The following is a 53,776-nucleotide window of genomic DNA, read 5'->3' as shown; positions in this document are numbered from 1 at the left end:
CGACTCCAGCCGCTTCTGGCCGGTGGAGAGCTACGTCGAAGGCAGCAACCCGCCCAGCTTCGACAAGCAGTTCGTCCGTGACTGGCTCGAGTCCACCGGCTGGAACAAGGAGCCGCCGGCCCCCGCTGTGCCCGCCGACGTCGCGCAGAAGACCGCGGACAAGTACCGCGAAGCCCTGACCAAGCTCACCGCCTGATCCCGGCGGCAGGGCCGCCAGCCCGGGCAATACGCAAGCATCTGAATGCACGCGAAAAAATTGCCTCGGCGGGCTTCGCCAAACGCCTTTCAGCTGGTATCATGCGCGCCGTTCGGGAAGATGCCGGAGTGGCCGAACGGGACGGATTCGAAATCCGTTGTGTCAGCAATGGCACCTAGGGTTCAAATCCCTATCTTCCCGCCATATACAACAAAGCCCCTGGTTCGCGAGAGCCAGGGGCTTTGTGCTTTCAGGCATGCCCGTGCGCGCCTTGCGCTAGCAGGGTGCGCTGTACCAGCACCTTCATCCGGCGGATGTCTGACCAGAACAGCTCATCCGGGAACGGCCCCGGCGCCAGCGCGTTCTTCACCAGGAAGTAGCCCTCCTCGCAAATACCCTCCACCGGCACCACCACGCCCACGATGTGGTAGCAGCAGAACAGCGGGTGCGGCACCTCTTCCCAGTGCAGCTCCATTACTACCGTCTGTCCCAGGTTTACCAGGGCCGTTCTGGTGTCCACAGGTTGCTCGCTCATGCTTTCCACTCCAGTGCCAGTCGCTGACGGCAAAGCAGCCAGTGCCGCCGGCAAGAGGTCTTCCCGTTCCATGCCCATTCCGTCACTATCCGTGGCTATTTCGAAGGCCTGCACGCCTTCTTCCCTTGGGTAACTATTTCCCACGGGTGAACTATATCCCACGAAATCATGTTCTGGGAAGTTATTGCCCAGAATTAAGGTCGAAGATGTTTTATGCAGACAGCGGGCGATAGAGCACGAGCGTTGATCAAGCGGCTGGGACCGAAAAAGGCCAGTGAACTGGGTGGAGGCAACCACGACCGTTGGCGAAGCGTCAGCAAAGGTGCGGTGAGAGTCAGCACGGAAGAGATCGACGTGCTTGTGAAGGCCTATCCCCAGTACGCGTTCTGGCTGGCTTGCGGCCAGATTGCACCCGAGATCGGGCAGACAAGCCCGGCCTATGACGACACCCATCCAGATTTATCGCCATCCAGCGCTGAGTGACCACGGGCTGTGACCCGCAGCTTACCGCCCAGCGCTGTATCGCTTTTGCCTAAGCGCCTGGCTTCTCCAGTCGTGCTCCCGGCAGCTGAGACCGGACGAACGCCAGTGCATTCCTGAATAGTGGATGCCATGCTTCGCCAAGTTCATGGGCAAGGGAATGCCAGACAAGGAGAGCTGCTCATCGCCTAACCTCGTATTCCATCGGATAGTCGCAAGGCTCCCGCTCAGCCTGTTCCGGCCACAACCACTGCGCATCCACACAACCCTGACGCTGGTAGAACCGCACCGTCTCCCTCGCCGAGTGGGACGAGACATACAGGCGCTGGATGCCCTTGTGGCGGGCCTCTTCGAGACAGCGGGCAAACAGCAGGCGCCCGACGCCCCTGCCACGCTCGGTGGCCTCGACATGGAACTCCTTCAATGGCCGGTAGCGCCCGGTGGGTTCTATAGGCGCGCCGTCCACACAGGCGAAGCCGACGACCCGCCCCAGGCGGGTCGCCAGGCAGACCAAGCCGCCGTTGGCCAGAGCGGCCCGCAGCGTGTCCTTCACTTCCTGGCGGTCGGCCGGGGACCAGTCGTCGATGAAGGGATCGGCGCTCTCCACCGCGTGGCCCGCCTGCAAGCGAATGACCCGGTCCACTACCTGCCGCCGCTCGAAGGTGAACACGAAGTCGAGGTCCGAATCGGCTACCGGTGCGGTGTGAAGGGTGATGTCCGGGGTGCTGCTCATGGGCTTCCTGCAGTTGATCCAGGGTGTGGGGCCGGGATGGTAGCGCGCCCGGCTGAAAACCGAGCAGGAAGCCAGCGAGATCGAGGAACTGCCGCTGTACAATGCCTCTGATCTGGCTTGCGCCTACGCGGATGACACCGTCGCTGCCGAGCAGGAGCTCAAGGGCCACAGATTGGTACCTGGTCAAGCAAGGCCCTGAATCCTTCTTCAGTGCCCCGTGATCCTCCGGAACCGTTGCCGCGTCGCTCATCCCTCACCGTTTCGGAAGTGATGGCCACAAGACATTTTATTGATATCAAAATGGGTTGGCTTCTCGACACGTTCGTCGCAGCTTGCGCCTTTTTGTATCGAAAAAGCGACAAAGCGCACGTTTTCCCCGTCACGCGCGAAGAACCCCGGCTACACCCTCCAGTCTAGGTTTTAGGCCGTCCGAAGGATGAAGTACCGGACAGTGGCGCAATGCCATTTCAGGCCTGCCTACAACCACTTCAAAAGGATTGGAGTCAGCATGAAAAATAATTTCAGACGTGTTGTCGGTTCCCTCGCTTTCGCCGTTTCCACCGCTTCCTTCGCCAGCCCCGCCGCAGACGCCGAATTCAAGGAGTTCTGGAGTCCCGGCAAACCCAACCCTTCCATCTGCAACTCGCCCTTGCTGGTCGGCACGCCGCTCGGCCTGCCGCGTTGCCTGCAGGCGAGCAACATCTTCACCCGGCTCCAGGCGCTACAGGACATTGCCAGCCTCAATGGCGGCAACCGCGCCGCTGGGCAGCCTGGCTACCAGGCGTCCATCGACTATGTGAAGAAGACCCTGCAGAAGGCCGGCTACAAGGTGACGGTGCAGCCGTTCCCCTTCACCGCCTACTACCCGAAAGGGCCGGGCACCCTGAACGCAGTCACACCAACCCCTGGCAACTACGTCTGGGATACGGACTTCACTTACCTCTCGCAAACCGAAGCCGGTGACGTGAGCGCCAAGGTGGTGCCCGTGGACGTAGCCCTGGGAGCGGGCAACAACTCCTCCAGCGGCTGCGAGGCGGAAGACTTCGCCAACTTCCCCAGCGGTTCCATTGCGCTGATCCAGCGGGGCACCTGCAACTTCGAGATCAAGGCCGAGAACGCGGCCGCCGCTGGTGCCGCCGGGGTGATCATCTTCAACCAGGGCAACACCGACGATCGCAAGGGCCTGGAGAACGTCACCCTGGGTGATGGCTACGAAGGCGGCATCCCGGTGATCTTCGCCACTTACGACAACGGTGCCGCCTGGGCTGGTACTGAAGGCCTGCAACTGCGCATGGTGGTCGATGTGGTGCGCTCCAAGACCCAGACCTACAACCTGGTGGCCGAGACTCGCTACGGCAACCCGAACAACGTGGTGATGGTCGGTTCGCACCTGGACTCCGTGTTCGAGGGCGCAGGCATCAACGACAACGGTTCCGGTAGCGCCGCGCTGCTGGAGATGGCCGTGCTGCTGCGCAAGGCCTACCCGCTGAACAAGGTGCGTTTCGCCTGGTGGGGCGCCGAGGAATCCGGGCTGGTGGGCTCGACCTATTACGTCAACAACCTCACCCCCGAGGAGAAGAAGAAGATCAAGGCCTACCTGAACTTCGACATGATCGGCTCGCCGAACTACGCGAACTTCATCTATGACGGCGACGGTTCCTCCTTCGGCCTGAAGGGGCCGGCCGGTTCGGCGGCGATCGAGCATCTGTTCGAGGCCTACTTCAAGCTGCGCCGTGCGCAGTTCGAAGGCACCGAGATCGACTTCCGCTCCGACTATGCGCAGTTCTTCGAGGATGGCATCGCCTTCGGTGGCCTGTTCACCGGCGCCGAGGACATCAAGACCGAAGAGCAGGCGCAGAAATATGGCGGAGCCGCCGGCCAGCCGTTCGACCCCTGCTACCACAGTGCCTGTGACAGCACGGCGAACATCGATCTCGATGCACTGGAGATCAATGGTGACGCCATGGCGTTCGCCACCAGCTGGCTGTCGATTTCCACCAAGATCATCGACGACGAAATCGCAGCGGCGAAGAAGGCCCAGGGCGCAACCCTGCGCAAGGCCGCGGTACGCGATATCGAGCGTTGGGGTGATGCCTACATCAAGTAACGCCTGATCTAACTTGCGCCGGGTATCCCGGCGCAAGCTCCCCATTGACGAAGCCCGGGCGCGCAAATACTGTATGCATGAACAGTATATGGAGGCTCCGCCATGGGTAACGTCCGCATCATCGGCCGCTTGGGGCCGTCATTCGCCAAACTCCCGCTTTACACCCTGGCCATCGATGAAAACGCCAAAGGGCCGGTGCGCTTGCGCTTGGAAGGCTGCGTCAGCCTGGACGAGCTCCTGGGCATCGACATTCCGCAAACCTTCACCGTGCGCCTGGAAGACGACAGCATGGATGGCATGGGCCTGGTCGCCGGTGACCTGCTGCTGGCGGATCGCTCCCGCGTAGCCGTCGACGGCAGCCTGGTGGTGGCGGTCATCGAGGGGGATTTCTACATACGCCGATTGCGCCACGAGGACGGGCGCCGCGTGCTGATGGCTGAGAACGCCCGTTACCCCGCGCTGAACCTCTCGCCCGAGCAGGATTGGATGATCCGCGGCGTGGTCACCCACAGCTTCCGTCGACCGGAGCGCTGGCAGCCATTGGCGTGAGGGGGGGAGGCCGTACCTCAGTGATGGGGTACGGTCGCTTGCCGGGGTTTGCGCCCGCTGGTCGGGTGTTCGACCTGCTCACGTGGCGCTCGTGTGGTGGGGTGATGGTGGTGATGGGTGATTCTGAGCATGGCCCAGAGCATCGCAACGGCTACCAGCAGCCAACCCAGGATCAACAACACGATAAAGGCTTCAGGACTCATCGCTAACCGCCTCGGTGCCCGCAGATGGGCACACATCTGGAGTTTAGTCCGGCATCCGTGACGCTTCCCTGACAGGCCCCGCCTTCGGTCGGCTGGCCGGCTCCTTTGGGCGAAATGCGCCGGTGCTTGAAAACTTCGGCAGCAGGGGCGCAATAAAGTGCGGGTCGAACGACGTGCGGCGGGGTTGCCTCAGTTGCAGAAGCGCTCCATGTTCTGCCGGGCTTTCTCATTGGGCGCGTTGCGCTGCTGGGCGGTCCAGAACTGGCACTTGGGGCTGGCCAGGCGTTCCGCCTCTTCGATACGGGCGTTGTCCCGCTGTTGGGCAGCACTCTGGTTCTGCTGGTAGCGCTCGAACATCTGCGCGTTGCTTTGTGGGGCGGGTGCAGGTGTGGGGGCAGGCCCCACCGGCGAACCCAAGGGTGCGGTGGTGCTCTGGCCCACTTGCTCCCAGGCGGCGCTCACCAGGTGGCGATAACCGAACCAGGCGGTGCCGGCAACGGCGACGAAACCGAGCCAGATGCCCAGGGCGATGCACAGCACCAGCTTCACCGGGTTGAGGCTGACGTGAAGCGTGCGGCTGCGAGTGGGCATGGGGACCTCCTGTGTGGCCAATGGACCGATCCAGGCGTGCCAGGTTCGATCTCAATGGGCTGCTATCACCTCATAGCATTGCCGAGTGCCGCCGATCACCAGGGTGATCTCCGCGCCGGCGCCCTTGCCCAGCAAGGCCTGCCCCAGCGGGGAGCGCGGGGTGATCACGGTGACTTCTCCGTCTTCGCCCTGCACTTTCAGCCCGGCAGCCTCCGGGCCGAGGAAGAGTAGCTGGCCGCTGCCGTTCTCGGCCTCCAGGTGCACCAGTGCGCTGAGCTGGATGCCGATGGCCGGGTCGTGTTCACGCAGCACCAGGTTCTGGAACAGCCCGATCGCCTGCTTGATCTCGGCCGCGCGGCGGGCCTGCCCGGTAGCCAGGTAGGAGGCTTCCAGGCCCAGGGTGTCGTACTTGTTCTCGGCGACATTCTCTTCATGGGTCGCCGCCTCATAGGCCGTCTGCGCGGCACGTTGCAGCAGCTCCAGGTCGTGCGTGAGCGTGTCGATGATCAAGTGCTGGATACGGGCTTTGTCCATGGCGAAGGTTCCTGCGGCGAAGGGGGCATTCTACGGCTGCCACTCAGTGAAGAGGAGGGGATTGTATTTTGTGTGTTTGCAGCATATTTGCTTTATATTGATGCAAACGCACGGAGGAATCCCATGAGCGCCCTCAGCCGCCCCACCCTCGATCCCGATGCCGTATTGGCCAAAGCACTGCTCAATACCCGTGAGCAACTGGGGCTGACCCAGCAGCAACTGGCCGACATCGTCGGGGTGCACCGTACCGCCATCACCCGCTGGGCGGACAGCGGCGGCATCCGCCCACAGAGCAAGACCGGCGAGCTGGCGCTGCTGCTGATCCGCGCCTACCGCGCCCTGTTCGCCCTGTTCGGCGGCAACCTCGACGACATGCGCCATTTCCTGCGCACCGAGAACCGCCACCTGGGTGCCGTGCCCCTCGAACTGATGGCCCAGGTGCAGGGGCTGGTAAGGGTGGTGGAGTATCTGGACGCCATCCGCGGCAAGATCTGAACGTCCCCCGATAACAACAACGAAGGAAGGCTGGACATGGATATCTGGACGACCTGCCAAGGCCCGGAACGGATCAGGCCCTTGCGTGGCCGCCTGGTGCGCCTGGTGGAGAGCCAGGAGCAGGTGGCCACCCTGCAACTGGTGGACAACCTCGCCGAGCAGGCGTTGCTGGAGGAACTCATCGAGACCAGCAAGCCGCCACTGCCCCGCAGCGCCGAACCGCTGCACTACCTGCTGAAGACCCCGTTCCGCTACCCGCCGCTGCGCTGGGGATCGCGCTTCGGCACCGTTCACGAGCCCAGCCTGTTCTATGCCGCATCACGCCTGGAAACCGCCATGGCCGAGGGGGCCTTCTACCGCTTCGTGCTGTGGAGCGGCATGGCGGTGCCGCCGCCCAGCGGGCGCATCCTGTCCGAGCATTCGTCCTTCGAGGCGCGCTTCCAGGTCGAGCGCGGTGTACAGCTGCAATTGCCGCCTTTCGATGCCCACGACGAAGCACTCGCCGACCCGGTGGACTACCGCACCAGCCAGGCGCTGGGTGCCGCCATGCGCGCTGCGGGGGTCGAGGCCTTCGAGTACCGCTCCGCGCGTTGTCCGTTGCAGGGCACCAATATCGCCCTGTTCACCCCTGAAGCCTTCACCGAGCGGCGGCCGCGCAATCTCACGCCTTGGTTCTGCGAAACCACGGCCGAATACGTCGCCTTCAAGCATGCCCAGGCACCGGACACACCGCGCCTGTTCCGCATGACCCAGTTCCTCGTCGACGGTCGTTTGCCGCAGCCGGCATGAGCCCTCGCCCGATGAGCGAATCCTGGCCGCAACGGCTGCTGTCCCTGGTCGGTTCCCCCGCCGGCATCGCCGCCAGCTACGTGGAGTCGCTGTTGCCAGCGGCGGCAGAGCGCGGCCTGGATGTCAGCGAGTTGCTGCGGGTTGTGGATATCCCGGCGGAGCAGCTGGCGTTGCCGGGCTATCGCCTGCCGCTGTTCAAGGCGTTCGCTTTGCTGTTGCAGGCCGAGCGCCTGGGGGGCGATCCGCTGATCGGCCTGCGCCTGGGCCTGGCCGTGCGCCCGCGTTCGTTCCAGGTGCTCGGTTATTCGGCCATGAGCTGCGCCACGTTGGGTGAGGCCATCCAGCGCTTGCAGCGTTTCGAGCAACTGGTCTGGGACATCGGCGAAACCCGGTTGGAGGAGGAGGGCGAGCAGGTTGCCCTGACCTGGCGGCCACGCTTGTTGCCCTGGGTGCCCCGCCAGGCGGTGGAAATGGCCCTGGCCGGCTGGCTGGCCTTCGGTCGCTGGCTGAGTGACGGGCGCGCGCAGCCCTTGCGGGTGGAGTTCCGCCATCGCCTCGACACGGCTGCCGACGTCTATGCCGAGGTGCTTGGCTGCCCGGTCCAGGGTGGTTGCACGCGCAATGCGGTAATTTTCCACAGGGCGCTGCTGCAGACGCCGTTGCGAGAGGCCGACCCCCACCTGCGCAGCCTGATGGACGCCCAGGGCGAAGCCTGCCTGGCGGCCTATCGCCTCGACGCCAACCTGGCCAACGAGGTGCGTGCGGCGCTTTGCACCGGCCTGGCGCAGGGGCAGATCGGTCTCGATGACGTGGCCGGGCATCTGGGGCTCACTGCACGCATCCTGCGTCGCCGCCTGGGGGAAGCCGGCCTGGCCTTGCCCGGTCTGCTCGATGAAGTGCGCAAGGATCTGGCGCAGCTTTACCTGCAGCACACCGATTTCGCCTTGCTGGAAATCGCCTACCTGCTGGGCTTCGCCGAACAAAGCTCATTCTCCCGAGCCTTTCGTCGCTGGACGGGCTTGCCGCCGACGGCTTTTCGCCGGGGAAAAGCGGCCGAAGCGCCCTGAAACGGGGCGCTGCAGGGGTTGACAGGAATGAGTTGTGCACAATGGCGAGGCAGCTTGTCATTTCGCAGTCACATTCGCGCGTAACCGCTTGATTCTTCGTGGCGCTCTATTAAAGCAATGAAAAATAAAGGGTTTTCAGGTTGGTGAAAAAATCGTCAATTTGACGGGAGCGCCCGTTTCATCGGGTTTGAAGGGGATTTCTCGCTGTTTTCCCACAGAGTTATCCACAGCTTCTGTGGATTGTCCCGAGCGCTTGCTCTAGAACGCCGCTCCCAGGCTTGGCAAGACTTTACCTGCGGCGAAAAAGGAGTAGAGTGCGCGACCTTCCCGGCCGCCACACCCCTTTACATGAAGTTCAGAGCACTCGTCGAAACCGCCCAGCAGAATCAACGCTTGCCCCTGCGCATGGCCCTCTGGTTGCTCGACAACCCTCGCCTCGGCCAGGCCGCCAGCGTCAAGCGGCTTGCCGGCAAACTGCTCAAGCAACCGGCCCGTCAGGGCGTGGTGGCTGCTCAGAGCCGCCTCGGCCAGATGCTCTGCCGCGACTGTGGCAACACCCGTGATCGCCGTATCGGCTTCGACATGCTGCGCCAGGCCGCGCGTGCCGGTGATCGCCGTGCCCAGCTCGAACTGGGCCGCCTTTATGCACAGCCCCGCACCCAGGAATTGCCGCAGGCCCGCCACTGGCTGGAGCAGGCAGCCGCCCAGGGTTCCCACGAGGCCAAGCGCCTGCTGAGCCGTCTGCCCAGCGCCTGACCGCCGCCTGGGCGCTGGGTATACTGCCCGGCATCCTTCCGCGGAGCCCCCCATGCCCTTCGACCTGCCCAATCTGCTGATCGGCCTCGCGCTCGCCGCTGTTCCCCTGTTGGGCCTGGCCTGGCATCAGCAACGCCGCATTGCCGCCGGCGAACTCGAACGGCTGTTGCTCGACGAGCGCCTCGCCACCGCGCAGATGGCCCAGGACGGGCTCGGTGCCCAGCTCGACGACAGCCGCGTGGAAATCCGCGAACTCACCCAGAACAACGCCGCCCAACAGGCCGAACTGGCTGCGTTGCGCCGCGAGGCCGAGCTGCTCGGCGTCGAGCGCAAGGCCGCTCGCGAAGCCCAGGCGGCCTGGAGCGAGGAGCGCGAGCGCAAGGAGGGCGAGCTGCGTCGCCTGGATAGCGAGCGTGCCGCCCTGGTCGCGGAGCTGCGCGAACAGCAGGATTCCCACGCCCAGCGCCTGGCCGATCTGCAGGCCGCTCGCGATGATTTGCGCGCCCAGTTCGCCGAGCTGGCCGGAAAGATCTTCGATGAGCGCGAGCAGCGTTTCGCCGAGACCAGCCAGCAGCGCCTGGGGCAGCTGCTCGACCCGTTGAAGGAGCGCATCCAGGCCTTCGAGAAGCGTGTCGAGGAGAGTTATCAACAGGAGGCGCGCGAACGCTTCTCCCTGGGCAAGGAGCTGGAGCGCCTGCAGCAGCTCAACCAGCGCCTGGGGGATGAGGCCACCAACCTCACCCGCGCGCTCAAGGGCCAGAAGACTCAGGGCAATTGGGGCGAGCTGGTGCTGGAACGGGTGCTGGAGCATGCCGGCCTGGAGAAGGGCCGCGAGTACCAGACCCAGGTCAGCCTGAACAGCGCCGATGGCCAGCGCTTCCAGCCCGACGTGCTGATCCAGTTGCCGGGCGACAAGCAGGTGGTTGTGGACGCCAAGGTCAGCCTTACCGCCTACCAGGCGCTGATTGCCGCTGAAGACGAGGCCGTCCGTGCCCAGGCGTTGAAGCAGCACGTGCTGTCCTTGCGTAATCACCTCAAGGGTCTGTCGGTGAAGGATTACCAGCGCCTGGAGGGCCTGCACAGCCTGGACTTCGTGCTGCTCTTCGTGCCCATCGAGGCCGCGTTCGCTGCCGCCTTGCAGGCCGATCCGGGGTTGTTCCAGGAGGCTTACGACCAGCACATCGTCATCGTCAGCCCGACCACCCTGCTGGCCACCCTGCGGGTCATCGACAGCCTGTGGCGCCAGGAGCGGCAGAGCCAGAACGCCCGGGAGATCGCCGAGCGCGCCGGGGCCCTTTACGACAAGTTCGTCGCCTTCGTGCGGGACCTGGACGAGATGGGCAGCCGCCTGCAGCAGCTGGACAAGGCCTACGCCGCCGCCCGCAACAAGCTGGTGGACGGGCGCGGCAACCTCGTCAGCCGGGTCGAGAACATCAAGCTGCTAGGGGCCCGCGCCAGCAAGAGCCTACCCACCGACCTGCTCGAGCGCGCGGCAGGGCTGCCGCTGCTGGATGAGCTGGAGGAGTGATGCCTTCGTTCTGGGCCCAGCTGGTGGGCCTCATTCCTCGGTGCCGGCCGGCGGGTCAGGCGCCCGCTTCCGCCGCGGCACGCTGCGCTGCCGGCGAGCGCTCCAGGTAACTCAGCGCCACTGACAGATCGCCTTCGGTACGCGGGTGGAAACCCGGCTCGTAATAGCGCAGCACCGCGCGGCCTATGCTGGCGGGCGTGGGCAGCGTGTCGCGGGCGCCCAGGCGACGCCAGTGGCGGAGGAAGCCGGCACGCTTGCGCGTGGCCGGGTCCTGGCGCATCAGGCTGGCGGAGCCGACGCTGAACAGGGTGATCAGCGCGATGCACGCCACCACCATGTAGAACCCCCGCGCCAGCAGGCTGCCGCCCAGGTGCACATGCAGGTCATGGGCGACGCAGCGGTGCTCCACTTCCTCGGCACCGTGCCAGCGCAGCAGGTCGAGCATCACCGGGTCGGCCTGGTCGAGGCTGCGGGTGGTGATGATCCAGTTGCCCAGCACGCAGGTGAAATGTTCAACGGCGGCGATCAGGCCGACGCGCTGGCGCAGCCACCAGGGTTGCAGCCAGCGGCTCAGGCGGTGTTCGCCCAGCGGGTGGTCGCAGAGCACCTTGTCGAACAGGCGGTAGATGCCGGCGGTGACCGGCGCTGGGTCCAGCCCGTGGCGTTCCAGGTAGGGTTTCAATGCGCTGTCGTGGGCGCGGGCGTGTTGCGCCTCCTGACGCACGAAGCCGCGCACGTCCTCGGCCAGCAGCGGGTCGGTCACCTGGGGCAGGGCCTTGTTGTAGACCCGGCAGAACCAGAACTCCCCGGCCGGCAGGATCAGGTGCAGGCTGTTCATGATGTGCGAAGCCTCGGGTTCGCCCGGTACCCAGTGCAGCGGCGTGTCGGCGAAGTCGAAGCGCACCTTGCGCTGTTCGAGGCGGTGGTGCTCGGTGCTCATGAGGCTCTCCTGGCCGGTTCCTCGCGGTCGACGAATTCACGCAGCCAACCGGCCAGCCGCTGCGGCTCGGCCAGCAGTTGCCAGTGGCCGGCGCGCACTTCACGGCGCCACAGGGTCGGCGCCCAACGGGTCAGCTCATCGAACAGCTGCGGACGCACGAAGCGGTCGCGGGTGGGGATGACCAGGTGCACGGGCAGGTCGGTGTGACGTTCACGGGGGCGGAACAGGCTGCTGATGAAATTGGCGCGGTAGAGCCTCACCCCACGCTGGCCGTCGGTGAGCTGGGTGCTGCTGACGTGTGGCTTGGCGATGCCTTCGACGCGGCGCAGCAGGCCTGGCCAGGCGCGGGCAAGTCCCAGTTTCCAGGTGAGCTCCGGCAGCAGCGGGGTGTGGAAAAAGGCGATGTACCAGGAGCTGAGCAGTTGCCCGATCATCTGCAGGTAGGCGCCGACGCGCTTTTCCCGCAGGCGGCTGCGCATCCAGTGGCCGACGTGGTCCAGGCAGGGGCCGGAGATGCTGGTGTAGGAGGCCAGCAGGGGCTGGATACGCGGTTCAGTCACCGCTTCCCAGCTCTGGATCGAGCCCCAGTCGTGGGCCACCAGGTGCACGCGGCGATCCGGGCTGAGGGCACGCAGCACCGCTTCCAGGTCATTGGCCAGGCGCGGCAGGCGGTAGTCGCGGATGCGCGGCGGCACCTCCGATGCGCCGGCGCCACGCACGTCGTAGGCGATGATGCGGTAGTCCGCCGCCAGTTCGCGCACCAGCGGCAGCCACACCTCGTGGCTGTCCGGGTAGCCGTGCACCAGCAGCAGGGTCGGCCCCTTGGCATTGCCCCACTGGTAGGTGGCCAGGCGCACGCCGTCGCCTTGCACCGTCACGCGCTGGGGTTCGAGGGTGAGGGGCGCGTTCATCGGCTCGCCTCCCGGTGCGGGCAAAGGGGGGCGGGGTGCGTGGCGGGCATGGCGGATCTCCTGCGGGCCTGAATCGTTACATCATTCGATGTCATCGATTGTCGGCCAGGGATGCGGTGCTGGCCAGATGCTGGGGCACTTTCGCCGGTGCGCCTGTTACCGCGTTACCGCTGCCCGCAAAGTACCGTGGCAGGGGGCTTGCGTGGCGTTATCCGGGTTTTGGCGGGCCCTCTGTGCCGGCAGGTCCAGCCATAGGTTGGGCCTCTGGCGGCGCTGTTGTTGGCCGTTGTGGCACGGAGATATGATCCGCCCATGAAGAATTCCCCCAGTTTCCTGCAGCGCTTGCTCGCCCAGGCGCCGCACATCCCCGAGCCCGTTCCCGGTGAGGAATACACGGTCGACGAGCTGGCCCGCGAGGCCGGTACCACCGTGCGCAACCTGCGTGCCTACCAGGATCGCGGGCTCTTGCCGCCGCCCGAGCGCCGGGGTCGTGTGGGTATCTACAGCGGCGAGCACCTGGCGCGCCTGCGCCTGATCGGTCAGTTGCTGGAGCGTGGCTACAGCATTGCCAGCATCCGCGAGCTGTTCGAGGCCTGGGACCAGGGCCGCGACCTGGCCCATGTGCTCGGCCTGGAGCAGGCCATAGTCGGCGACTGGACCCAGCTGGAGCCCACGCCCCTGGGCTTCGACGAGGTGCAGGCGCTGTTCGGCGACGAGCTCACCGACGAGGCCATGGACATCGCCCAGGAACTGGGGCTGATCGAGTTCGCCGGGGACCATCTGCGCGTGCTCAACCCGCGCATCTTCAATGCCGGGGTGCAGTTGCATCGTTCAGGGGTTCCGTTGCTGGTGCTGCTGGAGCAGTTCGCCACGATCCGCCAGCAGGTGGAGCCGGTGGCGGAGGGCATCGTGCGGATGATCGTCGATCACCTGGTCAACCCGCTGCTCAGCACCAGCCTGCCCCATGTCGCCGAACTGGAAGGCCTCAACCGTCAGTTGCTGGCGCTGCGCCCGCTGGTGGAGCAGGTGGTGGACAGCGAGCTGGCGCGCGGGCTGCAACTCTCAGCCAACCAGGAGCTGGGTGGCCGTGTGGGCGAGCTGCTCAGGGGCTTTCTCAAGGGCTGAAGCCCGCGCCTTCAGTGCGCGGGAGCGAGGAGGGTGGACTGCCCGCGAAAGGCTTCCACCCGGTTGCGCCCGGCGTGCTTGGCCGCATAGAGGGCCACGTCGGCGTTACCCACCAGGGCCTCTTCGCTGATCGCCGTGCCCTGCTCGGTGGAGGCCACGCCAATGCTCACGGTGAGGTGGCCGCGCTCGGCACCGGCATGGGGCTGGTCCAGGTCCTCCACGGCCGCGCGGATGCGTTCGGCGATGGCGCGGGCGGTTTCCAGGTCGGCCCCGGGCATGACCACGGTGAACTCCTCGCCGCCGAAGCGCGCGACGAAATCGCAGTGCTCGCGGATGCTCGCGCGCATCGCCTCGGCCACCTGGCGGATGCAGATGTCGCCAGCGAGGTGGCCGTAGCTGTCGTTGTAGAGCTTGAAGTGATCGATATCCAGCATCAGCACGCCCAGGTGCTCGTGATTGCGCGCGCAGCGGTGCCATTCACGCTTCAGGGTTTCGTCGAGGTGGCGCTTGTTGGCGATGCGGGTGAGGTCATCGGTGCGGCTGAGGATGGCCAGTTCCTGGTTGGCCAGGGCGTACTTGTGCGCCAGCACCTGGTGTTCCCAGGCCAGCTTCAGGGCTTCGTTGAAGCGGATCTGCAGGCGCCGGCCCATCTCGGCGATGAAGGGGCAGACCACCCAGGCGGAGACGGCGAGGAACATCGCCTGGGGCTCCGGGTCACGGCCGTAGGCGATGCCGAGGAAGAAGAACATGGGCACATGGAAGGCCAGGTGCGCCGGCCAGTAGGAGACGTTGCTCATGGCGACCATCACCGAGGCCAGGGCGATGCAGCCGAAGATCACGTCCTCGTAGGGCGTGCCATAGCCCATCAGCCAGATGGCGCCGACACCCCAGGCCACGCCCACGGCGCCGCACTGGCACATGGTCATGCGCGCCCAGGTCAGCGGCGGGAAGCGTTGCGGATCACGCCGCCAGGCGCGCACCAGGGACAGGCGCACCACCATCAGCACCACCAGGATGGCCAGCCAGATGCACAGCCCGCGCAGTGGCGCGCTTGCGTGGTAGACCCCGAACACCATGGAGCCGGAGAAGACGTTGCCGACTGCCGTCGAAGGGCTGGTGGAGAAGAGCGTGGCGACCCGTTCGGCGAGGTAGTCCTCGGCCGGGCGCTCGGGAAGGTGGGTCGGCACCGGGCCCGACCCACTGGAAAGATTCATTGCGAAGACTCCTGTCTCTACGGCGTGGCGGCAGGTGCGCCAGGCACTCCTTATACCGGGCCGCGTCGCCGAGGTGAACAGCGGCCTCTCGGCGGCTGCGCGGATGGCAGAAGTCTAGACGCTGGACGGTGACGGATACGCCATCGACAGGGGCGGGGAGCCAGGCCGGGGAATCCGGCCCGTGAGGCCTGCCGGGTTGCTCCCGAGCTGCGACGAAGAATTACCGGGTGCGCAGCGCGAGCCGCTCAGCGCAACACCAGGTGTCGGCTGAGCAGGGCACGCAGGGCGGCGGGCTTGACCGGCTTGGCCAGGTAGTCGAGGCCGGCGGCGTGGACTTCGGCGATCAGTTCGGCGCGGGCGTCGGCACTGATCACCACGCCCGGTACCGGTGCGCCGAGGCGGGTACGCAGCCAGGCCATCAGCTCGGTGCCGGTCTCGCCTTCATCCAGGTGGTAGTCCACCAGTGCCAGTTGCGGGCGCACGTCCTCGGCCAGCAGGTGTTCGCACTCCAGGCGGTTGCGCGCCGTCCACACCTGGCAGCCCCAGCGCGAGAGCAGGCTGTGCATGCCGGTGAGGATGCTGTCTTCGTTGTCGATGCACAGCACCTGGGTGCCATCCAGGGCGTGGCCGTTGGCTTCCTTCTGCGGCACGACGGGGGCCGGTGCCGGGGTGCGCGCCAGGGGCACGCTGACGCTGAAGACGCTGCCCTTGCCCGGCCACGAGCGGACTTCCAGGTGGTGGCCGAGCACGCGGCAGAGCCCGTCGGCGATGGCCAGGCCCAAGCCCAGGCCTTTCTCGGCGCGGGTCTGGTGGCTGTCCAGGCGCTTGAACTCTTCGAATATCACCTTGCGCTTATCTTCGGGGATGCCCGGGCCGCGGTCCCAGACTTCCAGGCGCAGCAGGCCGCCTTCGCGGCGCACGCCCAGCAGCACATGGCCCTTGGCATAGCGGAAGGCGTTGGTAAGGAAGTTCTGCAGCACCCGGCGCAGCAGCTTCATGTCGCTCTCGATGCGCAGCTTGCTGCCGCTGACGCGGAAGTCCACGCCCTGCTCCTGGGCCAGGGCCTTGAACTCGGCGCCGAGGGCGTCGTACAGCGCGGCCAGGGGGAAGGCGGCGCGGTCGGGGGTGATGCGCCCGCTTTCCAGGCGCGAGATGTCCAGCAGGTCGGTGATCAGGTCTTCCGCCGAGCGCAGCGAGCTGTCGAGGTGGCCCACCAGCTCGCGGGATTCCGGCGGCAGCGCGTCCTGCTGGTGGGCGAGGGCGGCGGAGAACAGCCGCGCGGCGTTAAGCGGCTGCATCAGGTCATGGCTGACGGCGGCAAGGAAACGGGTCTTCGATTGGTTGGCCGCTTCGGCGGTGCCCTTGGCCTCGATCAGCGCCTGGTTGAGCTGGGACAGTTCGAGGGTGCGTTCGGTGACCCGTTGCTCCAGCCCCTCGTTGGCGTCCTTGAGGGCCTTTTCCCCTTCGCGGAATGCGGTGATGTCGGTGAAGCTCATGACGAAGCCACCGCCCGGCATCGGGTTGCCGATCAGCTCGATGACCCGGCCATTGGGGAACAGGCGCTCGGAGGTATGGGCGTTGCCCTGGCGCATCCAGAACAGCCGGCGCGAGACGTGGGCCTCGGCGTCGCCCGGCCCGCACAGGCCGCGCTCGGCGTTGTAGCGGATGATGTCGGCGATGGGCCGGCCGACGCTGATCAGCCCGTCGGGGTAGTCGAAGAGTTCCAGGTAGCGGCGGTTCCAGGCCACCAGGCGCAGGGACTGGTCGACCACGCTGATGCCCTGGGTGATGTTCTCGATGGCCCCTTGCAGCAGGGCGCGGTTGAACTGCAGCACCTCGGAGGCTTCGTCGACGATGCGCACGACGTCCTCCACCTGCATCTCGCGGCCCTCGATGGCGGCCTTCACCACCGCGCGGGCGGACGAGGCGCCGAGCACGCCGGCGAGCAGGCGCTCGGTGTGGGTGATCCAGTCCTGGTTGGCGTTCTGCACCGGGTTGAAGCTGGTGCCCTGGCGGTAGGCGAAGCGCACGAAGCTCTGCCGCGCACGTTCCTCGCCGACGAAGCGTGCCGCCAGCATCAGCAGGTCTTCCACCTGCACCGCCAGCAGCGAACGGTTGCTCGGCCGCGCCGAGACGATCTGGCCGATGAAGCGGCTGGCCTGCCAGTGTTCGGACACCCGGGTGCGGGAGAACACCGAGACCCAGGCGAACAGCAGCCAGTTGCCGGCCAGGGACAGCACCACGCCCTGGGTTTGCGGGTCGATGGGCAGGTTCAGCGGGTTGGCCATCAGCCCGGCGAGACCGGGGAAGGCCTCCAGCGGCCAGCCGAGCCCCCGGGCCACCTGTGGCAGCACCAGGGTGTAGGCCCAGAGCAGGGCGCCGGTGGCCAGCCCGGCGAACACGCCGCGCCGGTTGGCCTGCTTCCAGTAGAGGGCACCGGCCATGGCCGGGCCGAGCTGGGCGATGGCGGCGAAGGCGATCTGGCCGATGGTGGCCAGGCTCGCGGTGGAGCCCAGCAGGCGGTAGCTGACGTAGCCGAGGAGGATGATTACCACGATGCTGACGCGGCGCACCGAGAGCATCCAGTGACGGAACACCTCGAAGGGGCGCTCGGCGCTCTGCCGGCGCAGCAGCCAGGGCAGCAGCATGTCGTTGGAGACCATGGTCGAGAGCGCCACGGCTTCGACGATGACCATGCCGGTGGCGGCCGAGGCGCCGCCGATGAAGGCCAGCAGGGCGAGGGACGGATGGGCCTCGGCCAGGGGCAGGCTGATGACGAAGGAGTCGGGCATCACGCCGGCGGGCAGCAGCATCTTGCCGGCCAGGGCGATGGGCACCACGAACAGCGCCGCCAGCCCCAGGTAGAGCGGGAACACCCAGCGCGCGGTGCGCAGGTCACGGGGCTCGATGTTTTCCACCACCGCGACATGGAACTGCCGGGGCAGGCAGACGAACGCCACCATCGCCACGCCGGTCTGCACGATCAGGGTCGGCCAGTCCACCGGCTGCAGCCAGAAGCTCTCCAGGTGGGTGGCCTGCATGGCGCGCAGGGTCAGGTCGTCGAAGCCATCGAACAGGCTGAAGCTGACGAAGATGCCGACGGCGAGGAAGGCCAGCAGCTTGATCAGCGACTCGAACGAGATGGCCAGCACCATGCCGCGGTGGTGCTCGGTGGCGTCGAGGTTGCGGGTGCCGAAAAGGATGGTGAACAGCGCCAGCACCAGGGACACGATCAGCGCGGTGTCCTGGGCGCGGGTGCCGGTGGATTCGGCGCCGGAGCCGATCAGCAGGTTGACGCCGAGGACGATGCCCTTGAGCTGCAGGGCGATGTAGGGCAGCACGCTGACCAGGCAGATCAGCGCCACCACCACCGCCAGGGCCTGGGACTTGCCATAGCGGGCGGCGATGAAGTCGGCGATGGAGGTGATGTTCTCCTGCTTGCTGATCAGCACCATCTTCTGCAGCACCCAGGGGGCGAAGACCATCAGCAGGATGGGGCCGAGGTAGATCGGCAAAAAGGCCCAGAGCTGGCCGGCGGCCTGGCCCACGGCGCCGAAGAAGGTCCAGCTGGTGCAGTACACCGCCAGCGACAGGCTGTAGACCAGGGCGCGGCCCTTCGGCGGCATGGGCGCGCGACGGCGGTCGCCATAGAAGGCGATGGCGAACAGCACGGCCATATAGAGAAGGGCGACCGCGGCGATCAGCCCGCTGGACAACGACATGCAGACTCCGAAGTGAAAGCGGCGGACGGATGCGCCCACCTGTGTCTCGATGCGGCAGTTTCGCACCAAAGCCGGTTGTCCGTCAGGCAGCTGCGACCAAGGTCGCAGGCGGGGTTGAGCGCTGCTGGCGGGGCTGCTAGCGTGGCAACCTTGCCGGCGGACTTCCAATCGTCCAGGCCGGCGCCCTGCAGGGCACTTCCGGGTGCCCGGACGCTCTGATCAGCAGGGGTCTTTCGCCTGAGGAGGCGCAGATGTTCAATCCGCAACCGGTCATCCTGCAGCGTGGCGCCTTGCGCCTGGAACCGCTGACTGAGGCCGACATCACCGAGCTCTCGGCCCTCGCTGAAGCCAACCGCGACGAGCTGGTCTACATGAGCGGCCCGCTGCGCCCGGACTGGTACCGCCAGGGCCTGGCCCAGCAGCGCGAAGGCCTGGCCGTGGTGTTCGCCATCCGCCTGGGCGACCGCCTGGTGGGCACCAGCCGTTTCGCGGATTTCATGCCTGCCCTGCCGGCGGTGGAGATCGGCTGGACCTGGCTGGCCCGCAGCGAGCATGCCAGTGGCCTCAATGCTTCGATCAAATACCTGATGCTGCGCCACGCCTTCGAGGAGTGGCAGGTGGTGCGTGTGCAACTGAAGACCGCGGGCAGCAACCTGCGCTCGCAGAAGGCCATCGAGAAGCTCGGTGCACAGCGCGAAGGGGTGCTGCGCAACAACCGCCGCCTGGCCGATGGGCGCCTCGACGACAGCGTGCTCTACAGCATCACCGACCGTGAATGGCCGGCGGTGAAGAAGGCCCTGGAAGCTTCCTTCGGCAACTGAACATGAGTGGCATCGGCGGCGAACAGACGCATTTCTGGCAGGCCAGCGAGCTCGGCGGTGTCGAGTTGCTGCATGCGCGCTACATCGAGCAGCGCTTCGCGCCCCATGTGCACGAGGGCTATGTCTTCACCGTGATCGAGTCCGGCGCCCAGCGTTTCCGTCATCGTGGCAGCGACCACCTGGCGGAGCAGGGCAGCATGGTGCTGATCAACCCCGACGAACTCCACACCGGCTCCAAGGCCCACGAGGAAGGCTGGCGCTATCGCGGTTTCTACCCCGACCTGCAGCGGGTGACCGAGGTGCTGGAGGAGCTGGATATCTCCACGGGCGGCCTGCCCACCTTTGCTGACAGCGTGCTGCACGACCCCGAGGTGACCAACCGCTTCCTCGCCCTGCACCGTTTGCTGGAGCAGGGCGCCACGGCGCTGGAGCAGCAGATGGCCTGGCGCGAAGCGGTGCTGCTGCTGTTTCAACGCTACGCACGCATCGGCACGCCCCGTGCCGCCGGGCATGAGCCCCAGGCGGTGACCCTTGCCCGCGAGCTGTTGGCTTCGCGCCTGGCCGAACCGCCGTCCCTGGAGGAACTGGCCGCAGCGGTGGGGCTCTCGCCCTTCCACTTCGCCCGGGTGTTCCGCCGGGCCACCGGGTTGCCGCCACATTCCTGGCTCAAGCAGCGTCGCCTGGAGCAGGCGCGGGCATTGCTGCGCGAGGGCTGCGCGCCGCTGTCGGTGGCCATGCAATTGGGCTTCGCCGACCAGAGCCATTTGAGCCGGCAGTTCAAGCAGGCCTATGGCGTGGCGCCGGGCGAATACCGCAGCGCCTGCGCAAGATCGTTCAAGACTCACTGAAACGCCTCTTCTAAGCTGCGCGGACAAGGAGAACCCATGTCCCGCTCAACCGAATTCCTCCGCGCCTGGCGCGATATGGTGCCGATGCTCATCGGCGCCGTGCCTTTCGGCATCATCTTCGGCACCCTCGCCGCCGGGGCCGGGCTCAGTGCCTGGCAGACCCTCGGCATGTCGTTGCTGGTGTTCGCCGGCTCCGCCCAGTTCATCGCCATCACCCTGCTCGGTGGTGGCGCGGGCATCGCGGTGGTGCTGCTCACCACGCTGGTGGTCAACCTGCGCCACGCCCTGTACAGCGCCAGCCTGCAGCCCTTCGTCAGCCACCTGCCCAAGCGCTGGCGCATGCCCCTGGCCTTCTGGCTCACCGATGAGGCCTTCGCCGTGGTGCAGCACCGCTACGCGGAGACGGACGCCTCGCCGCACAAGCACTGGTATTTCCTCGGCGCGGCGCTGGCCATGTACCTCAACTGGCAGCTGTGCACCCTGGTCGGCGTGGTCTTCGGCCAGGCCGTGCCCAATCTCGCCGCCTGGGGGCTGGACTTCGCCATGCTGGCGACCTTCATCGGGATCGTCGTGCCCATGCTGCGCAACCGCCCGCAGGTGGCGGCGGCGCTGGTGGCCGGTGCAGTGGCGCTGCTGTGCCACGGGTTGCCCTACAAGCTGGGGCTGATGGCGGCGGCCCTGAGCGGCATCGTCGTCGGCATCGTGCTGGAGCGCCGCTATCGGCTCGGCCAACTGGAGGAGGTGCTCTGATGGAAACCTGGCTGCTGATCCTCGGCATGACCGCGATCACCTTCTCGATCCGCTACAGCCTGTTCGCCTGGCCCGACCTGCGCTTCCCGCCCGTGGTGCGCCAGGGCCTGCACTACGTGCCCACGGCCGTACTCACCGCCATCGTGGTGCCGGGCATGGTGATGCCCGATGGCGTCCACGCCGCGCTGGCACTGGATAATGCCTACCTGCTGGGAGGGCTGGGCTGCATCCTCATCGCCGCGGTCACCCGCCACCTGCTGGCGACCATCCTCGGCGGCCTGCTGCTGTTCTTCGCCCTGCGCTGGGGGCTGGGGCAGTTGCCCATCTGAGGGAAGAGGGCGCCGTGAAAGGCGCCCTTTTTATGTGGGGATTCGGCATTTTTCGTCTCAAGGTGTGGCCTGGAGCTGGCCAGTTGCTGTCAAATCAGCGACGTGCTTCGTGCACCGGCTTTACCCCAGCCATTACCCAGGTACCAAGGAAGATGAGCCAACATTCGCAATTCGCCCTGCTGGGCAAGCGACGTTTCCTGCCGTTCTTCGTGACCCAGCTGCTCGGCGCCTTCAACGACAACATCTTCAAGCAGTCGCTGATCCTCGCCATCCTCTACAAGCTGGCGATCTCTGGTGACAAGACGGTCTACGTCAACCTGTGCGCCCTGCTGTTCATCCTGCCGTTCTTCCTCTTCTCCGCCCTCGGCGGGCAGTTCGGCGAGAAGTTCGCCAAGGACTCGCTGATCCGTGCGATCAAGGCAGCCGAGGTGGGGATCATGGCGGTGGGCGCCCTGGGCTTTTACCTCGACAACCTCTGGTTGCTGCTGGCGGCGCTGTTCGCCATGGGCACCCATTCGGCGCTGTTCGGCCCGGTGAAGTACTCGATCCTGCCCCAGGCATTGCGTGAGAACGAGCTGGTGGGCGGCAACGCCCTGGTGGAGATGGGCACCTTCCTGGCCATCCTCGCCGGCACCATCGGCGCCGGGATCATGATGTCCGCCGAGCGCTACGAGCCCATAGTCGCCGCCGCCATCCTGATCACCGCTTCCCTCGGCTACCTGGCCAGCCGCGGCATCCCCCGCGCTGCGGCGGCGATGCCGGAGCTGAAGCTCGACTGGAACATCTTCAGCCAGTCCTGGCGCATCCTGCAGCTGGGCCTCGGCCAGCGTCCTTCGGTGTCGCGCTCGCTGGTGGGCAACTCCTGGTTCTGGTTCCTCGGTGCGGTGTACCTGACGCAGATTCCCGCCTACTCGAAGGACCTGCTGTTCGGTGACGAGAGCGTGGTGACCCTGATCCTCACCGTGTTCTCGGTGGGCATCGCCATGGGTTCGATGCTCTGCGAGCGCCTCTCCGGCGGCAAGGTGGAAGTGGGCCTGGTGCCCTTCGGCTCCATCGGCCTGACCGTCTTCGGCATCCTGCTCTGGTGGCACTCGGGCGGCTTCCCCCAAGGCACTGCGCCCCATGACTGGCTGGCGGTGATCAGCGTGCCCCAGGCCTGGCTGATCCTTGCCGACATCTTCGGCATCGGCCTGTTCGGCGGCTTCTACATCGTGCCGCTGTATGCGCTGATCCAGTCGCGCACCGCGGAGAACGAGCGGGCTCGGGTGATCGCCGCCAACAACATCCTCAACGCACTGTTCATGGTGGTTTCGGCCATCGCCTCGATCCTGTTTCTCAGCGTCGCCGGGCTGTCGATTCCGCAGCTGTTCCTGGTGGTGTCGCTGATGAACATCGCGGTGAACAGCTACATCTTCAAGATCGTCCCCGAATTCAGCATGCGCTTCCTCATCTGGCTGCTGGGCCACTCGATGTACCGCGTCGAGCACAAGGGCCTGGAGGCGATTCCGGACGAGGGCGCCGCGCTGCTGGTGTGCAACCACGTGTCCTTCGTCGATGCCCTGCTGATTGGCGGTGCGGTACGGCGGCCGGTGCGTTTCGTCATGTACTACAAGATCTACAACCTGCCGGTGCTCAACTTCATCTTCCGCACGGCGGGCACGGTGCCCATCGCCGGGCGCAACGAGGACCTGCTGGTCTATGACCGCGCCTTCAAGAAGATCTCCGAGTACCTGCGTGCAGGGGAGGTGGTGTGCATCTTCCCGGAAGGCAAGCTGACCACCGACGGCGAGATGAACGAGTTCAAGAACGGCGTCGAGCGCATCCTCGAGGAGAACCCGGTGCAGGTCATTCCGATGGCGCTGCAGGGGCTGTGGGGCAGCTTCTTCAGCCGCGACCCGGGAAAGGGCCTGTTCAAGCGCTTCTGGTCGCGGATCAACCTGGTGGCCGGGCAGCCGCTGGCGCCGGAAGGTGTCGACCGCCTGAGCCTTCAGGCTTCGGTGGCGGCCTTGCGCGGTGACCAGCGCTAGGTGCTGCAGGCATGAAAAAGCCCGCCATATCGGCGGGCTTTTTTGTGGGCGGCGGGTTCGTCAGGGCACTCAGGTGCTCAGCTTCAGCCCGATCAGCCCGCAGAGGATCAGCGCCACGCTGGCCAGGCGCATCAGCGCCACGGATTCGCCGAAGAGGATGACGCCGGCGATCACCGTGCCGATGGCGCCGATGCCGGTCCAGATCGCGTAGGCGGTACCCAGCGGCAGGTGCTTCATGGCCAGGCCCAGCAGGCCGAGGCTGATGGCCATGGCCAATACGGTGAGCGCGGTGGGGATGGGGCGGGTGAAGCCCTCGGTGTATTTCAGGCCGACGGCCCAACCGACTTCGAACAGGCCGGCGAAGAACAGGATGATCCAGGACATGGTGACCTCCAAAGGTACGACTGATTGGATCGGGGCCGTCCCCGGAATGGTCACTCGGCGAGTGGCAGGGCCGTCCCTGCACTGCGCAGTATTTTGCACATCCTGGCCGCCCGGACAAGTTGCATGGGACGGGCGGCCTGACAGATGTCAGTCGGCGGGCTTGTCGGACTCATCCTTCATGCGCCGGAACAGCGCAGCGAGCAGGGAGCCCGAGAGGTTGTGCCAGACACTGAACAGGGCGCTTGGCACGGCCGCCAGGGGCGAGAAGTGGGCACTGGCCAGGGCGGCGCCGAGGCCGGAGTTCTGCATGCCCACCTCGATGGCGAGTGTCTTGCGCTGGGCCAGCGGCAGGCCGAAGACCTTGCCGGCGAGGTAACCCAGGGCCAGGCCGAGGCCGTTGTGCAGCACCACCACGGCCATGATCAGCAGGCCGGATTCGGCAATCTTCGCCTGGCTGGCGGCAACCACCGCCGCGACGATGACGACGATGCTCACCACCGAAACCAGTGGCAGGACCTCGACCAGGTGACGCACACGCACGCCGAGCAGGCGCTGGGCGATCAAACCGAGGGCGATGGGCAGCAGCACGACCTGAAGGATCGACATGAACAGTGCGCCGAACTGCACCGGTAGCCAGGCGGAGGCCAATAACCAGATCAGCGCCGGAGTCACCAGGGGAGCGAGCACGGTGGTGACGGCGGTGATGGCCACGGAGAGCGCCAGGTCGCCACGGGCGAACCAGGTCATCACGTTGGACGCGGTACCCCCGGGGCAGCAGCCCACCAGGATCACACCGACGGCCACTTCCGGCGGAAGGCGCAGTACCTGGCACAGCAGCCAGGCGAGCCCGGGCATGATCAGGAATTGGGCGAGCACGCCGATCAGCACGCGCAAGGGGCGGCGTGCGACTTCGCGGAAGTCTTCGGTCTTCAGGGTCAGGCCCATGCCGAACATGATCAGGCCGAGCAGCGGCACTATCCATTTCACCAGCGGCAGGAACCAGGCGGGTTGGTAGAACGCCAGCACGGCGAACAACAGGATCCAGAGGGCGAAGGTGTTGCCGACGAAGCGGCTCAGGGCGGCCAGTGCGCGCATGCTCGTTCCTTAGGGAGGGGCGCCCGGCATCTGCCGGGCGCGGGGGCGTCAGATACCTTGCGGGATCTCTTCGCCGCCGAGGGCGTCGATCAGTTGGGGCAGGAACTCCACCAGGGTCAGCATCATCAGGGTGAAGCTGGCGTCGAGCTGGCTCAGGGCGTCTTCGCCGCCGTCCTGCTCGGCCTTGTCCTGCAGCAGGTCTTCGAAGCGCAGGCGCTTGACCACCAGCTTGTCGTCGAGGATGAAGGACAGCTTGTCCTGCCACGCCAGGGACAGCTGGGTGACCAGCTTGCCGGAGGACAGGTGCAGCTGGATTTCGTCGCTGGTCAGGTCCTGGCGCTTGCAGCGCACCACGCCGCCGTCTTCGTCGGTGTCGCGCAGTTCGCACTCATCGAGCACGTAGAAGTCCTTGGCGGCTTCCTGGGTCTTGACCCACTCGGTGAGAGTGGCGGTGGGGGCGATCTTCACCGAGACCGGGCGCACGGGCAGGGAGCCGATGGCCTCGCGCAGGGTGGAGAGCAGGTCTTCGGCGCGCTTCGGGCTGGAGGCGTCGACCAGGATCAGGCCCTGGGCCGGGGCGATGGCGGCGAAGGTGGCGGACTTGCGGATGAAGGCGCGGGGCAGGAAGGTCTGGACGATCTCGTCCTTGAGCTGGTCGCGCTCCTTCTTGTAGACCTTGCGCATCTGCTCGGCTTCGATCTCGTCGACCTTCTCCTTCAGGGCGTCACGCACCACGCTGCCGGGGAGGATGCGTTCTTCCTTGCGCGCGGCCACCAGCAGGAAGCCTTCGCTGGAGTGGACGAGGGGCGCGTCGGGGCCTTTGCCGAAGGGGGCGATGAAGCCGTAGGTGGTCAGTTCCTGGCTGGCGCAGGAGCGGGCCGGCTTGGTGGCCAGGGCGGCTTCCAGGGCCTCGACGTCGAAGGGCACATCCTGGGTGAGGCGGTAGACGAGCAGGTTACGGAACCACATGGGGGAATTCTCTCCGGACACAAAGCGCGCATTATTCTCCCCCGGAGCACTCAGGCCAACCCTGAGCTAAGCCTTTGGAACGGCTAGCAAAATTTTTTTAAAAAGGGGCTTGCCAGGGTCGGGATACCACTCTAGAATGCGCCCCACTTCGAGAGTGAAGGGTGATTAGCTCAGCCGGGAGAGCATCTGCCTTACAAGCAGAGGGTCGGCGGTTCGATCCCGTCATCACCCACCAATCTTGCAGTAACGCGCAGCGGTAGTTCAGTCGGTTAGAATACCGGCCTGTCACGCCGGGGGTCGCGGGTTCGAGTCCCGTCCGCTGCGCCATATATAGAAAGCCCTCAGGTAGCGATACCTGGGGGCTTTTTCTTTGCCTGCGAAAAAGCCCCCTGACGTCCTGCCCCGCCTCTGCGAAAAAATGCTGGCAATTCATGCGTTTCTCGCCGCCCAGCGCTGAACTATTTGCCTGTTCTCCGATCCTATATGCCCATAGCCACTGGTCGCAGGGGCCTGCTAAGCTCGCAACTTCATAGAACATGCCATCACGGCGGACAGACAAGGAATCAGCATGAAACAACATCGGTTGGCAGCGGCTGTGGCTCTGGTGGGCCTGGTGCTCGCGGGCTGCGATTCGCAGACCAGCGTCGAGCTCAAGACTCCGGCACAGAAGGCCTCCTATGGCATCGGCCTGAACATGGGCAAGAGCCTGGCCCAGGAAGGCATGGACGATCTGGATTCCAAAGCTGTCGCCCAGGGCATCGAAGATGCCATCGGCAAGAAGGAACAGCGCCTGAAGGACGACGAGCTGGTTGAGGCCTTTGCCTTCCTGCAGAAGCGTGCCGAAGAGCGCATGACCAAGCTCAACGAGGAATCCGCCAAGGCGGGCAAGAAGTTCCTCGAAGAGAACGGCAAGCGTGAAGGCGTGACCACCACCGCCTCCGGCCTGCAGTATGAAATCGTCCAGGCTGCCAAAGGCGCTCAGCCCAAGGCCACCGACGTGGTGACCGTTCACTACGAAGGCAAGCTGACCGATGGCACCGTCTTCGACAGCTCCATCCAGCGTGGCAGCCCGATCGACCTGCCGGTCAACGGCGTGATCCCGGGTTGGGTCGAAGGCCTGCAACTGATGCACGTTGGCGAGAAGGTCAAACTGTATATCCCGAGCGAGCTGGCCTACGGCGAGCAGAGCCCGAGCCCGGCGATCCCGGCGAACTCCGTACTGGTGTTCGACCTGGAGCTGATCGGCATCAAGGACCCGGCTGCCGCTCCCCAGCAGTAAGCCGTTGTCTTTCGAGGCGCCCCGCATTGCGGGGCGTTTTCGTTTCTGCGGCCGGGGCCACTCTTTCGGATAGCCGCGCTGCGTTTCGGTAACCGGTTTTGCCGATGCGGTCACGGAGCGAACCTGGTGCTGACTGCCGGGTCTGAACGAAGGTGTTCCGGCATCCTGGTGTTACGGTTATGCACATGACCGAGTAACCACGGGACTTGTCACTGCGGTTTGCTGTCGCAGGCGCTGGTCGATTTTCAACCAGTTGATTTTGTTGGTGTTTTTAGCTTGGCCAAAAAATCGCCGATCTGTAGCGAAGCCGCGTGGCGCGGGCTTTTGCAGGTTGTCGGGATAAACTGCTAACAAGGTTATCCACAGCTTCTGTGGGTAACCGCCCATAGGCCCGCTCCCATGCGGTTTGCCGAGGAGCGACCATGAAATTACCCCGAATCTCGAGCGTTACCTGCCCATTGCACGGCGTTTCCTGGCGCGCGGAAGATTGCCTGCGCTGTTGCTGGCGGTGACCCGCAAGAGCGCGAAACAGAGCGGCCGCCTGGGGGCGGTGAAGGACGACCTGCAGGTGTTACTGGCCCTTTGCGTGGCGCGCCTGCGTGGCCAGTACCGTGACATCAGCCCCAAGGCGTTGCTCTCCATCGTTGCCGGGCTGGTGTACTTCCTCACCCCGGTGGATGCCATCCCAGATTGGGTGCTCGGTGTCGGCCTGATCGATGACCTCGGCGTGCTCGCCTGGGTGCTCAAGACCTGGAGCGCCGAGATCGACGCCTTCCGCCATTGGCGCGAGGCGCAAACGCCGGAAGTGAGCGCTTCCCTGGAGCGCATACCGGTTCGTGAAGAGGTGATCGACGAGGTGCTCTGAGACCGGCGAAGTGCAGGCGCACACGGGTTCACAGCTTGTTCACTGATGGCCCCCGGAGGCTGATTTGCCCTGTTAATATGGCGATCTGCAAGGAAAGTGCTGAAGCTGTCGGCACTGCTGTCCACGGGAGTTTCAATGAACGTGCAAGTGATCATGCGTGACGGTGAAGCAGAGTACGCAGTGTTGCCCTGGGCTGATTACCAGGCACTGCTACAGGCTGCCGGACAAGCCACCCAGGCGCCCAGCAGCGCCGCCGCCACCCCTGCTTTCTCGCAGCTCCAGGCATTGCGCGAGGCGCAGGGGCAGAGCCAGGAACAATTGGCCCGCGCCGTTGGCATCAGCCCGGTTTACCTGGCCCTGATCGAGAGCGGCGAGCGCGAGCCGGATACGGCCATCAAGCGCTCGCTGGCCCATATTCTGGGTGTCGCCGGTTGGGAGTCCGAATCTTGAGCGTGCGCATCAGCCGCCAGCACTGGCAGGCCTTGCTCGGTGAGCTCGAAGATGCGCGCCGCCAGCGCCACCTGCTGACCTATCGCGCGCTGGTGGAGCGTCTGCAACTCCCCACCCCCGCGATGCAGACCCTTACCGCTGCGCTGGAGCACCTGGCTGCACTGGATGCCCGGGCCGAACGCCCGCTGCGCAGCTCGCTGGTGATCAGCCAGGGCGCCAGCCGCCTGCCGCGCACCGGCTTCTTCGAATGCGTGATACGCCTGGGGCGTTTCCCCGGCCCTCCGGATGGCATCGCCGCGGCGTCCTGGCATGCCGCAGAAGTGGTCCGGGTATTCGAGTTCACTTACCCCGAGGAAGTCTGATGTTGCTGTGGAAGCTGCGGGCCCATGTCGGTTACCGGGTCGCCCGCTGGTTGCTGCGCTGGCCTTCGCTGGTCCGTCAGCCCCGTGCCTGGAACTGGATGCAGGGCCAGTACGCGCGCATGGCGAACCTCGGCGATGTGGCCGCGCAGAGCTTCTACGGTCATCTCCTGCTGCACCGTGGCCAGGGCTTCGGTGCTCGGGAGGAGGGCATCCGCATGCTGCGCCTGGCGGCCCGCGCCGGTGACGGTAAATCCGCCTACCAGCTCGGTGTGGTGGCCTTGGCGGGTGATACCCGTAACCCGCCGGACGCCGGTGAAGCCGCGTCCTGGTGGGTGATTGCCGAGGCCGCCGGGCACCCGTTGGCGGCCAAGCGCCTGGCCGACCTGTACCGTGATGGCGGGCCGGGCCTGGCACCCGACCCCGCCGCTGCCGAGCGTATGGCTGCCAGCGCCGTGCAACGGGGCTTCTGACCCACCGCCGATCGCCTTCTCTCGGATCAGACCGCGTCGATGATGTGCAGGCTATAGCCGGGCACTTCCTTGGCGTGGCGCTTGGCTTCCGAGGCGAGGGCGGCGAGCTGGCTGGCGTCCAGGTGGGCGCAGGCTTCGGCCCTTAGATTGACCACGCCGATGGACAGGGACAGAAGCGGGAATTCCTCGCGCTCGCCCCGGCGGTTGTGGGCGATGAAGCAGCCCGCTTGCAGGTGGTCGTTGCGGTAGAAGCGCCGGCACTGGCCCTGGAAATCCTCCAGCAGGTAGTTGAGCTTGGCGCGCCAGTCTTCCGAACCCAGCACCAGCATGAAGTCGTCGCCGCCGATATGGCCGACGAAGTCCCGCGCGGGGTCGACCCGTTCGTTCAGGCATTGCGCCAGGCACAGCAGTACTTCATCGCCCTTGGCATAGCCGTAGAGGTCGTTGAAGGGCTTGAAGCTGTCGATGTCCACATAGCAGACCATCGCCGGGCGGCCTTGCTGCAGCAGGCGCGCCAGGCACTGCTGGATGGGCACGTTGCCAGGCAGCAGGGTCAGCGGGTTGGCGTGGCGGGCCTGCTGGATCTTCATCTCGGTGATCAGCTTGAGCACATCGATCACCCGGCCCAGGCCCAGGTAGCGGCCTTCGGAAACGATGATGAAGTCTTCCTCGATACGCTGGCGCGCGCGACTGGTGAGCAGGCGGCTGACCCGCTGCAAGGACTGGCTCAGCTCCACTGCAAGGAAGTCGTCGCTCATCAGCCGGCTGATGGGCTTGCGGGCGAACAGGTCAGTGGCAAAGGGCTTGAGCAGGGCATCGGAAAGCAGGTGGCGATGGACGATGCCCACCGGTTGCTGCTGGGCGTCGATCACCGCCAGGGAGTTGAGGTTGGCCTGGGCGCGGAAGGCTTCCAGGACCACGGCGATGGGGGTGTTCTGGTCCACCGCTGCCTGTTCGTTGAGCAGGGCTTGCAGATCGGAGCCATCGTCGGCGAGGGGGCTGGTGCTTTCCAGTTGCGGCAGCAGCGGTCGGGCATCCCGAGGTGGCTGCTCCTGGGGGCGGCAGAGCAGGTAGCCCTGGACCAGGTCCAGGCCCATTTCGGCGAGTACTGCGAGTTCTTCAGGCAGTTCGATGCCTTCGGCGATCACCTGCGCTCGCGAGGCCTTGGCCATCTTGAGGATGGAGCCGACGAATTCGCGCTTCACCGCGTCCTGGTGGATGCCGTCGATAAAGTGGCGGTCGATCTTCACGTAATCGGGGCGCAGCTCCGACCACAGGCGTAGGCTGGAGTAGCCGGCGCCCAGGTCATCCAGGGCGATGGAGAAGCCCATGGCGCGATAGTGGTGCAGGGCAGTGTCCAGCAGGCCGAAGTCCTCGGTGGGGGCGTGCTCGGTCAGCTCGATTACCACTTGGCTGGGCGGGATGCCGAAGGACTGCAGCAGTTGCAGGGTACGACCGGGCTGGTGAGCCGGGTCGAGCAGGGATTCGGGGGACACGTTGAGGAACAGCTTGCCGTCGAGCTTCAGCTCATGGAAGCGCGTGCACGCGCGTTTGCGGCAGGCCATTTCCAGCTCGCTGAGGCGCCCCGCATGGCGGGCGACGGCGAACAGGGTGACGGGGGAGTGCAGGGGGCTGTTGGAGGGGCCTCGGGTGAGGGCCTCGTACCCCAGGATGCGGCGTTCGGAAAGCGAGATGATCGGCTGGAAAAGGCTGTTCAGGTCGCCGTGAGCGAGGATCTGGCCCAAGGCGCTCAACTGCTCGGTGACTGTCATGTTGGCTCTCGTGAATGCGGCTCAAAAGCAAAGGGGCCGCATCAGCGGCCCCTGCATTTCACGACAGTTTCGTGACGTTCTGATGACGTTCGATCAGTGCTTGGCGACCGTCGAATTCAGACCCAGGTAGTCGAGCAGGATCTGCCCGGTCTCGGTCAGGTAGGCGTCGTCTTCCGGCTTGGTCTTGTCATCGTCCAGCGGCAGCGCGTCCTCGTCTTCCTTCTTCAGTTCCTTCAGCGGCTCCTCACCCTTGCCCTTGCGACGGGTGTTTTCCATCGCCAGTTGCTTGGCTTCGATATCGGCCTGCTGGGCGCGACGCTTGGCCTCGTTGAGGGTGATGGTGGTTTCCTTCATCAGCTTCTGGGCCAGGGCCAGGCGCTCGCGGCTGTAGACGAAGTCGGGATTGTGCGCGGTGCGCGAATCGTGACGGGCCTTGAGTTCGGAGAGGAAGGGCTTGAAGGGGTCGACCTCGGGCTTGATGGCCGGGCGGATGCTGTCCCAGGGCATGGCCTCGGGCAGCGCGCTTTCGCCGATTTCCTTGGTGTCGACCACCGAGGGGTACTCGATGTCCGGGATCACGCCCTGGTGCTGGGTGCTCTGGCCGGAGACGCGGTAGAACTTGGCCAGGGTCAGCTTCAGCTCACCGTGGTTGAGCGGCTGGATGGTCTGCACGGTGCCCTTGCCGAAGGTCTGGCCACCGATGATCAGCGCACGGTGATAGTCCTGCATGGCGCCGGCGAAGATCTCCGAGGCCGAGGCGGACAGGCGATTGACCAGCACGGCCATCGGGCCCTTGTAGAAGATGCCGGTGTTCTCGTCGGCCAGCACGTCGACACGGCCGTCGCTGTTGCGTACCAGCACGGTCGGGCCCTGGTCGATGAACAGGCCGGTCAGCTCGGTGGCTTCCTGCAGGGAGCCGCCGCCGTTGTTGCGCAGGTCGATGACCACGCCGTCGACCTTCTCCTTCTGCAGCTCGCCGAGCAGCTTCTTCACGTCGCGGGTGGTGCTCTTGTACTCGGGATCACCGGCGCGGAAGGCCTTGAAGTCGAGGTAGAAGGCCGGCACTTCGATCACGCCGAGCTTGAAGGTGTGGCCTTCATGTTCGAGGTTGAGCACGGACTTCTTCGCGGCCTGCTCTTCGAGCTTCACCGCCTCGCGGGTGATGGAGACGATCTTGCTGCTCTGGTCGTTGGGCGCGTTGTTCGCGGGGACCACTTCCAGGCGCACCACCGAGCCTTTCGGGCCACGGATCAGCTTGACCACTTCGTCCAGGCGCCAGCCGATAACATCAACCATCTCGCCCGTGCCCTGGGCGACGCCGACGATCTTGTCGGCCGGGGCGATCTGCTTGCTCTTCTCGGCAGGGCCGGCAGGCACCAGGCGCACCACCTTGACGTGCTCGTTGTCGCTCTGCAGCACCGCACCGATGCCTTCCAGCGACAGGCTCATGTTGATGTCGAAGTTCTCCGCGTTATCCGGGGAGAGGTACTGGGTGTGCGGGTCGTAGGTCTGTGCGAAGGCGTTGATATAGGCCTGGAACACGTCCTCGCCACGGGTCTGCTCGAGGCGCGAAAGCTGGTTTTTGTAGCGTTTGACCAGCAGTTCCTGGATCGCCTTCGGCTCTTTATTGGCGATCTTCAGGCGCAGTACCTCGTCCTTCACGCGCTTGCGCCAAAGGTCGTCGAGGGCGGCGCTGTCCTTGGCCCAGGTGGCCTTCTCGCGGTCGGTCTCGAGGCTTTCGTCGGCGCTGAAGTCGATCTTGTCCACGCCCTTGTCGAGCATCGCCAGGGCGAAGTCCAGGCGTTCCTTGAGACGGTCGAGATGACGCTTGTAGATGGTGAAGCCCGGGTCCAGGTCGCCGCTTTTGAGGAAGTCGTCGAACTGGGTTTTCCACTGGTTGAATTCGGCGATGTCGCCGGCGGTGAAATACATCTTCGCCGGGTCGAGAAGCTTGAGGTAGCCCTCGTAGATCTTCACCGAGCGCTCATCGTTGAGTGGCGGCTTGTTGTAGTGATGGCGCTTGAGCAGCTCCACCACATTGAGGCTGGCTATCACCTGCTCACGGTCGGGCTGGATGGAGTCCCAGCTGTCGCTTGCCGAGGTGGTGGACGCATGCAGCGGCAGAACGCTGATGCTGAATACAAACGCAAGGGCGGAGCAGATCAGTGAACGCTTCATGCTTATTCGACGTCGGGGGAGGTGATAACGCATATTAGGCCGTATTTGAGGGCGCCGGGTTCCATCGGCGCAAAGCAAAAGCCCGGCGGTCAGCCGCCGGGCGAGTCCTGGGTCACTATGGAGGCAGCGTGAAAGCATTGCAAGGCGTGGAAGGGCGCGTGGAATGGGCTGAATACCCCATTCCTGACTGTGATGTGGGGCAGGTCCGCATTCGTGTGGCGGCCGCGGGATTGAACCGCGCCGATCTGTTGCAGGCGGCGGGGCATTACCCTCCGCCTCCCGGTGCGAGCGACATCATCGGCCTTGAATGTTCGGGCGTGATTACCGAAGTGGGGGCGGGTGCGGCGTGGCAGGTGGGCGATCGTGTCTGCGCGCTGCTGGCTGGTGGCGGCATGGCCGAAGAGGTGGTGGTGGATGCCGGTCACGTGCTGCCGGTGCCCGAAGGCCTCAGCCTGGCGGAGGGGGCTGCGCTGCCGGAGGTGTACGCCACCGCCTGGCTCAACCTGTTCCAGCTGGCCGGCCTGAAGCCCGGTGAGAAGGTGCTGTTGCACGCAGGGGCCAGCGGCGTCGGCTCCGCCGCCATCCAGCTGTGCAAGGCCTTTGGCAGCCCGGTCTGGGTCAGCGTCGGTTCCGCTGAACGCCTGGCCTATTGCGAGGGCCTCGGCGCCCAGGGCGGCGCACTGCGCGGCGAAACGCTGGAGAGCCTGCGTGACTTCGGCCCGTTCGACGTGATCCTCGACCCGGTCGGTGGTAACTACGCCGCGCTCAACCTCGACTTGCTGGCCCGTGATGGCCGCTGGGTGAATATCGGCCTCATGGGCGGCCGCAAGGCCGAGCTGGATATGGCCTTGGTGCTGGGCAAGCGCATCCAGCTGATCGGCTCGACCCTGCGCAACCGCGACGACGCCTTCAAGGCCGACCTGCTGCGTGATCTTGGCCAGCATGCCTGGCCGCTGTTCGCCGAAGGCCGCCTGAAGCCGCAACTGGAACAAAGCTTCGCGGCCAAGGACGTGGAAGCCGCCTTCGCCGCTCTGAACAGTAACCAGGTGTCGGGTAAAGTGGTTGTCGTACTGGACGAATCCCTCGTCTAGTTTCCTTTCGATACCTTGCGTGACAGGCTGGAAGGCCCGTGGCTACTGGGCTTCAGAGCGATATAGGAAATCAATGAGGTCGATTCCTTCAATCAATAAGCTCTTTACAGCGCAACCACCTAGTATTCGTCTGGTAAATTTCTCAACCCACACTTCCAACTCATAAGAGGTCCACTCGATGTCTCTGATCAACACCGCAGTTCAACCTTTCAAGGTCAACGCTTTCCACAACGGCAAGTTCATCGAAGTCACCGAAGAATCCCTCAAGGGCAAGTGGTCGGTCCTGATCTTCATGCCGGCAGCCTTCACCTTCAACTGCCCCACCGAGATCGAAGACGCCGCCAACAACTACGGCGAGTTCCAGAAGGCCGGTACCGAGGTCTACATCGTGACCACCGATACCCACTTCTCCCACAAGGTTTGGCACGAGACTTCCCCGGCAGTGGGCAAGGCTCAGTTCCCGCTGATCGGTGACCCGACCCACCAGCTGACCAACGCCTTCGGCGTGCACATCCCGGAAGAAGGCCTGGCCCTGCGCGGCACCTTCGTGATCAACCCGGAAGGCATCATCAAGACCGTTGAGATCCACTCCAACGAAATCGCTCGTGACGTCGGCGAGACCCTGCGCAAGCTGAAAGCTGCCCAGTACACCGCTGCCCACCCGGGCGAAGTCTGCCCGGCCAAGTGGAAGGAAGGCGAGAAGACCCTCGCTCCGTCCCTGGACCTGGTTGGCAAGATCTAAGCTAGAAAACGCAGTACCTCCCCCCGGTGGTCGGCCTCATGCCGACCACCCTGCAAAAAGCCCGAATCCGAGCGAGCAGGGCGGACGCGCATGCGTCCGCCGCGGGGTCCCCTTTGCCCGAAACAAGCAGGAGCCGAATCATGTTGGACGACAATCTTAAAACCCAGTTGAAGGCCTATCTGGAAAAGGTCACCCAGCCGTTCGAGATCGTCGCGTCCCTCGATGACAGCGACAAATCCAAGGAGCTGCGCGACCTGCTGCACGACATCGTCGGCCTGACCGACAAGATCACCCTGCGCGAAGACGGTGGCGATGCCCGCACGCCTTCCTTCTCGCTGGAACGCCCCGGTGCGGATATCAGCCTGCGTTTCGCCGGCATCCCCATGGGCCACGAATTCACCTCCCTGGTGCTGGCACTGCTGCAGGTCGGCGGCCACCCCTCCAAGCTCGAAGCCGATGTGATCGAGCAGGTGAAGGGCATCCAGGGCGAGTTCAACTTCGAAACCTATTTCTCGCTGTCCTGCCAGAACTGCCCGGACGTGGTCCAGGCGCTGAACCTGATGGCCGTGCTCAACCCCAACATCCGTCACGTCGCCATCGATGGCGCGCTGTTCCAGGATGAAGTCGAGCAGCGCCAGATCATGTCGGTGCCGAGCATCTACCTGAACGGCGAGCTGTTCAGCCAGGGCCGCATGGGCGTGGAAGAGATCCTCGCCAAGATCGACACCGGCGCTTCCGCCCGTGATGCCGAGAAGCTCAATGCCAAGGATGCCTTCGACGTCCTGGTGATCGGTGGTGGTCCGGCCGGTGCCTCGGCTGCCATCTACGCCGCCCGCAAGGGCATCCGTACTGGCGTCGCGGCCGAGCGTTTCGGCGGCCAGGTGCTGGACACCATGGCCATCGAGAACTTCATCTCCGTGCAGGAGACCGAAGGCCCGAAACTGGCCCGCGCGCTGGAAGAGCACGTCAAGCAATACGACGTCGACATCATGAACCTGCAGCGTGCCAGCCAGCTGATCCCGGCCAAGGCCGAAGGCGAGCTGCATGAAGTGAAGTTCGAGAGCGGTGCCAGCCTCAAGGCCAAGACCGTGATCCTCTCCACCGGTGCCCGCTGGCGCGAAATGAACGTACCCGGCGAGCAGGAATACCGCGGCCGTGGCGTTGCCTACTGCCCGCACTGCGACGGCCCGCTGTTCAAGGGCAAGCGCGTGGCGGTGATCGGTGGCGGCAACTCCGGTGTGGAAGCGGCCATCGACCTGGCCGGCATCGTCGCCCATGTCACCCTGATCGAGTTCGACAGCCAGCTGCGTGCCGACGCCGTGCTGCAGAAGAAACTGCGCAGCCTCGGCAACGTCGACATCATCACCAGCGCGCTGACCAGCGAAGTGAAGGGCGATGGCCAGAAGGTCACCGGCCTCACCTACAAGGACCGCAACTCCGACGAGTTCAAGGCCCTGGAACTGGAAGGCATCTTCGTGCAGATCGGCCTGCTGCCCAACAGCGATTGGCTCAAAGGCACCGTCGAGCTGAGCCAGCGTGGCGAGATCATCGTCGACGCCCGTGGCGAGACCTCGCTGCCCGGTGTGTTCGCTGCCGGTGACGTGACCACCGTGCCTTACAAGCAGATCGTGATTGCGGTGGGTGAGGGTGCCAAGGCCTCCCTGAGCGCCTTCGACCACCTGATCCGCACCACCTGATTCACCCTGCTCCAACAACAAAGGCAGCCCTCGGGCTGCCTTTTTTCATGGCCGTTCTGACCTTGTAGCCCGGGCTTCAGCCCGGGGAGAGTGCCCTGCCGCTCACCCCTCCCGCTTCAGGTAATCCACCGGCACCCGCGCGGTCAGCCACACGCCGTTCTCCGCCTGGTGGAATTCGAAACCGTCCTCGTGCATGGCGCTGGCCGCGATCTCGAGGATCACCGGCTCGCCATAGCGCTCGCCCACCTGGGTGGCGGTTTCGCGGTCTTCGGAGAGGTGCACGTGGTGGCGAGAGCCGGCGATCAGACCCTTCTGCAGGATGCTGTCGACAAAGCGGCTGGCGGTGCCGTGGAACAGCCGCTGCGGCGGCACCACGGCGTCGTACTGGCGCTGCACCGAGGCGGTCGAGTGGCCTTGTACCGCGCGGATGCGCCGGCCGTCCTCGGAAATGGCGAAGCGCTTCTTGTCGTTGTTCGCCACCACGCGGCGGATCGCCCGCTCATCGAGTTCCTTGCCCGTGCGTGCGGCACCGGTGATCAGCGCCTCGATATCGGCCCAGCCTTCGCTGTCCAGCTGCAAGCCGATGGCCTCGGGTTTGTGCCTCAGTACAAAGCTGAGGAAGCGGCTTATCTCGACATCCGGTCCGTTGCTCATGGTGAGCTCCTGCATCCTGCGCGATTGAGGGGCAGATTCTGCCACGACGGCACGACCGACCAAATACCTCGAACCTTCATCGGCCAGCTCCCTCACAACTCCTGACGACCACGAAACCACGAGGTGGAACATGCCCGTCAAACATGACCCGAGCCAGGGCATCGGCCTCTCTGAAGTACGGCACCTGAGGGAGGACGCGCCATGATCGACAGGGACCCCAGCGTTACCGAGGACGGCGAGCTGCCCGAGATCACCCCCGACGAGGAAGCGGAGAACCAGGCCGAGGTGGAGCGCCTGCAGAAACCACGCGACCCCGAGCCCGATCTGCGACCACGCCATCACCAGCCGGAACTGCCCGGCGAGGGCGACAATACGGTGCCTTGAGCGTCACTCGGCCCGGTGGCAGCACACGCACAGCTTGTTGCCATCCGGGTCGCGGAAATAGGCGCCGTAGTAGTCGGGGTGATAGTGCGGCCGCAGGCCTGGTGCTCCTTCGCACTGGCCGCCATTGGCCAGTGCCAGCGCGTGGCAGCGGTCGACGCTGGCGCGGTCCGGCGCCAGCAGGGCGACCATCTGGCCATTGCCCACGGTCGCCGCCTCGCCATCGAACGGCGCGCCCAGCACCAGCAACGGGCGCGGTGCATCCGCCGGCATCCAGCCCGCCCAGGGGCGGGACGGGTCGCAGAATTTCTGCGGCAGTCCCAGTGCCTCCATCAGTGGCGTGTAGAAGGCCAGGGCACGGGGGAAATCGTTGGTACCGATGCAGACGTGGGACAGCATGAGCGACTCTCCTGGGCGGCTACGAACGCCGATTATGCTCGGCCCTCTTTCTTGCCGGCCAGCCGGCGCCTAGCATGTCCGCCTTCGCGCCTCGGCGCCAACACCCCCTGAAAGGAACTCCCGTGAGCCTGCATATCCGCGATGCCGTGCGCAGCGATGCCCGCCAGATTCTCGCCTTCATCACCGAACTGGCCATCTACGAGAAGGCCGAACACGAAGTCATCGCCACCGTTGCCGACATCGAGCAGAGCCTGTTCGAGGGCGACACCCCGGCCCGTGCGCTGATCTGCGAGCTGGACGGCACGCCCATCGGGTTCGCCGTGTATTTCTACAGCTACTCCACCTGGCTGGGCCGCAAGGGGATGTACCTGGAAGACCTCTACGTTTCCCCCCAGCAACGCGGCGTCGGCGCCGGCAAGGTGCTGTTGCGCCATCTCGCGCGCCTGGCCTGCGACAGCGGCTGCGGCCGCCTGGAATGGAGCGTGCTGGACTGGAACGAACCCGCCATCCAGTTCTACCAATCCATCGGCGCCAGCCCCCAGGACGAGTGGGTGCGCTACCGCATGGCCGGTGACGAGCTCAAGGCCTTCGCCCACGGCGATAGCTGAGTCCTCGGCAAACCAGGCACGCGGGTTTCACCCGCCCTACGGCATGTCGCAGGGCGGGGTGACTCAACGCCAGTCGAGGATCGGCCAGCCGGCCTGTTCGGCGTGTTCGCGCAGGGCCGGGTCGGGGTTGACCACGCGGGGGTTGCTGACCAGCTTGAGCAGCGGCAGGTCGTTGCGCGAGTCGGAGTAGAAGTAGGCGCCGTCGAGGCTTTCACCTTCGGCCTCGAGCCAGGCGTGCAGGCGGGTGACCTTGCCCTCGCGGTAGGTGAGCACGCCGCGGGTGTTGCCGCTGTAATGCCCGTGCTGCTCTTCCAGGTCGATGGCCAGTACTTCGTCGATCTTCAGGCGCTCTGCGATGGCGCTGACCAGGAAGTGCGCAGAGGCGGAGATCACCAGGATGCGGTCGCCGGCTTCGCGGTGGCTGGCCAGGCAGCGGGTGGCGTCGCTGTGGAAGATGGGTTCGATCACGTCCTCGACGAAGGGCTCGACGACGAAGGCCACTTCCTCCGGCGTGCGGCCCACCAGGGGCGAGAGGCTGAAGGCCATGTAGTCCTCCATCGCCAGCTTGCCTTCGGCATAGAGCGCCATGAGTTCGTGGTCCTTCCTGACGAAGGATTCACCGTCCACCCAGCCGATGGCGGCCATGTGTTCGCTCCACAGGCTGGCGCAGTCGCCGTCGATGAGGGTGTCGTCGAGATCGAAGATCGCCAGGGTCATCACGCCACCTCCCGGATTGCGTTGTCGTCGATGGACAGGCCGATGCGCTGGCCCTTGCCATGCAGGTCGTCGGCGCTGCGGTTGAGCACGTCCACCACCAGTTCCACACCCCGTGCTTCCACACGGTAGCGGATGACGTTGCCCAGCAGGCTGTGGCTGCGCACCTCAGCCTCGATGGCGCCGTCGCTGCTCAGCGAGATGGCTTCCGGGCGGATGGCGATGCGGCTGGCCACCGGGCGCGCCAGCAGGCGTGCGGCGTCCTCGGCCTCGAGCAGGTTGTAGTTGCCGATGAAGCCGGCGGCGAAGGCGTCCACCGGGGCGGTGTAGAGGGTCTCGGCGTCGCCGCTCTGGACGATGCGCCCGGCGTTCATCAGGAAGATGCGGTCGGACATGGTCAGCGCCTCCTCCTGGTCGTGGGTGACGAAGAGGGTGGTCAGCCCCAGCTCCTGCTGGATGCTGCGGATCTGTTCGCGCAGGTGCTTGCGGATGCGCGCGTCGAGGGCCGAGAGCGGCTCGTCGAGCAGCAGCAGGCGCGGGCGGGTGACCAGGGAGCGGGCCAGGGCCACGCGCTGGCACTGGCCACCGGAGAGCTGGTGCGGGTAGCGGTCGGCGTACGTGTCCAGCTCGACCATGGCCAGGGCTTCCTGCACGCGGCGGGCGCTTTCTTCCTTGCTGGCCTTCTGCATGCGCAGGCCGAAGGCGACGTTCTGCGCGGCGGTCATGTTGGGGAACAGCGCATAGCTCTGGAACACCATGCCGATGCCGCGCTTCTGCGGTGCCAGCGGCACCAGGTCCTGGCCGTCGAGGACGATCTTGCCGCCATTGACCTCGGTGAGCCCGGCGATGCAGCGCAGCAGGGTGGATTTGCCGCAGCCGGAAGGGCCGAGGAGGGTGACGAATTCACCCTTGCCGATCTCGCAGTTGATGTCGCTGAAGATCGAGGTGGCGGCATAGCTTTTGTGCAGCCCCTGAATGCTCAGAAAACTCATGATTTGTCCTTGTTCAGGCGGTTGGCTGCCCAGGTGAACAGCAGCACGAAGAAGAAGTAGGAGATCACCAGGGCGCTGTTGAAGTGGCCGCTGCTGTTCTTCATGTTGTTCAGGTAGACCTGCAGGGTTTCGTAGCGCGTGCCCACCAGCAGGTTGGCGAAGACGAACTCGCCGAAGAGGAAGGAGAACGACAGGAATAGCGAAACCATCAGGCCCTTGCGCAGGTTGGGCAGCACCACCAGCAGAGCGGCCTTCCAGGTGCTGGCGCCGAGCAGGTGGGCGGCGTCCATCAGGTCACGCAGGTTGATCGCCTGCAGGTTGTTGGTGATGGCCCGGTACATGAACGGCAGCGCCACGGTGAAGTAGCAGCCGATCAGGATCCACGGTGTACCGACCATGGCCAGCGGGCCGGAGCCATAGAGCTGCAGCAGGCCCACCGAAGACACCACCGGCGGCACCGCGAAGGGCAGCAGGATGAGGATGTTCATCAGCGCGTCCAGCTTGGGGAAGTGGTAGTGCACCACGAACAGCAGCGGCAGGATCAGCACCACCGACAGCGCCAGGGCGCCGAAGCACACCAGCAGCGATTGGCCGAAGGCGTTGAGGAAGCGGGCATCGCTCCACAGCGCCAGGTACCACTTGAAGGTCAGGCCATCGGGGAGGATGGACGCCGACCAACTGGTGGACAGCGAATAGAGCAGGGTGCCGGCCAGGGGCAGCAGCAGGATCAGGAACAGCAGCCAGACCACGATGCGGTGGTAGAGGCTGGCGACCGGGGCTTCAGCGCGCGACATGGTAGCTCCTCTTCAGCAGCCACTGGTGGACCACGGTGATCAGCGCCATCAGGCCCACCAGCACCATGGCCAGGGCGCTGGCGAGGTTGGGATTGAGGGCGATGTCGCCGGCGACCATGGCGGCGATGCGGATCGGCAGCACGTTGAAGTTGCCGGTGGTCAGGGCGTAGACGGTGGCGTAGGCGCCCAGGGCGTTGGCCAGCAGGATGATGAAGGTGCCCAGCAGCGCGGGGGTCAGCACCGGCAGGCCGATGTGCCGCCAGAAGTCCCAGGTGCTGGCGCCGAGCAGCGAGGCGGATTCGCGCCAGTCCGCGCGCAGGGCGTCGAAGGCGGGGTAGAGCAGCAGCACGCCGAGGGGGATCTGGAAGTAGGTGTAGAGCACGATCAGGCCGGTCTTGGAGTAGAGGTTGAAGTCCTCGATCAGCCCGCTCTGTTTGAGCAGCAGGGTCAGTGCACCGTTGAAGCCCAGGAGGATGACGAAGGCGAAGGCCAGGGGCACGCCGGCGAAGTTGCTGGTCATGTTGGAAAAGGCCATGACGAAGTCGCGCAGGCGGCTGTCCACCTGGCGCAGCGAGTAGCTGCCGAGGATGGCGATGAAGATGCCGATCAGGCTCGACCAGAAGGCGATCTGCAGGCTGTGCTTGATCGCCTGCAGGTAGAACTTGGAGGCGAACACCTTGGCGTAGTTGCCCAGGCCCCAGCCTTCGGGGCTGTTCAGGCTATTGATCGCCACCCAGGCCAGCGGCGCGATCTGGAAGGCGATGAAGAAAATGGCGAATGGCAGCAGGCACAGCAGCGCCAGCCATTTGCCGCGGTTGGCTGAATTCACTTCAACAGCTCCCGGCATACAGGTTTGTCGTGGGGCACGCCCAGCAGTTCGCACAGGGTGCCGCAAAGGTCGGTCTGCTTCGGCTGCGCATAGCCGTCGAGGCTGAAGGCGTCGCCGAGGACGAACAGCGGCACTTCGCGCTCTTCGGTGAGCAGGCCGTTGTGCGAACGGTCGTTGTTCATGCCGTGGTCGGCGGTCACCAGCACCTGGTAGCCGGCATCGAGCCAGCGCTGCAGGTACTCGGCGAGGATGATGTCGGCGACCCGCGCGCTGTTGCGGTATTGCGGCGTGTCGAGGCCGTGCTTGTGGCCGGCGTCGTCGATGTTCATCGGGTGCACCAGGAGGAAGTCCGGCGCGTGGCGCAGGCGCAGGCTCTCGGCATCGGCGAACAGGTGCGCGTCCGGGTAGTGGTCGGCCCAGTAGAAGTGGCCATGCTGGATGGGCAGTTCGGGCGCCTCGGTGTGGCGGTCGCGGGCGGCGTCGAAGGGCGAGCGGTTATACAGCTCGCTGAACCAGTGGTAGGCCGCAGCGGCGGTGGTCAGCCCGGCATCGCGGGCGTAGTGGAACACGCTGCGCTGGTTGGACAGGCGCGAGACGTCGTTGTGCACGATGCCGCTGTCGATCGGCGGCACCCCGCTGAGAATGCATTCGTAGAGGGGGCGGGACAGCGCCGGTAGCTCGCACTCCAGTTTGTACAGCGCAGCACGGCCGGCGGCGCAATAAGCCTGGAGGTGGCCCATGGCGTGTTGTGCGACGCCGTAGTTGAGGCCGTCCAGCAGGACCAGGATTGCTTTGTGCTTCATGAGCTGGCACCCAGATGTGACGAGGCGCCGGCCAAGGCCGGCGCCCGTGTGTCACTTATTCCATGTTGATGATGACGTTTTCCTGCCACAGGCTCGGCAGTGCCTTGGAGGTTTCTTCCCAGGCCTTGGCGTCCTTGATCGGCTGCACCTTGGCGTACTGCTCGTTGGGCAGCAGCTTGGCCTGCACTTCGGCCGGCAGGGTCAGGTGCTCGGCGCGGATCGGGCGGGCGTTGCCCTTGGCCAGGTTGATCTGGCCGGCGTCGCTGAAGATGTACTCGCGAGCCAGCTTGGCGGCGTTCGGGTTCTTGGCGTACTTGTTGATGATGGTGGTGTAGCCGGAGATCACCGAACCGTCGGAGGGGATCAGCACCTCGAAGCGGCTGGGGTCGATCTGGTCGCGGTAGGACAGGCCGTTGAAGTCCCAGACGATGCCGACTTCGACTTCGCCTTTCTCCAGGGTCTGGATGGTCGGGTTGGACAGGGACAAGCGGCCCTGTTCGGCGATCTTGGCGAAGAGGTCCAGGCCCGGCTGGATGTTCTTCTCGTCACCGCCCTTGGCGATGGCGGCGGCCAGCACGCCGTTTACGGCCTGGGCGGCGGCGCTGACGTCACCGATGGCGACCTTGTACTTGCCTTTCTCCAGGTCGGCCCAGGATTTCGGCGGCTCTTTCACCAGTTGCTTGTTGATGATGAAGGCGATGGAGCCGGTGTAGGCGAGGGCCCAGTGGCCGTCCTGGTCCTTGGCCCACGCGGGGACCTGGTCCCAGGTGCTGGGCTTGTAGGCCTGGGTGACGCCCTGCTGGGTGGCGATGGGGCCGAAGGCCGCGCCGACGTCGCCGATGTCGGCGGTGGCGTTTTCCTTCTCGGCGGCGAACTTGGCGATTTCCTGCGCCGAGCTCATGTCGGTGTCCATGTGCTTGAGGCCGAACTTCTTCTCCAGGTCGACCCAGGTGTCCTTCCAGTTCGCCCAGCTGTCGGGCATGCCCACGCTGTTTACCGCGCCTTCCTTGCGGGCAGCGTCTTCCAGGGCCTTCAGTGCAGCGTCATCCGCCATGGCCTGGGTGCTCAGGGCCAGGGTGGTTCCAATCAGTGAAGCCAGCAGCAGGCGTTTCATATGAAGCTCCTTAGCAGGGTTGAGTATTGGTCTAGATCAGCAAGACCCAGGCCAATCTAAAGGCCATAGATGACGGTTTCATTGCACCGCGTGGCTCTGCGGGCCCCGTTCTTCCGGCGTCAGCAAGCGTAGACCATGGCTGCACGTCCCATGGCGCTTGGCGCGGGACCCTGTCGCTGGCACGCACCCTGCAGGTCGCAGGTGCTGTCACGGGACAGTCATCTAGGCTGCATAGGATGGTCACACCCCCATCGGCATCGCACTTTTATGGTGCTGGTCTATTCCAGATTGGAGTTTTTCGATGCGCGAAGAGGCGCCCCGTACCGTTACCGCCATCTGCCGCGCCCTGCAGGAGCAGATCGAGCATGGCCTGTTGCCTCTGGGCGGCAAGCTGCCGGCCGAGCGCAAGCTCAGCGAACTGTTCGACACCACCCGCATCACCCTGCGTGAGGCACTGGGCCAGCTGGAGGCGCAGGGGCTGATCTACCGTGAAGAGCGCCGCGGCTGGTTCGTCTCGCCGCCACGGGTGGCCTACAACCCCCTGGTGCGCAGCCACTTCCACGCCATGGTTGGCGAGCAGGGCCGGGTTCCGGCCACCGAAGTGCTCAGTGCACGGCTAATGCCGGCGACCGTGGAAGTCTGCGAGCTGCTGGAGCTGCCGGCGTTGTCCAGCGTCTACCAGATCCGCCGGGCACGGCGCATCGACGGGCGCCTGGTGCTCTACGTCGAGCATTACCTCAACCCGCAGTACTTCGCCGGCATCCTCGATTTCGACCTGACCCGCTCGCTGACCGACCTCTACGGCAGCGAATACGGCATCCGCTACGGCCGCGTGCGCTTCGACATGGTGCCCACGGCGCTGCACCCCGAAGCCGCCTCGACCCTGAAGGTCGCCCCCGGCAGCCCGGCGCTGCGCATCACCCGGGTCAACCGCGACCAGCACGGCCGGTTGATCGACTGCGACCTGGAGTTCTGGCGGCACGATGCGATCCACGTCAGCGTGGAGGTGCCGGAATAAGGGCAGCTGGAAGCCAGAAGTTAGAAGCTGGAAGTGAAGGGCAGAGCGGGGGCGGGTGTAGGTTGGGCTGAGGTACGAAGCCCAACATGGCGAGGGTGAAGTGTGCGTCGTTGGGCCTCGCTGCGCTCGGCGCCAACCTACCAATGCGTTCTGAGGCGGGCTGAGTTAACCAGGAAGCTGGGCCTGGCACGCTGACTGGCTTCCAGCTTCCAGCTTCTTTAAGCGTAGTTTTCAGGCGCGAGCTTGCGTTCCACCAGCTCGATGAGGATGTGCACCACCTTGATGTGCAGCTCCTGCACGCGGTCGGCGAAGTCGCCGCCGGGGGCGCAGATGCACACGTCGGCGAGGCCTTCGAGCAGCGAGCCGGGTTTGCCGGTGAGGGCGACGACCTTCACCCCCAGTGCCTTGGCGGCTTCGGCGGCCTTGATCACGTTGGGGCTCTTGCCGCTGGTGCTGAAGGCCAGCAGCACGTCACCTTCACGACCGTGGGATTCGATGTAGCGCGAGAAGATGTGGTCGTAGCCGAAGTCGTTGGCCACGCAGCTGATGTGGCTGGCGTCGCTGATGGAGATGGCGGCGATGCCCGGGCGGTTCTTGCGGTAGCGCCCGGTCAGTTCCTCGGCGAAGTGCATGGCGTCGCACATGGAGCCGCCATTGCCGCAGGAGAAGGCCTTGCCCTTGTTCTCGAAGCTTTCCACCAGCAGTTCCGCCGCGCGCTCGATGCTGCGCAGGGCCTGCTCGTTGGCGATGAAGTTGTCCAGCGCCGTCCGGGCTTCCTCGAGGCTGTTGCGGATGTGGCTGAGCATGCGGCTGTCTCCGTTCAGGGCAGGTCGTGGCTGGAGTAGAAGGCGGCCAGCACCTTCACCAGGTGGGCGAGGTCATGGCTGCCGGCCAGTTCGCGGATGGAGTGCATGGCGAAGGTCGGCAGGCCGATGTCCACGGTGCGCACGCCCAGTTGGCTGGCGGTGATGGGGCCGATGGTGGAGCCGCACCCCATATCGCTGCGGGTGACGAAGCTCTGCACCGGCACTTCGTTTTCCAGGCACAGGTGGCGGAAGAAACCGGCGGTTTCGCTGTTGGTGGCGTAGCGCTGGTTGCTGTTGATCTTGATCACCGGGCCGGCGTTGAGCTTGGGCCCGTGGTTGCCGTCGTGCTTGTCGGCGTAGTTGGGGTGCACGCCATGGGCGTTGTCGGCGGAAACCAGCAACGAGCGCTGGATGGTGCGGGCGAACGCATCGCCTTCGGGCATCAGGCGGCGCAGCACCTGCTCCAGGAAGGGGCCGTCGGCGCCACAGGCGGAGCAGGAGCCCACTTCCTCGTGGTCGGTGCACACCAGTACGCAGCTTTCGTCGCCTTCGGCGGCGAGCAGGGCCTGCAGGCCGGCGTAGCAGGAGAGCAGGTTGTCCAGGCGCGCACCGGCGATGAAGTCGCCGCCGAGGCCGATCACGGCGGCGCTCTGGGTGTCGTAGAGGCTCAGTTCGTAGTCCAGCACCGCGTCGGCGCTGACGCCGTGCTCCAGGGTCAGTTGCTCGGCCAGCAGGTCACGGAACTCGCGGGTCTCGCCGGTGGCCAGCTGGGCCAGGATCGGTGGCAGTTCGGTCTGGGCGTTGATGGCCCAGCCCTGGTTGGCTTCACGGTTGAGGTGGATGGCCAGGTTGGGGATCACGGCGATGGGCGCCTGGAAGTCCACCAACTGGCTTTCCACCTTGCCGGCGGCGCGGTAGGTGACGCGGCCGGCCAGGGACAGGTCGCGGTCGAACCAGGGGGCCAGCAGGGCGCCGCCGTAGACTTCGACGCCCAGTTGCCAGAAGCCCTGGCGGTGCAGTTCCGGGTTGGGCTTGACTCGCAGGCAGGGGCTGTCGGTGTGGGCGCCGACCAGGCGCAGGCCGCCGTCGAGCATGGGGCGCTTGCCCAGTTTGATGGCGATCAGCGAGGAGTCGTTGCGGGTCACGTAGTAGCGCCCACCGGCCTCGGCGCGCCAGGCATCGCGCTCGTCGAGGTGCACGTAGCCCGCTGCCTCCAGGCGCTGGGCCAGGCTGCGGGTGGCATGGAAGGGGGTGGGGGAGGCCTTGAGGAAATCGATAAGGCCCTGGTTCAACTCTTCGCGCATAACGGACTCCAGACAGCGATGGGCCGGAGTTTATCGCATCGGGCTTGCTGATTAGGAGGCGCAGGCCGGTGAATTTTCACCATGGCGGCGATAGCCCGGTTCTTGTGCCGGCCGTCATGGATTCAGCGGTGCCGCGCGACCACTGAAAACAGGTGCCAGCGCTTGGTGCGGCCACGGGCGGTGCTGCCTTCGCGGTCGATCACTTCGAAGTGCAGCAGCTCCCAGTCGGCGAACAGCTGCCGAACCTGGTCCTCGCTGAAGATGCTCAGCTCGGGGCCGGCCCAGTCGTCACGTTCGCCGAACAGGTTGCCGCAGAAGATACCGCCGCCTGCCAGGGCCTCGTCGATGCGCTGCCACAGGGCCGGGAAGTCCGCCGGGGCGCAGAAGGGCAGGGCGAAGGCGCTGTTGACGACGTCGGCGGCCGGCAGCTCGCAGTCCTCGAAACGGGCGCAGCGCGCTTGCAGGCGTGGCAACTGATCGGGCGGCACCTGGCCCAGCAGGCGTTCGATGGCTTCGGGCTCGCGGTCGATGGCCAGCACCTCCCAGCCACGGCGGAGCATTTCCAGGGTGTCGCGGCCGGCGCCGCAGCCGAGGTCGATGCCACGGTTACCGGGGCGGCCGAGGGCTTCGATGGCCATCAACAGGACCGGCCAGGGTGGGGCGCCCTGGGTACGGTCGTAGTAGAGGCTGTCGGTCATCGCCTCAGAACGGCGCCGGGCACTCGAAGCGCAAGCGCTCGCCGGTCACCGGGTGGCTGAAGGCGAGCATGCTGGCGTGCAGGCACAGGCGCTCGTGGGCGGCCAGGGCTTCGTCGTGGGCGTAGAGGCGGTCGCCCAGCAGTGGGTGGCCGATGGAGAGCATGTGCACGCGCAACTGGTGGGAGCGACCGGTGATGGGGGTCAGCTCGACGCGGCAGTGGTTGCCGCAGCGCTCCAGTACCCGCCAGAAGGTCAGGGCGTGGCGGCCCTGCTCGTGGTCGACCACGTGGCGCGGCTTGGTCGGCGGGTCGTAGCGCAGGGGCAGTTCGATGCGCCCGCTGTCCTGTTCCGGCTGGCCCCAGCAGAGGGCGGTGTAGGCCTTCTCGGTCTCGCGATCATGGAACTGGCGGGACAGCTCGCGGTGGCTGTCGGGGTCACGGGCCAGGAGGATGATGCCCGAGGTCTCCCAGTCCAGGCGGTGGACGATCAGCGCTTCCGGGTAGCCGTTCTCCTGCAGCCGGGTGATCAGGCAGTCCTTGTTGTCATCGGCGCGGCCCGGCACGGAAAGCAGCAGGGTCGGCTTGTTGATGACCAGGAAGGCCGGATCCTGGTGGAGTATTTCGATCTGCGAGAGAGGCATGGTTCTATATCCGGAAATGAAGACGGCGGCCGCAGCCGCCGTCCAGCACACCAGCCCTGATCAGCGATCGGGCAGGGTGATGTTCAACTCGAGGATGGAGCAGTTGCCCTGGTCCTCGAGCAGGACCTGGACCTGATCCTGGTCGATGTTGACGTACTTACGGATCACCTCAACCAGTTCCTTCTGCAGCGCCGGGAGGTAGTCCGGCTGGCTGCGCTGGCCGCGCTCGTGGGCGACGATGATCTGGAGTCGTTCTTTAGCGATCGAAGCGCTGTTCTGCTTCTTCCGCTCGCGAAAGAAGTCAAGAATATTCATTCACGGCCTCCAAAAAGGCGTTGCAAGAGTCCTTTCTTCTGCACGTCCAGGAACCGGTGGGGCAGTTCCTTGCCGAGCAGGCGATCGACGGCATCACTGTACGCCTGGCCGGCGTCGCTTTGCTCGTCGAGGATGACCGGAACACCCTGGTTAGATGCCTTGAGCACCGCCTGGGATTCCGGGATGACACCGAGCAGGTGGATGGCGAGGATTTCCTCGACGTCCTCGACACCGAGCATTTCGCCCTTGGTGACGCGCTCCGGGTTGTAGCGGGTGAGCAGCAGGCGCTCCTTGATCGGCTCCTCGCCCTTCTCGGCGCGGCGCGATTTGCTGGCCAGCAGGCCGAGCATGCGGTCGGAGTCGCGTACCGAGGAGACTTCCGGGTTGGTCACGACGATCGCCTCATCGGCGTAGTACATGGCCAGGTGGGCACCTTTCTCGATGCCGGCGGGAGAGTCGCAGACCACGTATTCGAAATTCTTCGCCAGCTCTTCGATGACCGTGCCGACGCCTTCGAGGGTCAGCGCGTCCTTGTCGCGGGTCTGGCTGGCGGCCAGGACGTAGAGGTTCTCGAGACGCTTGTCCTTGATCAGGGCCTGGGTCAGGGTCGCTTCGCCGTTGATGACGTTGACGAAGTCGTACACCACGCGGCGTTCGCAGCCCATGATGAGGTCGAGGTTACGCAGGCCGACGTCGAAGTCGACGATGACGGTTTTGTGCCCGCGCAGAGCGAGGCCGGTGCCGATGGCGGCGCTGGTGGTGGTTTTGCCCACGCCACCCTTGCCGGACGTGACAACGAGGATCTTGGCCAAGGTGATTCACCCCAAATAATAAGAAAAGCGGGAACTTGCAGGCCTTGGTCGGCCGTCCTGGCTCCCGTTCAGGTCCCTGAAAATTCGCGGCAGTATCCGTTAAAGGCGGGTGATGTTCAACACATCTCCCGACAGGCTGACCTGCACCGAATGCCCCCAGAGCGGCTCGCGCCGGAGGTCTTCGGCGACCTTGTATTGACCGGCTACCGACACCAGTTCGGCGGCCAGTTGCTGACAGAAGATCCGGGCCTTGGTATCGCCCTTTATGCCTGCCAGTGCCCTGCCACGCATGGGACCGTACACATGGATGTTGCCATCGGCGAGAAGTTCCGCACCCGGGCTCACCGGGGCGACTACCACCAGGTCGCCGCCGGGAGCGTAGATCTGCTGGCCGCCGCGTACCGGGGTAGTCACCACCTTGGTCGGGCGGGTCACGGGCTCGGCGGGTTTCTCCGGGACTTTCGTCGCCTTCTTGGCGCCGGGCTCCACCGGGTCGATGACCCGCTCGCGAGCGCCCGAGGGCGGCAGCACGGGGATGTCGAGGGTATTGGCGGCGGCGATGTGCTGTTCGTTGCTGGCGCGGATGGCCAGGGTGCGCAGGCCATGGCGGCGGCAGACGTCGAGCAGCGCGGCGAGGTCCACTTCGCCTTCGCTGGCCGGCAGTTTGTCGAGGGCCATCACCAGCGGGGTGTTCTGGAAGAAGTTGGGGGCCTGGGCGACCTTGTCGGCCAGTTGCCGGGCGAGGCGTTCGAGGTCGTTGTGCGCCAGCTCCATCACGGTGATGGCGAGCATGCTGCCCTTGAGCTGGAACACGGGATCTTGGTCGAGAAGGTCAGCTTGGCTCATGGTCTTTCTGCTGGGTCTGATGGGCAGGACTTATAGCGAGAACGCCGGGCCGTCGCAAGACGCGCGGGGCAGGATGGGCGCCGGCTGGCAGCTATTTCTGTAGAATGCCGGCCTTTGCCCACACAGCCCTACGGATCCACCGATGGAACGTCCCCGCTTCCGCGCCGCCTTCCTCCACCCGCGCTTCTGGCCCCTGTGGCTCGGCCTGGCGGTGCTGTGGCTGATTACCCTGTTGCCCTACCCGGTGCTGCTGCGCCTGGGGCGCGCCCTGGGCTGGCTGATGCTGCGGGTCGCCGGTTCGCGTCGACACATCGTCCGGCGCAACCTGGAGCTGTGTTTCCCCGCGTTGCCCGTTGCCGAGCGCAAGCGCTTGCTCAGGGAGAACTTCGCCTCCACCGGCATCGCCTTCTTCGAGATGGCCACGAGCTGGTGGTGGCCGGCCTCGCGCCTGCGCAAACTCGCCCATATAGAAGGCCTGGAGCATCTGCGCCAGGCCCAGGCGGACGGCCAGGGCGTGATTCTCATGGCGCTGCACTTCACCACCCTGGAGATCGGCGCCGCGCTGCTCGGCCAGGTGCACACCATCGACGGCATGTACCGCGAGCACAAGAACCCGCTGTTCGACTTCGTCCAGCGCCAGGGGCGCGAGCGGCACAATCTCGACGCCACGGCCATCGAGCGTGAAGACGTACGCGCCATGCTCAAGGTGCTGCGTGCCGGGCGTGCCATCTGGTACGCGCCGGACCAGGACTACGGGCGCAAGCAGAGCCTGTTCGTGCCGCTGTTCGGCGTCACCGCCGCCACCGTCACCGCCACCACCAAGTTCGCCCGCCTGGGCCGCGCGCGGGTGCTGCCCTTCACCCAGGAACGCCTGGCCGACGGCTCCGGCTACCGCCTGGTGATCCACCCGCCGCTGGCCGACTTCCCGGGCGAGAGCGAGGAGGCGGATTGCCTGCGCATCAACCAGTGGATCGAACAGGCCGTAAGCCGCCTCCCCGAGCAGTACCTCTGGGCCCATCGCCGCTTCAAGACCCGGCCGGAAGGCGAGCCGAAGCTCTACTGAGCAGCGCCGGGCCCACGCGGGCCCTATACTCGCGGAAAAAAACGGAAGCCTTTCATGAGTGAACCCGCCGCAACCAAGCCCGTGACCGGACTCATCCTCTCGGGCGGCGGCGCGCGAGCGGCCTACCAGGTGGGCGTGCTGGCGGCGATCGCCGACCTGCTGCCCGACTCGATGCACAACCCCTTCCCGGTGATAGTCGGCACCTCGGCCGGCGCCATCAACGCTGTGGGCCTGGCCTGCGGTGCCCTGCATTTCAGCGAGGCGATCCGCCGCCTCACCGCCGTCTGGCAAGGCTTCCACACCTCCCAGGTGTACCGCAGCGACTGGCCCGGTGTATTGCGCCAGAGCGCGCGCTTCCTCGGTCACAGCCTGCTGGGGATGAACCGCCACGCGCCGGTGGCGCTGCTGGACAACGCCCCACTGCGCGGCCTGCTGGAGCGCGAGCTGGACTTCACCGGCATCGCCGCCGCCGTACGCCTGCGCCAGTTGCGGGCCGTGGCGGTGACCGCCTTCGGCTACGAGTCCGGCCAGGCGGTGACCTTCTACCAGGGCCGCGCCACCATCGACCCCTGGTTCCGCCACCGCCGCGTCGGCGTGCCCACGCGCCTGGCGCTTGACCACCTGCTGGCCAGTGCGGCCATTCCGCTGATCTTCCCGCCGGTGCGGATCAACCGCGAATACTTCGGCGACGGCGCGGTGCGCCAGTCGGCGCCCATCAGCCCGGCGCTGCACCTGGGGGCCAATCGCATCCTGGTGGTGGGGGTGAGTGGCAACCCGCGGGTGGGCAACGTCAACGATGGTGTGGTGCGCGCCAGTACGGGCAACCCGCCGAGCCTGGCGCAGATCGGCGGGCACATGCTCAACAGCACCTTCATCGACAACCTGGAAAGCGACATCGAGCTGCTGGAGCGCATCAACCAGCTGAGCCAGGCGATTCCCGCCGGGCAGCGCCCGCGAAACCTGGGCCTGAAGCCTGTGGAGGTGCTGGTGATTTCGCCGAGCCAGCCGCTGGACACCATCGCCGCGCGTCACCGCCGCGAGATGCCGCGGGCGATCCGCACCTTCCTGCGTGGGCCGGGAGCGACCAAGGCCAGTGGTGCCGGGGTGATCAGTTACCTGCTGTTCGAACCCGGCTACTGCAATGAACTGATCGAGCTGGGCTACCAGGACGCCATGGCGCAGAAGGCCGACCTGCAAAGCTTCCTCGGCCTGGAGACGGCTTCGGTGCTGCCGACGCCGGTGGCCTACTAGCCCGCGAGGCGGCCGTCGCGGTAGTCGCGCAGGGCCTGTTCGATTTCCTCACGGGTGTTCATCACGAAGGGGCCGTACTGCACGATGGGCTCCCCAAAGGGCGACCGGCGAGCAGCAACACACGGGCACCCTCGGTGCTGGCCAGTTCCAGCGCACCCTGCTCCGAGAGGCGCACCAGGCGACCCTTGGCCACCGGGTTGCCGTTGACGTGCACCTCGCCCTCGTAGACGTAGAGCAGCACCCGCAAGCCATCCGCCAGGCGCGGGGCCGCGTGGCTGCCGGCCTGCAGGTGCAGGTCGAACAGCTGCGGTTCGGTGTGCGGGCGTTGCACGGCGCCGTCCTGTTGCTGCTCGCCGTCATCGAAGTACCCGGCGATCACTAGCGCGTCGACGCCGCCCGAGGTGCGCAGGCGCGGGATTTCATGTGGTGCGAAGTCGCGGTAGCCCGGGTCGCCCAGCTTGTCCTTGCCCGGCAGGTTGAGCCAGATCTGGAAGCCGCGCATCACGCCCTCCTGCTGCTCCGGCATCTCGCTGTGAATGATGCCGCGCGCGGCGGTCATCCACTGCACGCCGCCGTTCTCCAGCAGGCCGACGTTGCCCAGGTGGTCCTCGTGGCGCATGCGCCCCTCGATCATGTAGGTGATGGTCTCGAAGCCTCGATGGGGGTGGGGCGGGAAGCCGGCGACGTAGTCGTCCGGGTTGGCCGAGCCGAACTCGTCGAGCATCAGGAAGGGGTCGAAGCGCGGAATGCCCTGCTCGGCGAAGACGCGGGTCAGGTTGACCCCGGCGCCGTCGGATGCGGGCTGGCCGGGGCGTTGTTCGATGATCTGGCGGTAGCGGTTCATAGGAGCCTCCCTGGAAAAGAATGGGGCGATGCTAATCCAGGGAATCGAATCGATGGTGCGTGATTTTGCGTGGTTCCTATCGAGCCGTTGGATGGGTTCTAAGCCCCCGGCTGGCGCCATGGTCGGCGCCAGCCTGGGGCTGCATCACTCGGCGATCTGCAGCTTGCGCGACTCGGTGTACACGTAGCGGATCTTCTCGTACTCGAAGGGCGAGTTGAGCTGGCCGTAGCGGAAGCTGGTGGTGTAGCGCTTGTCCACCGCCCGCAGCAGGCTGATCTCCGGGTGGT

General features: G+C 65.6%; 57 protein-coding genes, 3 tRNA genes and 1 pseudogene (2 of these 61 only partly in view). 31 read left to right on the top strand and 30 right to left on the bottom strand.

Features of this window, described 5'->3' with window-relative positions:
- Positions 1–196: the 3' end of a phosphoribosylaminoimidazolesuccinocarboxamide synthase gene (locus PSm6_RS03050; RefSeq protein WP_021221405.1), read on the top strand. 674 nt of this gene lie to the left of the window's left edge; 196 of the gene's 870 nt are visible here — the last part of the coding sequence; the start codon falls outside the window, past its left edge; the stop codon is at positions 194–196.
- Between the two features lie 114 nt (positions 197–310).
- Positions 311–400: transfer RNA gene (locus tag PSm6_RS03045), tRNA-Ser, on the top strand.
- Between the two features lie 46 nt (positions 401–446).
- Here PSm6_RS03045 and PSm6_RS03040 read toward each other — a convergent pair.
- Positions 447–731, bottom strand: coding sequence for a hypothetical protein (locus tag PSm6_RS03040; RefSeq protein ID WP_043243146.1), 285 nt, complete (start codon positions 729–731; stop codon positions 447–449).
- A 243-nt stretch (positions 732–974) separates the two neighbouring features.
- Here PSm6_RS03040 and PSm6_RS03035 point away from each other — a divergent pair, with 243 nt between their 5' ends.
- Complete coding sequence (locus tag PSm6_RS03035) at positions 975–1,214, top strand: DNA-binding protein (RefSeq protein WP_081672337.1); 240 nt, start codon at positions 975–977, stop codon at positions 1,212–1,214.
- A gap of 178 nt (positions 1,215–1,392) precedes the next feature.
- Here PSm6_RS03035 and PSm6_RS03030 read toward each other — a convergent pair whose 3' ends face one another.
- The gene (locus PSm6_RS03030) at positions 1,393–1,944 is read right to left on the bottom strand and encodes a GNAT family N-acetyltransferase (RefSeq protein WP_052351330.1); all 552 of its coding nucleotides are present in this window, start codon (positions 1,942–1,944) and stop codon (positions 1,393–1,395) included.
- A gap of 508 nt (positions 1,945–2,452) precedes the next feature.
- Here PSm6_RS03030 and PSm6_RS03025 point away from each other — a divergent pair.
- Positions 2,453–4,051 carry a M28 family metallopeptidase gene (locus PSm6_RS03025; RefSeq protein ID WP_021221402.1) on the top strand — a complete coding sequence of 533 codons (1,599 nt, stop codon included), beginning with the start codon at positions 2,453–2,455 and terminating at the stop codon, positions 4,049–4,051.
- A 102-nt stretch (positions 4,052–4,153) separates the two neighbouring features.
- A complete protein-coding gene (locus tag PSm6_RS03020; RefSeq protein WP_265169509.1) occupies positions 4,154–4,600 on the top strand; it encodes a LexA family protein in 447 nt (148 codons plus the stop codon).
- Between the two features lie 392 nt (positions 4,601–4,992).
- Here PSm6_RS03020 and PSm6_RS03010 read toward each other — a convergent pair whose 3' ends face one another.
- Positions 4,993–5,394, bottom strand: coding sequence for a hypothetical protein (locus PSm6_RS03010; protein WP_265169506.1), 402 nt, complete (start codon positions 5,392–5,394; stop codon positions 4,993–4,995).
- Positions 5,395–5,445: 51 nt separating this feature from the next.
- A complete protein-coding gene (locus PSm6_RS03005; RefSeq protein ID WP_021221399.1) occupies positions 5,446–5,928 on the bottom strand; it encodes a GreA/GreB family elongation factor in 483 nt (160 codons plus the stop codon).
- 123 nt (positions 5,929–6,051) lie between these two features.
- Here PSm6_RS03005 and PSm6_RS03000 point away from each other — a divergent pair, with 123 nt between their 5' ends.
- The 5 genes from PSm6_RS03000 (at position 6,052) to PSm6_RS02980 (ending at position 10,563) form a co-directional block, all read left to right on the top strand.
- The gene (locus PSm6_RS03000) at positions 6,052–6,423 is read left to right on the top strand and encodes an antitoxin Xre/MbcA/ParS toxin-binding domain-containing protein (RefSeq protein ID WP_021221398.1); all 372 of its coding nucleotides are present in this window, start codon (positions 6,052–6,054) and stop codon (positions 6,421–6,423) included.
- Positions 6,424–6,459: 36 nt separating this feature from the next.
- Positions 6,460–7,212 (top strand): RES family NAD+ phosphorylase, encoded by a 753-nt coding sequence (locus PSm6_RS02995; protein WP_265169504.1) that lies wholly within the window; start codon positions 6,460–6,462, stop codon positions 7,210–7,212.
- 11 nt (positions 7,213–7,223) lie between these two features.
- Entirely contained in the window at positions 7,224–8,279 is a 1,056-nt protein-coding gene (locus tag PSm6_RS02990; protein ID WP_265169503.1) for an AraC family transcriptional regulator, read from the top strand.
- Positions 8,280–8,627: 348 nt separating this feature from the next.
- Positions 8,628–9,035 (top strand): tetratricopeptide repeat protein, encoded by a 408-nt coding sequence (locus PSm6_RS02985; RefSeq protein ID WP_265169502.1) that lies wholly within the window; start codon positions 8,628–8,630, stop codon positions 9,033–9,035.
- Positions 9,036–9,201: 166 nt separating this feature from the next.
- Positions 9,202–10,563, top strand: a complete 1,362-nt coding sequence (locus tag PSm6_RS02980) for a DNA recombination protein RmuC (RefSeq protein WP_265170496.1) — start codon at positions 9,202–9,204, stop codon at positions 10,561–10,563.
- A gap of 55 nt (positions 10,564–10,618) precedes the next feature.
- On the opposite strand, the gene PSm6_RS02975 is transcribed toward PSm6_RS02980, so the two are convergent.
- Both PSm6_RS02975 and PSm6_RS02970 read right to left on the bottom strand, forming a co-directional pair.
- Positions 10,619–11,503, bottom strand: coding sequence for a metal-dependent hydrolase (locus PSm6_RS02975; protein ID WP_043243092.1), 885 nt, complete (start codon positions 11,501–11,503; stop codon positions 10,619–10,621).
- On the bottom strand, positions 11,500–12,414 hold the full coding sequence (locus PSm6_RS02970) for an alpha/beta fold hydrolase (protein WP_184487759.1): 915 nt from the start codon (positions 12,412–12,414) through the stop codon (positions 11,500–11,502). Before PSm6_RS02970 ends, PSm6_RS02975 begins: the two co-directional genes overlap by 4 nt.
- Before the next feature lie 312 nt (positions 12,415–12,726).
- Here PSm6_RS02970 and PSm6_RS02965 point away from each other — a divergent pair, with 312 nt between their 5' ends.
- Complete coding sequence (locus tag PSm6_RS02965) at positions 12,727–13,539, top strand: MerR family transcriptional regulator (protein ID WP_265169501.1); 813 nt, start codon at positions 12,727–12,729, stop codon at positions 13,537–13,539.
- 11 nt (positions 13,540–13,550) lie between these two features.
- Here the strand turns inward: PSm6_RS02965 and PSm6_RS02960 are convergent, their stop codons facing one another.
- Positions 13,551–14,753, bottom strand: a complete 1,203-nt coding sequence (locus PSm6_RS02960; protein ID WP_265169500.1) for a GGDEF domain-containing protein — start codon at positions 14,751–14,753, stop codon at positions 13,551–13,553.
- Positions 14,754–14,998: 245 nt separating this feature from the next.
- Positions 14,999–18,475: a hybrid sensor histidine kinase/response regulator gene (locus PSm6_RS02955; protein ID WP_184487762.1), complete on the bottom strand. Its 3,477-nt coding sequence runs from the start codon at positions 18,473–18,475 to the stop codon at positions 14,999–15,001.
- A gap of 251 nt (positions 18,476–18,726) precedes the next feature.
- Between PSm6_RS02955 and PSm6_RS02950 the strand changes: the two genes are divergently transcribed.
- The 5 genes from PSm6_RS02950 to PSm6_RS02930 all read left to right on the top strand — a co-directional run bounded on the left by PSm6_RS02950 (position 18,727) and on the right by PSm6_RS02930 (position 23,250).
- The gene (locus PSm6_RS02950) at positions 18,727–19,296 is read left to right on the top strand and encodes a GNAT family N-acetyltransferase (protein WP_265169499.1); all 570 of its coding nucleotides are present in this window, start codon (positions 18,727–18,729) and stop codon (positions 19,294–19,296) included.
- A 2-nt stretch (positions 19,297–19,298) separates the two neighbouring features.
- On the top strand, positions 19,299–20,144 hold the full coding sequence (locus PSm6_RS02945) for an AraC family transcriptional regulator (protein WP_265169498.1): 846 nt from the start codon (positions 19,299–19,301) through the stop codon (positions 20,142–20,144).
- A gap of 36 nt (positions 20,145–20,180) precedes the next feature.
- The gene (locus PSm6_RS02940; RefSeq protein ID WP_043243090.1) at positions 20,181–20,894 is read left to right on the top strand and encodes an AzlC family ABC transporter permease; all 714 of its coding nucleotides are present in this window, start codon (positions 20,181–20,183) and stop codon (positions 20,892–20,894) included.
- Entirely contained in the window at positions 20,894–21,223 is a 330-nt protein-coding gene (locus PSm6_RS02935) for an AzlD domain-containing protein (RefSeq protein ID WP_021221385.1), read from the top strand. Before PSm6_RS02940 ends, PSm6_RS02935 begins: the two co-directional genes overlap by 1 nt.
- A 152-nt stretch (positions 21,224–21,375) precedes the next feature.
- Positions 21,376–23,250: an MFS transporter gene (locus PSm6_RS02930; RefSeq protein WP_021221384.1), complete on the top strand. Its 1,875-nt coding sequence runs from the start codon at positions 21,376–21,378 to the stop codon at positions 23,248–23,250.
- A 69-nt stretch (positions 23,251–23,319) separates the two neighbouring features.
- On the opposite strand, the gene sugE is transcribed toward PSm6_RS02930, so the two are convergent.
- The 3 genes from sugE to rdgC all read right to left on the bottom strand — a co-directional run bounded on the left by sugE (position 23,320) and on the right by rdgC (position 25,698).
- Positions 23,320–23,634 carry a quaternary ammonium compound efflux SMR transporter SugE gene (gene sugE / locus PSm6_RS02925; protein WP_021221383.1) on the bottom strand — a complete coding sequence of 105 codons (315 nt, stop codon included), beginning with the start codon at positions 23,632–23,634 and terminating at the stop codon, positions 23,320–23,322.
- Positions 23,635–23,781: 147 nt separating this feature from the next.
- A complete protein-coding gene (locus tag PSm6_RS02920; RefSeq protein ID WP_021221382.1) occupies positions 23,782–24,729 on the bottom strand; it encodes a bile acid:sodium symporter family protein in 948 nt (315 codons plus the stop codon).
- A gap of 48 nt (positions 24,730–24,777) precedes the next feature.
- The gene (gene rdgC, locus PSm6_RS02915; protein WP_021221381.1) at positions 24,778–25,698 is read right to left on the bottom strand and encodes a recombination-associated protein RdgC; all 921 of its coding nucleotides are present in this window, start codon (positions 25,696–25,698) and stop codon (positions 24,778–24,780) included.
- 159 nt (positions 25,699–25,857) lie between these two features.
- On the opposite strand from rdgC, the gene PSm6_RS02910 reads away from it, so the two are divergent.
- From PSm6_RS02910 to PSm6_RS02880, 7 genes are all read left to right on the top strand, one after another.
- Positions 25,858–25,933: transfer RNA gene (locus PSm6_RS02910), tRNA-Val, on the top strand.
- Between the two features lie 15 nt (positions 25,934–25,948).
- A tRNA-Asp gene (locus tag PSm6_RS02905) sits at positions 25,949–26,025 on the top strand.
- Between the two features lie 241 nt (positions 26,026–26,266).
- Positions 26,267–26,977, top strand: coding sequence for a BamJ family beta-barrel-assembly machinery protein (bamJ, locus tag PSm6_RS02900; RefSeq protein WP_031288412.1), 711 nt, complete (start codon positions 26,267–26,269; stop codon positions 26,975–26,977).
- Between the two features lie 427 nt (positions 26,978–27,404).
- Entirely contained in the window at positions 27,405–27,842 is a 438-nt protein-coding gene (locus PSm6_RS02895) for a YkvA family protein (protein WP_265170494.1), read from the top strand.
- Between the two features lie 135 nt (positions 27,843–27,977).
- The gene (locus tag PSm6_RS02890) at positions 27,978–28,292 is read left to right on the top strand and encodes a helix-turn-helix domain-containing protein (protein WP_021221315.1); all 315 of its coding nucleotides are present in this window, start codon (positions 27,978–27,980) and stop codon (positions 28,290–28,292) included.
- Positions 28,289–28,654, top strand: coding sequence for a hypothetical protein (locus tag PSm6_RS02885; RefSeq protein ID WP_021221314.1), 366 nt, complete (start codon positions 28,289–28,291; stop codon positions 28,652–28,654). The genes PSm6_RS02890 and PSm6_RS02885 overlap by 4 nt, the downstream gene beginning before the upstream one ends.
- A complete protein-coding gene (locus PSm6_RS02880) occupies positions 28,654–29,124 on the top strand; it encodes an SEL1-like repeat protein (protein WP_021221313.1) in 471 nt (156 codons plus the stop codon). The genes PSm6_RS02885 and PSm6_RS02880 overlap by 1 nt, the downstream gene beginning before the upstream one ends.
- 26 nt (positions 29,125–29,150) lie before the next feature.
- On the opposite strand, the gene PSm6_RS02875 is transcribed toward PSm6_RS02880, so the two are convergent.
- Both PSm6_RS02875 and PSm6_RS02870 read right to left on the bottom strand, forming a co-directional pair.
- The gene (locus PSm6_RS02875; protein WP_021221312.1) at positions 29,151–30,896 is read right to left on the bottom strand and encodes a bifunctional diguanylate cyclase/phosphodiesterase; all 1,746 of its coding nucleotides are present in this window, start codon (positions 30,894–30,896) and stop codon (positions 29,151–29,153) included.
- Between the two features lie 93 nt (positions 30,897–30,989).
- Entirely contained in the window at positions 30,990–33,074 is a 2,085-nt protein-coding gene (locus tag PSm6_RS02870) for a carboxy terminal-processing peptidase (protein ID WP_021221311.1), read from the bottom strand.
- A gap of 128 nt (positions 33,075–33,202) precedes the next feature.
- Between PSm6_RS02870 and PSm6_RS02865 the strand changes: the two genes are divergently transcribed.
- The 3 genes from PSm6_RS02865 to ahpF all read left to right on the top strand — a co-directional run bounded on the left by PSm6_RS02865 (position 33,203) and on the right by ahpF (position 36,604).
- Positions 33,203–34,165 carry an NAD(P)H-quinone oxidoreductase gene (locus PSm6_RS02865; protein ID WP_031288407.1) on the top strand — a complete coding sequence of 321 codons (963 nt, stop codon included), beginning with the start codon at positions 33,203–33,205 and terminating at the stop codon, positions 34,163–34,165.
- A gap of 178 nt (positions 34,166–34,343) precedes the next feature.
- Complete coding sequence (gene ahpC, locus PSm6_RS02860) at positions 34,344–34,907, top strand: alkyl hydroperoxide reductase subunit C (RefSeq protein ID WP_021221309.1); 564 nt, start codon at positions 34,344–34,346, stop codon at positions 34,905–34,907.
- 140 nt (positions 34,908–35,047) lie between these two features.
- Positions 35,048–36,604 (top strand): alkyl hydroperoxide reductase subunit F, encoded by a 1,557-nt coding sequence (gene ahpF / locus PSm6_RS02855; protein WP_265169493.1) that lies wholly within the window; start codon positions 35,048–35,050, stop codon positions 36,602–36,604.
- Positions 36,605–36,706: 102 nt separating this feature from the next.
- On the opposite strand, the gene PSm6_RS02850 is transcribed toward ahpF, so the two are convergent.
- Entirely contained in the window at positions 36,707–37,258 is a 552-nt protein-coding gene (locus PSm6_RS02850) for an RNA 2'-phosphotransferase (RefSeq protein WP_265169492.1), read from the bottom strand.
- A 201-nt stretch (positions 37,259–37,459) separates the two neighbouring features.
- Here PSm6_RS02850 and PSm6_RS02845 point away from each other — a divergent pair, with 201 nt between their 5' ends.
- The gene (locus PSm6_RS02845) at positions 37,460–37,642 is read left to right on the top strand and encodes a hypothetical protein (protein WP_265169490.1); all 183 of its coding nucleotides are present in this window, start codon (positions 37,460–37,462) and stop codon (positions 37,640–37,642) included.
- A 3-nt stretch (positions 37,643–37,645) separates the two neighbouring features.
- On the opposite strand, the gene PSm6_RS02840 is transcribed toward PSm6_RS02845, so the two are convergent.
- Positions 37,646–38,038: a VOC family protein gene (locus tag PSm6_RS02840; RefSeq protein ID WP_111260457.1), complete on the bottom strand. Its 393-nt coding sequence runs from the start codon at positions 38,036–38,038 to the stop codon at positions 37,646–37,648.
- A gap of 122 nt (positions 38,039–38,160) precedes the next feature.
- Between PSm6_RS02840 and PSm6_RS02835 the strand changes: the two genes are divergently transcribed.
- Positions 38,161–38,646, top strand: a complete 486-nt coding sequence (locus PSm6_RS02835) for a GNAT family N-acetyltransferase (protein ID WP_265169488.1) — start codon at positions 38,161–38,163, stop codon at positions 38,644–38,646.
- Positions 38,647–38,709: 63 nt separating this feature from the next.
- Here the strand turns inward: PSm6_RS02835 and PSm6_RS02830 are convergent, their stop codons facing one another.
- From PSm6_RS02830 to PSm6_RS02805, 6 genes are read right to left on the bottom strand one after another with little or no spacing between them, the layout of a single operon-like run.
- The gene (locus PSm6_RS02830) at positions 38,710–39,363 is read right to left on the bottom strand and encodes an HAD family hydrolase (protein ID WP_265169487.1); all 654 of its coding nucleotides are present in this window, start codon (positions 39,361–39,363) and stop codon (positions 38,710–38,712) included.
- Entirely contained in the window at positions 39,363–40,352 is a 990-nt protein-coding gene (locus tag PSm6_RS02825) for an ABC transporter ATP-binding protein (protein ID WP_265169485.1), read from the bottom strand. The genes PSm6_RS02830 and PSm6_RS02825 overlap by 1 nt, the downstream gene beginning before the upstream one ends.
- Positions 40,349–41,146, bottom strand: coding sequence for an ABC transporter permease (locus PSm6_RS02820; protein ID WP_021221299.1), 798 nt, complete (start codon positions 41,144–41,146; stop codon positions 40,349–40,351). Before PSm6_RS02820 ends, PSm6_RS02825 begins: the two co-directional genes overlap by 4 nt.
- A complete protein-coding gene (locus tag PSm6_RS02815; protein WP_043245477.1) occupies positions 41,133–41,993 on the bottom strand; it encodes an ABC transporter permease in 861 nt (286 codons plus the stop codon). The genes PSm6_RS02820 and PSm6_RS02815 overlap by 14 nt, the downstream gene beginning before the upstream one ends.
- A complete protein-coding gene (locus tag PSm6_RS02810) occupies positions 41,972–42,778 on the bottom strand; it encodes an alkaline phosphatase family protein (RefSeq protein ID WP_021221297.1) in 807 nt (268 codons plus the stop codon). The genes PSm6_RS02815 and PSm6_RS02810 overlap by 22 nt, the downstream gene beginning before the upstream one ends.
- 55 nt (positions 42,779–42,833) lie before the next feature.
- Positions 42,834–43,892 (bottom strand): ABC transporter substrate-binding protein, encoded by a 1,059-nt coding sequence (locus tag PSm6_RS02805; protein WP_265169483.1) that lies wholly within the window; start codon positions 43,890–43,892, stop codon positions 42,834–42,836.
- Positions 43,893–44,193: 301 nt separating this feature from the next.
- Between PSm6_RS02805 and PSm6_RS02800 the strand changes: the two genes are divergently transcribed.
- On the top strand, positions 44,194–44,910 hold the full coding sequence (locus tag PSm6_RS02800; RefSeq protein ID WP_021221295.1) for a UTRA domain-containing protein: 717 nt from the start codon (positions 44,194–44,196) through the stop codon (positions 44,908–44,910).
- Positions 44,911–45,128: 218 nt separating this feature from the next.
- Here PSm6_RS02800 and lpcA read toward each other — a convergent pair whose 3' ends face one another.
- The 7 genes from lpcA to minC all read right to left on the bottom strand — a co-directional run bounded on the left by lpcA (position 45,129) and on the right by minC (position 50,331).
- Positions 45,129–45,716: a D-sedoheptulose 7-phosphate isomerase gene (lpcA, locus tag PSm6_RS02795; protein WP_184487774.1), complete on the bottom strand. Its 588-nt coding sequence runs from the start codon at positions 45,714–45,716 to the stop codon at positions 45,129–45,131.
- A 14-nt stretch (positions 45,717–45,730) separates the two neighbouring features.
- Positions 45,731–47,020, bottom strand: coding sequence for a M18 family aminopeptidase (locus tag PSm6_RS02790; protein WP_021221293.1), 1,290 nt, complete (start codon positions 47,018–47,020; stop codon positions 45,731–45,733).
- Positions 47,021–47,142: 122 nt separating this feature from the next.
- Positions 47,143–47,718, bottom strand: a complete 576-nt coding sequence (locus tag PSm6_RS02785; protein WP_265169482.1) for a class I SAM-dependent methyltransferase — start codon at positions 47,716–47,718, stop codon at positions 47,143–47,145.
- A 4-nt stretch (positions 47,719–47,722) separates the two neighbouring features.
- On the bottom strand, positions 47,723–48,358 hold the full coding sequence (locus PSm6_RS02780; protein WP_021221291.1) for an RluA family pseudouridine synthase: 636 nt from the start codon (positions 48,356–48,358) through the stop codon (positions 47,723–47,725).
- Positions 48,359–48,418: 60 nt separating this feature from the next.
- Positions 48,419–48,673, bottom strand: a complete 255-nt coding sequence (minE, locus tag PSm6_RS02775) for a cell division topological specificity factor MinE (protein WP_021221290.1) — start codon at positions 48,671–48,673, stop codon at positions 48,419–48,421.
- Complete coding sequence (gene minD, locus PSm6_RS02770) at positions 48,670–49,485, bottom strand: septum site-determining protein MinD (RefSeq protein ID WP_021221289.1); 816 nt, start codon at positions 49,483–49,485, stop codon at positions 48,670–48,672. Before minD ends, minE begins: the two co-directional genes overlap by 4 nt.
- A 99-nt stretch (positions 49,486–49,584) precedes the next feature.
- Positions 49,585–50,331, bottom strand: coding sequence for a septum site-determining protein MinC (gene minC / locus PSm6_RS02765; protein WP_265169480.1), 747 nt, complete (start codon positions 50,329–50,331; stop codon positions 49,585–49,587).
- A 142-nt stretch (positions 50,332–50,473) separates the two neighbouring features.
- Here minC and PSm6_RS02760 point away from each other — a divergent pair, with 142 nt between their 5' ends.
- Positions 50,474–51,394: a lipid A biosynthesis lauroyl acyltransferase gene (locus PSm6_RS02760; protein WP_265169479.1), complete on the top strand. Its 921-nt coding sequence runs from the start codon at positions 50,474–50,476 to the stop codon at positions 51,392–51,394.
- Between the two features lie 54 nt (positions 51,395–51,448).
- Positions 51,449–52,645, top strand: a complete 1,197-nt coding sequence (locus tag PSm6_RS02755) for a patatin-like phospholipase family protein (protein ID WP_021221285.1) — start codon at positions 51,449–51,451, stop codon at positions 52,643–52,645.
- On the opposite strand, the pseudogene PSm6_RS02750 reads toward PSm6_RS02755, so the two are convergent.
- Both PSm6_RS02750 and PSm6_RS02745 read right to left on the bottom strand, forming a co-directional pair.
- Positions 52,642–53,489 (bottom strand): annotated as a pseudogene (locus PSm6_RS02750) (pirin family protein). The gene PSm6_RS02755 and the pseudogene PSm6_RS02750 overlap by 4 nt on opposite strands.
- 144 nt (positions 53,490–53,633) lie before the next feature.
- Positions 53,634–53,776: the final stretch of an MlaA family lipoprotein gene (locus tag PSm6_RS02745; RefSeq protein WP_021221283.1), read on the bottom strand. The gene runs 625 nt beyond the window's last position; the window shows 143 of its 768 coding nt (coding positions 626–768); its start codon lies off the right edge, out of view; its stop codon occupies positions 53,634–53,636.

The sequence above is a fragment of the Pseudomonas solani genome, assembly GCF_026072635.1.
GTDB lineage: Bacteria > Pseudomonadota > Gammaproteobacteria > Pseudomonadales > Pseudomonadaceae > Metapseudomonas > Metapseudomonas solani.
Note: the sequence above shows the minus strand (reverse complement) of the source record. Positions and strands in the feature narration are given on the sequence as shown.

Excerpts from the sequence above, each read along its gene's own strand:
- PSm6_RS03040 (WP_043243146.1), bottom strand. The coding sequence starts at position 731 with ATGAGCGAGCAACCTGTGGACACCAGAACGGCCCTGGTAAACCTGGGA.
- PSm6_RS03030 (WP_052351330.1), bottom strand. The coding sequence starts at position 1,944 with ATGAGCAGCACCCCGGACATCACCCTTCACACCGCACCGGTAGCCGAT.
- PSm6_RS03025 (WP_021221402.1), top strand. The coding sequence starts at position 2,453 with ATGAAAAATAATTTCAGACGTGTTGTCGGTTCCCTCGCTTTCGCCGTT.
- PSm6_RS03020 (WP_265169509.1), top strand. The coding sequence starts at position 4,154 with ATGGGTAACGTCCGCATCATCGGCCGCTTGGGGCCGTCATTCGCCAAA.
- PSm6_RS03010 (WP_265169506.1), bottom strand. The coding sequence starts at position 5,394 with ATGCCCACTCGCAGCCGCACGCTTCACGTCAGCCTCAACCCGGTGAAG.
- PSm6_RS03005 (WP_021221399.1), bottom strand. The coding sequence starts at position 5,928 with ATGGACAAAGCCCGTATCCAGCACTTGATCATCGACACGCTCACGCAC.
- PSm6_RS03000 (WP_021221398.1), top strand. The coding sequence starts at position 6,052 with ATGAGCGCCCTCAGCCGCCCCACCCTCGATCCCGATGCCGTATTGGCC.
- PSm6_RS02995 (WP_265169504.1), top strand. The coding sequence starts at position 6,460 with ATGGATATCTGGACGACCTGCCAAGGCCCGGAACGGATCAGGCCCTTG.
- PSm6_RS02990 (WP_265169503.1), top strand. The coding sequence starts at position 7,224 with ATGAGCGAATCCTGGCCGCAACGGCTGCTGTCCCTGGTCGGTTCCCCC.
- PSm6_RS02985 (WP_265169502.1), top strand. The coding sequence starts at position 8,628 with ATGAAGTTCAGAGCACTCGTCGAAACCGCCCAGCAGAATCAACGCTTG.
- PSm6_RS02975 (WP_043243092.1), bottom strand. The coding sequence starts at position 11,503 with ATGAGCACCGAGCACCACCGCCTCGAACAGCGCAAGGTGCGCTTCGAC.
- PSm6_RS02970 (WP_184487759.1), bottom strand. The coding sequence starts at position 12,414 with ATGAACGCGCCCCTCACCCTCGAACCCCAGCGCGTGACGGTGCAAGGC.
- PSm6_RS02965 (WP_265169501.1), top strand. The coding sequence starts at position 12,727 with ATGAAGAATTCCCCCAGTTTCCTGCAGCGCTTGCTCGCCCAGGCGCCG.
- PSm6_RS02960 (WP_265169500.1), bottom strand. The coding sequence starts at position 14,753 with ATGAATCTTTCCAGTGGGTCGGGCCCGGTGCCGACCCACCTTCCCGAG.
- PSm6_RS02955 (WP_184487762.1), bottom strand. The coding sequence starts at position 18,475 with ATGTCGTTGTCCAGCGGGCTGATCGCCGCGGTCGCCCTTCTCTATATG.
- PSm6_RS02950 (WP_265169499.1), top strand. The coding sequence starts at position 18,727 with ATGTTCAATCCGCAACCGGTCATCCTGCAGCGTGGCGCCTTGCGCCTG.
- PSm6_RS02945 (WP_265169498.1), top strand. The coding sequence starts at position 19,299 with ATGAGTGGCATCGGCGGCGAACAGACGCATTTCTGGCAGGCCAGCGAG.
- PSm6_RS02940 (WP_043243090.1), top strand. The coding sequence starts at position 20,181 with ATGTCCCGCTCAACCGAATTCCTCCGCGCCTGGCGCGATATGGTGCCG.
- PSm6_RS02935 (WP_021221385.1), top strand. The coding sequence starts at position 20,894 with ATGGAAACCTGGCTGCTGATCCTCGGCATGACCGCGATCACCTTCTCG.
- PSm6_RS02930 (WP_021221384.1), top strand. The coding sequence starts at position 21,376 with ATGAGCCAACATTCGCAATTCGCCCTGCTGGGCAAGCGACGTTTCCTG.
- sugE (WP_021221383.1), bottom strand. The coding sequence starts at position 23,634 with ATGTCCTGGATCATCCTGTTCTTCGCCGGCCTGTTCGAAGTCGGTTGG.
- PSm6_RS02920 (WP_021221382.1), bottom strand. The coding sequence starts at position 24,729 with ATGCGCGCACTGGCCGCCCTGAGCCGCTTCGTCGGCAACACCTTCGCC.
- rdgC (WP_021221381.1), bottom strand. The coding sequence starts at position 25,698 with ATGTGGTTCCGTAACCTGCTCGTCTACCGCCTCACCCAGGATGTGCCC.
- bamJ (WP_031288412.1), top strand. The coding sequence starts at position 26,267 with ATGAAACAACATCGGTTGGCAGCGGCTGTGGCTCTGGTGGGCCTGGTG.
- PSm6_RS02890 (WP_021221315.1), top strand. The coding sequence starts at position 27,978 with ATGAACGTGCAAGTGATCATGCGTGACGGTGAAGCAGAGTACGCAGTG.
- PSm6_RS02880 (WP_021221313.1), top strand. The coding sequence starts at position 28,654 with ATGTTGCTGTGGAAGCTGCGGGCCCATGTCGGTTACCGGGTCGCCCGC.
- PSm6_RS02875 (WP_021221312.1), bottom strand. The coding sequence starts at position 30,896 with ATGACAGTCACCGAGCAGTTGAGCGCCTTGGGCCAGATCCTCGCTCAC.
- PSm6_RS02870 (WP_021221311.1), bottom strand. The coding sequence starts at position 33,074 with ATGAAGCGTTCACTGATCTGCTCCGCCCTTGCGTTTGTATTCAGCATC.
- ahpC (WP_021221309.1), top strand. The coding sequence starts at position 34,344 with ATGTCTCTGATCAACACCGCAGTTCAACCTTTCAAGGTCAACGCTTTC.
- ahpF (WP_265169493.1), top strand. The coding sequence starts at position 35,048 with ATGTTGGACGACAATCTTAAAACCCAGTTGAAGGCCTATCTGGAAAAG.
- PSm6_RS02850 (WP_265169492.1), bottom strand. The coding sequence starts at position 37,258 with ATGAGCAACGGACCGGATGTCGAGATAAGCCGCTTCCTCAGCTTTGTA.
- PSm6_RS02845 (WP_265169490.1), top strand. The coding sequence starts at position 37,460 with ATGATCGACAGGGACCCCAGCGTTACCGAGGACGGCGAGCTGCCCGAG.
- PSm6_RS02840 (WP_111260457.1), bottom strand. The coding sequence starts at position 38,038 with ATGCTGTCCCACGTCTGCATCGGTACCAACGATTTCCCCCGTGCCCTG.
- PSm6_RS02830 (WP_265169487.1), bottom strand. The coding sequence starts at position 39,363 with ATGACCCTGGCGATCTTCGATCTCGACGACACCCTCATCGACGGCGAC.
- PSm6_RS02825 (WP_265169485.1), bottom strand. The coding sequence starts at position 40,352 with ATGAGTTTTCTGAGCATTCAGGGGCTGCACAAAAGCTATGCCGCCACC.
- PSm6_RS02820 (WP_021221299.1), bottom strand. The coding sequence starts at position 41,146 with ATGTCGCGCGCTGAAGCCCCGGTCGCCAGCCTCTACCACCGCATCGTG.
- PSm6_RS02815 (WP_043245477.1), bottom strand. The coding sequence starts at position 41,993 with ATGCCGGGAGCTGTTGAAGTGAATTCAGCCAACCGCGGCAAATGGCTG.
- PSm6_RS02810 (WP_021221297.1), bottom strand. The coding sequence starts at position 42,778 with ATGAAGCACAAAGCAATCCTGGTCCTGCTGGACGGCCTCAACTACGGC.
- PSm6_RS02805 (WP_265169483.1), bottom strand. The coding sequence starts at position 43,892 with ATGAAACGCCTGCTGCTGGCTTCACTGATTGGAACCACCCTGGCCCTG.
- PSm6_RS02800 (WP_021221295.1), top strand. The coding sequence starts at position 44,194 with ATGCGCGAAGAGGCGCCCCGTACCGTTACCGCCATCTGCCGCGCCCTG.
- lpcA (WP_184487774.1), bottom strand. The coding sequence starts at position 45,716 with ATGCTCAGCCACATCCGCAACAGCCTCGAGGAAGCCCGGACGGCGCTG.
- PSm6_RS02790 (WP_021221293.1), bottom strand. The coding sequence starts at position 47,020 with ATGCGCGAAGAGTTGAACCAGGGCCTTATCGATTTCCTCAAGGCCTCC.
- PSm6_RS02785 (WP_265169482.1), bottom strand. The coding sequence starts at position 47,718 with ATGACCGACAGCCTCTACTACGACCGTACCCAGGGCGCCCCACCCTGG.
- PSm6_RS02780 (WP_021221291.1), bottom strand. The coding sequence starts at position 48,358 with ATGCCTCTCTCGCAGATCGAAATACTCCACCAGGATCCGGCCTTCCTG.
- minE (WP_021221290.1), bottom strand. The coding sequence starts at position 48,673 with ATGAATATTCTTGACTTCTTTCGCGAGCGGAAGAAGCAGAACAGCGCT.
- minC (WP_265169480.1), bottom strand. The coding sequence starts at position 50,331 with ATGAGCCAAGCTGACCTTCTCGACCAAGATCCCGTGTTCCAGCTCAAG.
- PSm6_RS02760 (WP_265169479.1), top strand. The coding sequence starts at position 50,474 with ATGGAACGTCCCCGCTTCCGCGCCGCCTTCCTCCACCCGCGCTTCTGG.
- PSm6_RS02755 (WP_021221285.1), top strand. The coding sequence starts at position 51,449 with ATGAGTGAACCCGCCGCAACCAAGCCCGTGACCGGACTCATCCTCTCG.